Annotated in this window: 53 protein-coding genes and 1 pseudogene (2 of these 54 cut by a window edge); 27 read left to right on the top strand and 27 right to left on the bottom strand. The window is 38.5% G+C overall.

Annotated elements, in window-relative coordinates; genetic code table 11:
* On the bottom strand, positions 1-495 hold the 5' portion of the coding sequence (locus ACSKT4_RS12615) for a universal stress protein (RefSeq protein ID WP_465823515.1). 6 nt of this gene lie to the left of the window's left edge; 495 of the gene's 501 nt are visible here — the first part of the coding sequence; the start codon lies at positions 493-495; its stop codon lies off the left edge, out of view.
* A gap of 199 nt (positions 496-694) precedes the next feature.
* Here ACSKT4_RS12615 and ACSKT4_RS12610 point away from each other — a divergent pair, with 199 nt between their 5' ends.
* Both ACSKT4_RS12610 and ACSKT4_RS12605 read left to right on the top strand, forming a co-directional pair.
* Entirely contained in the window at positions 695-1,522 is an 828-nt protein-coding gene (locus tag ACSKT4_RS12610) for an FAD-dependent oxidoreductase (protein WP_465823514.1), read from the top strand.
* Entirely contained in the window at positions 1,455-2,036 is a 582-nt protein-coding gene (locus tag ACSKT4_RS12605; protein ID WP_465823535.1) for an FAD-dependent oxidoreductase, read from the top strand. The genes ACSKT4_RS12610 and ACSKT4_RS12605 overlap by 68 nt, the downstream gene beginning before the upstream one ends.
* Before the next feature lie 52 nt (positions 2,037-2,088).
* Here the strand turns inward: ACSKT4_RS12605 and ACSKT4_RS12600 are convergent, their stop codons facing one another.
* Complete coding sequence (locus ACSKT4_RS12600) at positions 2,089-2,454, bottom strand: hypothetical protein (RefSeq protein ID WP_186868038.1); 366 nt, start codon at positions 2,452-2,454, stop codon at positions 2,089-2,091.
* Between the two features lie 312 nt (positions 2,455-2,766).
* On the opposite strand from ACSKT4_RS12600, the gene ACSKT4_RS12595 reads away from it, so the two are divergent.
* Positions 2,767-3,204 (top strand): YndM family protein, encoded by a 438-nt coding sequence (locus ACSKT4_RS12595; protein ID WP_465823512.1) that lies wholly within the window; start codon positions 2,767-2,769, stop codon positions 3,202-3,204.
* Between the two features lie 238 nt (positions 3,205-3,442).
* Here ACSKT4_RS12595 and nadE read toward each other — a convergent pair whose 3' ends face one another.
* From nadE to ACSKT4_RS12565, 6 genes are all read right to left on the bottom strand, one after another.
* A complete protein-coding gene (gene nadE, locus ACSKT4_RS12590; protein ID WP_186868040.1) occupies positions 3,443-4,270 on the bottom strand; it encodes an ammonia-dependent NAD(+) synthetase in 828 nt (275 codons plus the stop codon).
* A complete protein-coding gene (gene nadD / locus ACSKT4_RS12585) occupies positions 4,267-4,914 on the bottom strand; it encodes a nicotinate (nicotinamide) nucleotide adenylyltransferase (protein WP_425516469.1) in 648 nt (215 codons plus the stop codon). Before nadD ends, nadE begins: the two co-directional genes overlap by 4 nt.
* 51 nt (positions 4,915-4,965) lie before the next feature.
* Positions 4,966-6,420 carry a nicotinate phosphoribosyltransferase gene (locus tag ACSKT4_RS12580; RefSeq protein ID WP_186868042.1) on the bottom strand — a complete coding sequence of 485 codons (1,455 nt, stop codon included), beginning with the start codon at positions 6,418-6,420 and terminating at the stop codon, positions 4,966-4,968.
* Positions 6,421-6,463: 43 nt separating this feature from the next.
* Positions 6,464-7,015: a cysteine hydrolase family protein gene (locus ACSKT4_RS12575; protein WP_186868043.1), complete on the bottom strand. Its 552-nt coding sequence runs from the start codon at positions 7,013-7,015 to the stop codon at positions 6,464-6,466.
* 59 nt (positions 7,016-7,074) lie between these two features.
* Positions 7,075-7,881 carry an NUDIX domain-containing protein gene (locus tag ACSKT4_RS12570; protein ID WP_211740958.1) on the bottom strand — a complete coding sequence of 269 codons (807 nt, stop codon included), beginning with the start codon at positions 7,879-7,881 and terminating at the stop codon, positions 7,075-7,077.
* A 166-nt stretch (positions 7,882-8,047) separates the two neighbouring features.
* On the bottom strand, positions 8,048-8,872 hold the full coding sequence (locus ACSKT4_RS12565) for a manganese catalase (protein WP_465823511.1): 825 nt from the start codon (positions 8,870-8,872) through the stop codon (positions 8,048-8,050).
* Between the two features lie 189 nt (positions 8,873-9,061).
* Here ACSKT4_RS12565 and ACSKT4_RS12560 point away from each other — a divergent pair, with 189 nt between their 5' ends.
* The 3 genes from ACSKT4_RS12560 (at position 9,062) to ACSKT4_RS12550 (ending at position 12,480) form a co-directional block, all read left to right on the top strand.
* The gene (locus tag ACSKT4_RS12560) at positions 9,062-9,898 is read left to right on the top strand and encodes a manganese catalase (RefSeq protein WP_465823510.1); all 837 of its coding nucleotides are present in this window, start codon (positions 9,062-9,064) and stop codon (positions 9,896-9,898) included.
* A 635-nt stretch (positions 9,899-10,533) separates the two neighbouring features.
* Positions 10,534-11,307, top strand: coding sequence for a tyrosine-protein phosphatase (locus ACSKT4_RS12555; RefSeq protein ID WP_186868047.1), 774 nt, complete (start codon positions 10,534-10,536; stop codon positions 11,305-11,307).
* A gap of 354 nt (positions 11,308-11,661) precedes the next feature.
* The gene (locus ACSKT4_RS12550) at positions 11,662-12,480 is read left to right on the top strand and encodes a DUF368 domain-containing protein (protein ID WP_186868048.1); all 819 of its coding nucleotides are present in this window, start codon (positions 11,662-11,664) and stop codon (positions 12,478-12,480) included.
* A gap of 295 nt (positions 12,481-12,775) precedes the next feature.
* On the opposite strand, the gene ACSKT4_RS12545 is transcribed toward ACSKT4_RS12550, so the two are convergent.
* Both ACSKT4_RS12545 and ACSKT4_RS12540 read right to left on the bottom strand, forming a co-directional pair.
* A complete protein-coding gene (locus ACSKT4_RS12545; RefSeq protein WP_186868049.1) occupies positions 12,776-14,149 on the bottom strand; it encodes an amino acid permease in 1,374 nt (457 codons plus the stop codon).
* Positions 14,150-14,370: 221 nt separating this feature from the next.
* The gene (locus tag ACSKT4_RS12540; RefSeq protein ID WP_186868050.1) at positions 14,371-15,576 is read right to left on the bottom strand and encodes a PLL family lectin; all 1,206 of its coding nucleotides are present in this window, start codon (positions 15,574-15,576) and stop codon (positions 14,371-14,373) included.
* A gap of 192 nt (positions 15,577-15,768) precedes the next feature.
* On the opposite strand from ACSKT4_RS12540, the gene ACSKT4_RS12535 reads away from it, so the two are divergent.
* The 6 genes and pseudogenes from ACSKT4_RS12535 to ACSKT4_RS12510 all read left to right on the top strand — a co-directional run bounded on the left by ACSKT4_RS12535 (position 15,769) and on the right by ACSKT4_RS12510 (position 20,723).
* A complete protein-coding gene (locus ACSKT4_RS12535) occupies positions 15,769-16,398 on the top strand; it encodes a TerC family protein (RefSeq protein ID WP_366480516.1) in 630 nt (209 codons plus the stop codon).
* 149 nt (positions 16,399-16,547) lie between these two features.
* A complete protein-coding gene (locus ACSKT4_RS12530) occupies positions 16,548-18,080 on the top strand; it encodes an alpha/beta hydrolase (RefSeq protein WP_186868052.1) in 1,533 nt (510 codons plus the stop codon).
* 150 nt (positions 18,081-18,230) lie between these two features.
* Positions 18,231-18,383, top strand: coding sequence for an anti-repressor SinI family protein (locus ACSKT4_RS12525; RefSeq protein WP_186868053.1), 153 nt, complete (start codon positions 18,231-18,233; stop codon positions 18,381-18,383).
* 170 nt (positions 18,384-18,553) lie between these two features.
* Positions 18,554-19,408 carry a carbon-nitrogen hydrolase family protein gene (locus ACSKT4_RS12520; RefSeq protein ID WP_186868054.1) on the top strand — a complete coding sequence of 285 codons (855 nt, stop codon included), beginning with the start codon at positions 18,554-18,556 and terminating at the stop codon, positions 19,406-19,408.
* 17 nt (positions 19,409-19,425) lie between these two features.
* A complete protein-coding gene (locus ACSKT4_RS12515; RefSeq protein WP_465823508.1) occupies positions 19,426-20,091 on the top strand; it encodes a GNAT family N-acetyltransferase in 666 nt (221 codons plus the stop codon).
* Between the two features lie 21 nt (positions 20,092-20,112).
* Positions 20,113-20,723: pseudogene (locus tag ACSKT4_RS12510) on the top strand (LysE/ArgO family amino acid transporter).
* Between the two features lie 37 nt (positions 20,724-20,760).
* Here the strand turns inward: ACSKT4_RS12510 and ACSKT4_RS12505 are convergent.
* Positions 20,761-20,916 (bottom strand): hypothetical protein, encoded by a 156-nt coding sequence (locus ACSKT4_RS12505; protein WP_465823507.1) that lies wholly within the window; start codon positions 20,914-20,916, stop codon positions 20,761-20,763.
* Between the two features lie 529 nt (positions 20,917-21,445).
* Between ACSKT4_RS12505 and ACSKT4_RS12500 the strand changes: the two genes are divergently transcribed.
* Together ACSKT4_RS12500 and ACSKT4_RS12495 are read left to right on the top strand one after the other, a co-directional pair.
* The gene (locus ACSKT4_RS12500; protein ID WP_186868057.1) at positions 21,446-22,450 is read left to right on the top strand and encodes a DUF3231 family protein; all 1,005 of its coding nucleotides are present in this window, start codon (positions 21,446-21,448) and stop codon (positions 22,448-22,450) included.
* Between the two features lie 18 nt (positions 22,451-22,468).
* Positions 22,469-22,924: a hypothetical protein gene (locus ACSKT4_RS12495; RefSeq protein ID WP_186868058.1), complete on the top strand. Its 456-nt coding sequence runs from the start codon at positions 22,469-22,471 to the stop codon at positions 22,922-22,924.
* A 500-nt stretch (positions 22,925-23,424) separates the two neighbouring features.
* On the opposite strand, the gene ACSKT4_RS12490 is transcribed toward ACSKT4_RS12495, so the two are convergent.
* Positions 23,425-24,144: a YebC/PmpR family DNA-binding transcriptional regulator gene (locus tag ACSKT4_RS12490; protein WP_186868059.1), complete on the bottom strand. Its 720-nt coding sequence runs from the start codon at positions 24,142-24,144 to the stop codon at positions 23,425-23,427.
* A gap of 412 nt (positions 24,145-24,556) precedes the next feature.
* Here ACSKT4_RS12490 and ACSKT4_RS12485 point away from each other — a divergent pair, with 412 nt between their 5' ends.
* From ACSKT4_RS12485 to ACSKT4_RS12460, 6 genes are all read left to right on the top strand, one after another.
* Positions 24,557-26,452 (top strand): PrkA family serine protein kinase, encoded by a 1,896-nt coding sequence (locus tag ACSKT4_RS12485; protein WP_186868060.1) that lies wholly within the window; start codon positions 24,557-24,559, stop codon positions 26,450-26,452.
* A 181-nt stretch (positions 26,453-26,633) separates the two neighbouring features.
* Positions 26,634-27,803, top strand: coding sequence for a sporulation protein YhbH (yhbH, locus tag ACSKT4_RS12480; protein WP_465823506.1), 1,170 nt, complete (start codon positions 26,634-26,636; stop codon positions 27,801-27,803).
* Between the two features lie 301 nt (positions 27,804-28,104).
* Positions 28,105-31,830 carry a lectin-like domain-containing protein gene (locus tag ACSKT4_RS12475; RefSeq protein WP_465823504.1) on the top strand — a complete coding sequence of 1,242 codons (3,726 nt, stop codon included), beginning with the start codon at positions 28,105-28,107 and terminating at the stop codon, positions 31,828-31,830.
* Between the two features lie 30 nt (positions 31,831-31,860).
* Positions 31,861-34,965: an isopeptide-forming domain-containing fimbrial protein gene (locus tag ACSKT4_RS12470; protein ID WP_366480632.1), complete on the top strand. Its 3,105-nt coding sequence runs from the start codon at positions 31,861-31,863 to the stop codon at positions 34,963-34,965.
* Between the two features lie 193 nt (positions 34,966-35,158).
* A complete protein-coding gene (locus ACSKT4_RS12465) occupies positions 35,159-35,743 on the top strand; it encodes a class D sortase (RefSeq protein ID WP_186868064.1) in 585 nt (194 codons plus the stop codon).
* Positions 35,744-36,128: 385 nt separating this feature from the next.
* Positions 36,129-37,259: a response regulator gene (locus tag ACSKT4_RS12460; protein ID WP_211740996.1), complete on the top strand. Its 1,131-nt coding sequence runs from the start codon at positions 36,129-36,131 to the stop codon at positions 37,257-37,259.
* A 187-nt stretch (positions 37,260-37,446) separates the two neighbouring features.
* Here the strand turns inward: ACSKT4_RS12460 and ACSKT4_RS12455 are convergent, their stop codons facing one another.
* Entirely contained in the window at positions 37,447-37,797 is a 351-nt protein-coding gene (locus ACSKT4_RS12455) for a protein YmzB (protein ID WP_211740997.1), read from the bottom strand.
* 181 nt (positions 37,798-37,978) lie between these two features.
* Between ACSKT4_RS12455 and htpG the strand changes: the two genes are divergently transcribed.
* The 3 genes from htpG (at position 37,979) to ACSKT4_RS12440 (ending at position 41,167) form a co-directional block, all read left to right on the top strand.
* The gene (gene htpG / locus ACSKT4_RS12450) at positions 37,979-39,862 is read left to right on the top strand and encodes a molecular chaperone HtpG (protein WP_186868067.1); all 1,884 of its coding nucleotides are present in this window, start codon (positions 37,979-37,981) and stop codon (positions 39,860-39,862) included.
* A 221-nt stretch (positions 39,863-40,083) separates the two neighbouring features.
* Positions 40,084-40,587 carry an RNA polymerase sigma factor gene (locus ACSKT4_RS12445; RefSeq protein WP_186868068.1) on the top strand — a complete coding sequence of 168 codons (504 nt, stop codon included), beginning with the start codon at positions 40,084-40,086 and terminating at the stop codon, positions 40,585-40,587.
* The gene (locus ACSKT4_RS12440) at positions 40,574-41,167 is read left to right on the top strand and encodes a hypothetical protein (RefSeq protein WP_465823502.1); all 594 of its coding nucleotides are present in this window, start codon (positions 40,574-40,576) and stop codon (positions 41,165-41,167) included. Before ACSKT4_RS12445 ends, ACSKT4_RS12440 begins: the two co-directional genes overlap by 14 nt.
* 168 nt (positions 41,168-41,335) lie before the next feature.
* On the opposite strand, the gene ACSKT4_RS12435 is transcribed toward ACSKT4_RS12440, so the two are convergent.
* Positions 41,336-42,334 carry a metal ABC transporter solute-binding protein, Zn/Mn family gene (locus tag ACSKT4_RS12435; protein ID WP_465823501.1) on the bottom strand — a complete coding sequence of 333 codons (999 nt, stop codon included), beginning with the start codon at positions 42,332-42,334 and terminating at the stop codon, positions 41,336-41,338.
* A 313-nt stretch (positions 42,335-42,647) separates the two neighbouring features.
* Here ACSKT4_RS12435 and ACSKT4_RS12430 point away from each other — a divergent pair, with 313 nt between their 5' ends.
* From ACSKT4_RS12430 to ACSKT4_RS12415, 4 genes are all read left to right on the top strand, one after another.
* On the top strand, positions 42,648-44,048 hold the full coding sequence (locus ACSKT4_RS12430; RefSeq protein WP_465823500.1) for a SpoVR family protein: 1,401 nt from the start codon (positions 42,648-42,650) through the stop codon (positions 44,046-44,048).
* Positions 44,049-44,391: 343 nt separating this feature from the next.
* A complete protein-coding gene (locus ACSKT4_RS12425; protein WP_186868072.1) occupies positions 44,392-45,117 on the top strand; it encodes a metal ABC transporter ATP-binding protein in 726 nt (241 codons plus the stop codon).
* On the top strand, positions 45,117-45,959 hold the full coding sequence (locus tag ACSKT4_RS12420) for an iron chelate uptake ABC transporter family permease subunit (protein ID WP_465823498.1): 843 nt from the start codon (positions 45,117-45,119) through the stop codon (positions 45,957-45,959). Before ACSKT4_RS12425 ends, ACSKT4_RS12420 begins: the two co-directional genes overlap by 1 nt.
* Positions 45,956-46,900 (top strand): metal ABC transporter substrate-binding lipoprotein, encoded by a 945-nt coding sequence (locus ACSKT4_RS12415; RefSeq protein ID WP_465823497.1) that lies wholly within the window; start codon positions 45,956-45,958, stop codon positions 46,898-46,900. Before ACSKT4_RS12420 ends, ACSKT4_RS12415 begins: the two co-directional genes overlap by 4 nt.
* Positions 46,901-47,014: 114 nt before the next feature.
* Here the strand turns inward: ACSKT4_RS12415 and ACSKT4_RS12410 are convergent, their stop codons facing one another.
* The 13 genes from ACSKT4_RS12410 to ACSKT4_RS12350 all read right to left on the bottom strand — a co-directional run.
* Positions 47,015-48,154: a hypothetical protein gene (locus ACSKT4_RS12410; RefSeq protein ID WP_465823496.1), complete on the bottom strand. Its 1,140-nt coding sequence runs from the start codon at positions 48,152-48,154 to the stop codon at positions 47,015-47,017.
* 116 nt (positions 48,155-48,270) lie between these two features.
* Positions 48,271-49,215: a type I pantothenate kinase gene (gene coaA / locus ACSKT4_RS12405; protein WP_465823494.1), complete on the bottom strand. Its 945-nt coding sequence runs from the start codon at positions 49,213-49,215 to the stop codon at positions 48,271-48,273.
* Positions 49,216-49,517: 302 nt separating this feature from the next.
* Complete coding sequence (locus ACSKT4_RS12400) at positions 49,518-50,426, bottom strand: hypothetical protein (RefSeq protein WP_465823493.1); 909 nt, start codon at positions 50,424-50,426, stop codon at positions 49,518-49,520.
* On the bottom strand, positions 50,416-50,925 hold the full coding sequence (locus ACSKT4_RS12395; RefSeq protein ID WP_465823492.1) for an RNA polymerase sigma factor: 510 nt from the start codon (positions 50,923-50,925) through the stop codon (positions 50,416-50,418). Before ACSKT4_RS12395 ends, ACSKT4_RS12400 begins: the two co-directional genes overlap by 11 nt.
* Before the next feature lie 130 nt (positions 50,926-51,055).
* Positions 51,056-52,375, bottom strand: a complete 1,320-nt coding sequence (locus ACSKT4_RS12390) for an FtsW/RodA/SpoVE family cell cycle protein (RefSeq protein WP_465823491.1) — start codon at positions 52,373-52,375, stop codon at positions 51,056-51,058.
* A complete protein-coding gene (locus ACSKT4_RS12385; RefSeq protein WP_465823490.1) occupies positions 52,372-52,809 on the bottom strand; it encodes a PadR family transcriptional regulator in 438 nt (145 codons plus the stop codon). Before ACSKT4_RS12385 ends, ACSKT4_RS12390 begins: the two co-directional genes overlap by 4 nt.
* Positions 52,806-53,354 (bottom strand): sigma-70 family RNA polymerase sigma factor, encoded by a 549-nt coding sequence (locus tag ACSKT4_RS12380; RefSeq protein WP_465823489.1) that lies wholly within the window; start codon positions 53,352-53,354, stop codon positions 52,806-52,808. Before ACSKT4_RS12380 ends, ACSKT4_RS12385 begins: the two co-directional genes overlap by 4 nt.
* Positions 53,355-53,589: 235 nt before the next feature.
* A complete protein-coding gene (locus ACSKT4_RS12375; RefSeq protein ID WP_339212727.1) occupies positions 53,590-53,820 on the bottom strand; it encodes a hypothetical protein in 231 nt (76 codons plus the stop codon).
* Positions 53,821-53,843: 23 nt separating this feature from the next.
* Entirely contained in the window at positions 53,844-54,794 is a 951-nt protein-coding gene (locus ACSKT4_RS12370) for a hypothetical protein (RefSeq protein WP_465823488.1), read from the bottom strand.
* A 180-nt stretch (positions 54,795-54,974) separates the two neighbouring features.
* Positions 54,975-56,195, bottom strand: coding sequence for an MFS transporter (locus ACSKT4_RS12365; RefSeq protein ID WP_465823487.1), 1,221 nt, complete (start codon positions 56,193-56,195; stop codon positions 54,975-54,977).
* A 140-nt stretch (positions 56,196-56,335) separates the two neighbouring features.
* Positions 56,336-56,818: a tetratricopeptide repeat protein gene (locus ACSKT4_RS12360; protein WP_211741021.1), complete on the bottom strand. Its 483-nt coding sequence runs from the start codon at positions 56,816-56,818 to the stop codon at positions 56,336-56,338.
* Entirely contained in the window at positions 56,811-57,425 is a 615-nt protein-coding gene (locus ACSKT4_RS12355; RefSeq protein ID WP_465823486.1) for a hypothetical protein, read from the bottom strand. The genes ACSKT4_RS12360 and ACSKT4_RS12355 overlap by 8 nt, the downstream gene beginning before the upstream one ends.
* A gap of 10 nt (positions 57,426-57,435) precedes the next feature.
* Positions 57,436-57,671, bottom strand: the 3' portion of a protein-coding gene (locus ACSKT4_RS12350) for a nuclear transport factor 2 family protein (RefSeq protein ID WP_465823485.1). It continues 142 nt past the right edge of the window; the window shows 236 of its 378 coding nt (coding positions 143-378); the start codon falls outside the window, past its right edge; the stop codon is at positions 57,436-57,438.

The following is a 57,671-nucleotide window of genomic DNA, read 5'->3' as shown; positions in this document are numbered from 1 at the left end:
AATAACCATTACGGAACAACTTGCTTCCTCTACTACTTTTTTACTTACACTTCCTGTGACTAACTTTTTAATTCCACTAAGGCCACGATTCCCCATAATAATGAGATCAACATCCTTCTCCTCAGCAAAGGCAATTATTTCTGCTGCTGGTTTTCCTGATAAAATCTCGTAATCTACGTTTGTGAGCTTTGATAGTCTTACAGAGGCGTTATTGAGCACTTTGTCGGCAGTATTATCTTGTAGATACGTGTGATTCAATTCACTTGGCGTTCCCTCGTTTGGTGTAGGAATTGCGCCAACATGTGTATGGTATAATCCTGCATCTCTCCCCGTTATGACTCCAGGTGTTACAGTATGGTCAAGTGATGGTTCTTGGACAAATACGACTGTTAATCTTGCACCACTCCATTTGGTCAGTTGTTCTGCGGTCTGTAATGCTCGGACACTATATTTAGAACCGTCAAAAGCTAACAAGATATGGTTAAAACCTTCCATACGTTCCACTCCCTATCTAAAGTTATTTATGGTAACGGGTTTAGTATTTATATACACGTTTTTCATGACCCGCAAACGTAACAACATATTAAGTAAAGGTAACAAGCATATGACAACTAGTCATAAAAAAAACCTCCTATAAATAAAACGAGCCTTAATTGGAAAGATAAAAGAAATTACTCTTGGTAAGGTGGAAATGATGATGCAGCGATCTGATGCCATTATTATTGGTTCAGGATTATCTGGGCTAACAGCAGCATTGGAATTAAGTGAGAAGGAGAAATCGGTTATCGTACTTGAAAAAGAGAAGGTCATTGGTGGACGCACATCATCCTGGGATGAGGATGGTATGCTGGTTGAGTCCGGATTTCACCGCCACATCGGCTTTTATAAAGAACTTCCCCGGATTTTAAAAAAGGCTGGTATTTCTATTAACCAAATTGTTCAATGGGAAGAGCAGGTGGATGTTCGTGTGAAAGGGAAAAAGGATACTGCTGTATTCGGTATTTCCCCTATTTTCGGGCCGTTTGAAATGGTTCGAGGATTAATCGGGAATAATCATATTGTTTCCATGAGGGATAAATTATCATTAGTCCCGTTTTTCCTAAAAGGGTTCTTGGAGTATAAGCGAAATCCAGATAGGCTTGATCAATATAGTGTAAAGGAGTTTGCTGAAAAGCATCATGTCAGTGAGAATGCACTTCATTATTTGATTATCCCATTAAGTGCAGGTGTTTTCTTTTTACCACCTGAGCGATACTCGGCAAAAGTGTTCTTTGGGTTATTTTACCCGGCATTGCCTAGATTTTATAAGATGAGAATTGGAGCATATTTAGGTGGTATGACGGAGCTATTAGCAAATCCAATCGCAACAAGGATTGAACAAAATAAAGGGAAAGTTCGAACTGGTACGAAGGTCAAGCGCTTGATAGTAGAGAGCAGTCAGGTCACAGGGTGTTATTTTAGCAAATGGGGAAGAAATAAGAGCAAGTCATGTTATACTAGCAGCAGATTTAGCTGGTGCTAAAAAGATATTAAGGGAAGATTTTGCTGAACATCCAGCTTTTCAAACACTGTTTCGGCTTCCTACGATGCCTGCAGTAACGGTGCAAAGGGAATTTAGTAAACCTGTATTGCCATATGATCGTACAACTTTTGGCCCCTTAACGATTTTAGGGAGCTTTGTAGAACAATCCCGTTCAACATTTACGCATGTTCCAGGTCGTCTTTCTATCATTTTAACTCCTCCAGAGAAATTCATTCCTATGAAAGAGGAAGAAATCATAAAAGAAGTGATAGCTGAGGCATATGAATTAGGATTGGATTTGGAATCTAACTTGTTGAACTATCGAATTGTTAGTCACCCGGAGGATTTTTATAGCTTAGAACCGAATAATGATTGGATGAGACCGAATCAGAGAACCGATATCCAAGGACTAGTGTTGGCCGGAGATTATACGAGACAGCCATATTTTTCTACTATGGAAGGCGCAGTTGTTTCAGGGCTGAAGGCTTCACAGGTGATAATGGGAGAAAGTTAAGAAGAGCCATAATTCCTCAAGGGATTATGGCTCTTCCTGTTAAATCATATATTTAGCTAAATGTATTTCCACCATTTTGGTTTTGAGCAGATTGTTGGTTTTGTTGTCTAACCTCTTCTGCATCTGTTCCGGAAAAACCAGGTTGTAGGGCAGATTGAGCACCTGTTGCTGAACTGCTAACTCCAGTTGAAGCCTGGAAGCTCTGTTGGGACTGGCTTAATTGTTGGTACTGTTGGATAAGCTGTTGCATTTGCTCAAGCTGTTGTGCAGCATTTTCTTCTAGGTTTGCCATTTGTTGCTGCCCCTCTGAGCCTACTTGACCTTGCTGAAGAGTTTGGGCATTCGTTGCTTCTTGTTGTTCTAACTGTTTTGCAATTTGACTTATTTGACTTAGAATTTGATTCGCATTTTGTGTCATCAAAAATTCTCCTTTCATTTGGCATATCTTTAATTTGCCTTCTATTCGCTTCCTTATCCTATTAAATTTAATTTTTAGCTCCTTTTCTAAAATCTATAACCGAAGTAGCAGCAATGAGGGAATTTAAAAGGTGACCTCGATGAAAGGGAGTTCTTGGTGATAGATGCTGAAGGAAGAGAATCATGAGGAGTAGCTAACGGGTACGGAAGGGGGGAGATTGAGTGCTAGAACGACTGGTCAAAGTTATTAAAGTGCTCTAAGATCTTCAACACTACGCGAAGCTTGCAAAAAATCAATAAGGATGGATGATAAATGAAACATGTCAAAGCATTACTAATCAAATTTATTGCTTCTTTTGTTCTACTTTATATTATACTAGGTGTCATGTATACCATGACATTTGGGGAGGTATTCCTGTTATCGTTAGTTTTAGGGGTAGTGGCATATCTTATCGGGGATCTATTCATCTTACCTAGAACGAACAATCTGGTTGCTACTGTAGCGGATTTCATATTAGCATGGCCAATTATTTATTGGTTTGTGGATGGTATGACAGCTGCTGATAACCCGTTTACTGCTTCATTAATTGCCGCATTAGGAGTAGGGGTATTCGAAGTATTCTTCCACCGCTACTTAGCTAACCAGGTGTTACCAGACCAACAACCAAACGATGGAAACCGAACAAGAAACCTACGCTATCAAACCGAATACGCTGAAGAAATCAGTGAGGATAGACGGAGGGATAAATAGTATAGATATACGTTTGACAAAGTACTCCCGATGAAGTAAAAATAAGCTCCGGAAGTTAAACGTTAAATTGCTGGCTTACTGAGCTATAAAGTTTGGGGTATTTTAACCATCCCTTGCAAGAAAAGACACTGCGGTTACGAGCAGTGTCTTTTCTGTACTGGCGGAAATAGAAGTATTTTCCGGGTTAGCTTCTGTGTACTTAACATGCACTAGAGCATAAGCGTTTTGCTAATTCTTCTTATTTCCACCAATTATCTGCAATGGTAACGGCAGGGTTTCGCTTATGTCTTGTTTTCAAAAATAATTCTTCAATTCTATTTTTACTTTTTTCTGCAACTTCTTTTCCTTCAAGATAATCATCAATCTCATCATAGGTTACGCCTAATGCAACCTCATCTGGTAATGCTGGTTTATCATCCTCTAAATCAGCTGTAGGTTTTTTCGTATATAAATGATCCGGGCATCCTAGTTCTTTTAATAGCAGCTTACCTTGACGCTTATTCAATCCATACAATGGAATTAAGTCACAAGCTCCATCACCATGCTTTGTGAAAAATCCAGTAACTGCCTCACTAGCATGATCGGTACCAAGTACTAGACAGTTATGGCTACCGCCAATGCTATATTGAACCTTCATTCTTTCTCTTGCTTTTTCGTTTCCTTTTAAGAAGTCACTAATGGAAATACCAGCTTCGTTTAGTGATGCAACACTAGCATCTACTGCTTTTTGGATATTAACAGTAAGTACTTTCGAAGGTTTAACAAAATTAACGGCATCCTGGCAATCATCTTCATCAAATTGCTTGCCATACGGTAGACGAACACCAATAAACTGATAGCGGTCTTCTCCAGCTTCTTCGTTCAGCTCATTAATCGCATTTTGGGCTAATTTAGAGGCCAACGTAGAATCTTGTCCGCCCGACATCCCAAGTACATATCCGTTAGCAAAGCTATTCTTCACCAAATATTCCTTTAGAAAATCAACACGTCGTCTAATCTCTTCCTTCGGGTCGATAGTTGGTTTAACGCCTAGCTCTGTAATAATGGTTTCTTGTAGTGTACTCATTTGCTTCCCCTCTTTCGGTATAATTTATGCTCCTGAATATAATTATAACAGCTTGTCGGCAATAAATACCGTGGTTCACCACCACGCGAAAACTCTTCTCGAATATAAGTGGAGCTAATCTCCATGGATAAGCCTTTATCTAGTAATTGGAATCTACCGTCATCATAATTGCGAAGTAGCGGTGACTGGGCAATGGTTGCTAACATATCGATATTGTCTCTTGCCATGATGATAAATTGATTGGATTGGATGAGTTCTTCATCCATCATCCATTTACCAGCTGCGATATCGACCAATAGATCAGCACCCATAATAAAGAATATTTCCGCATTAGGTAGAATTTCCTTGAAATGCTCCATCGTATAGTATGTGTAGGTTTTGCCAGCAGGAGCTGTGAACTCATACGTATCTAATAGAAACTTTGGATTATCTTTAATCGCTAATTGAACCATGGTGGAACGGTGTTTGTCCTCGGTCTGTAATTGTTTATCCCTTCGCTTCCGGGACGAAGGAAGAAAGATGATGAAGTCTAATTTTTTTCGATGCGCAACGGTTGAAGCTGTCCACAAGTGTACATTGGTAATCGGATCAAAGGATGAGCCATATATTCCAACCTTAACTCCTTGTTGAAATAATCTTGCTATATCTTTCTCTGGGTTTAATCTTTGGTAGTACTCCTGGACCTCCGTTGTCACTTACGTCAACTCCCTGATTTTATTTCGCGTACTTTCAATCTTTTTCATTTTAGTTTCCCAAGTTTTCGTACTTAAGTCAACTGGATACTCTTCTGGGTTAATGGTTCGTTTATACTCTTCCCATAATAGTTCTAACTGTTTCGATGCATAGGCCTGAATCTCTGATAAGCTAGGAGCTTCGTAGACTAATTCCCCATTTTGGAAAATATCATGATGTAGGTTAACCGCTTTAAAGTCGGTTACAAATTTACTAATATAGGTGTGTATCGGATGGAACATTTTAATCTTTTCCGCTTGATTAGGGTCTTCATCCTCTAATGTAATGTAATCTCCTTCAGAGTGATGATTGTTTGTGTTAATGATTCGATACACTTTTTTCATCCCAGGGGTTGTGACTTTTTCAGGGTTGGCCGATATTTTAATCGTATCCTCCATTTCCCCGTTCTCATTTTCAATCGCAACGAGTTTATAGACAGCTCCTAATGCCGGTTGATCGTAAGCGGTAATTAATTTAGTTCCTACTCCATAGACATCTATTTTGGCTCCTTGGGCTTGCAGGCTAGAAATGGTCGATTCATCCAAATCACTAGATGCATAAATTTTTGTATCTTTAAAGCCGGCTTCGTCTAATAGCTGTCTAGCTTTTTTGGATAAATATGCTAAGTCTCCACTATCAAGGCGAATACCGAGGAAATTGATTTTATCCCCGAACTCCTTTGCTACCCGAATAGCATTAGGAACACCAGATTTTAACGTGTCGTACGTATCCACTAGAAAGACGCAATCCTTATGTCTTTCAGCATACTTGTGAAATGCGGTATACTCATCCTGATATGCTTGAACCATGGAGTGGGCATGGGTACCTTTAACAGGAATACCGAATAGCTTACCAGCCCTTACATTGCTGGTGGCATCAAATCCACCGATATAAGCAGCACGCGTGCCCCATAATGCAGCATCGAGCTCTTGGGCTCTTCTAGTTCCAAACTCCATTAAGGTTTGGCCATTGGCTACATGCTTAATCCGGGAAGCCTTAGTAGCAATTAACGTTTGGTAATTCACAATATTTAATAGAGCTGTCTCAAGAAGCTGAGCTTCAGCAAGGCTTGCTTCTACCCGAATCAATGGTTCATTACAGAATACTACTTCTCCTTCTTGCATCGCCTTTATCGTCCCTCGAAAACGAAGGTCCTTTAAATAGGTCAAGAAATCCTCTTGATAACCAATTTCTCGTAAATAATCTAGGTCACTATCACTAAATTGAAAGTTCTGTACATAGTTGATAACCTTTTCTAATCCGGCAAAAATAGCATAGCCATTACCAAATGGAAGCTTTCGAAAATATAAATCAAATACCGCACGGCGATCGTGGACATTGTCAGCCCAATAGGTTTCTGCCATGTTAATCTGGTATAAATCTGTATGAAGCATTAAACTATCATCAGTAAAATTCATCAGAATTCCCTCCTTGGGACAACCACCTGCCCCAGTCGCATTATTAGATAACCGTTGCATTTAGACAGCCTGTAAAATGCTCGAGTGCCCACTTGTGACCTGTTTGGTTAAAGCTAGCTACTCCTTTCTCATGGATGACAATGGAATACCCTTTTCCATAGGCATCTACTGCAGTGTGCAGTACGCAAATATCGGTACAGACACCAACGATATGAACCTCTGTAATGCCTCGCTCGCGTAGTAATAAATCTAAATTCGTTCCGACAAATGCGGAGTACCTCGTTTTATCCATCCAGTGTACATGTGGCTTGGTTTTATGTTCTTCAAATACTTGATGAAGCGCACCATAAAGCTCTCTTCCTTTTGTACCAGCAATATTGTGGGGCGGGTATAGGTTTGTTTCCGGGTGGTATGGATCTTGTTCATGGTGCATATCAATTGCAAAGATGACCTCATCCCCATTATCTATAAACTTCTTCGTTACCTCGGTAATATACGTTTCCAATTCCTGACCAGGCTTTCCACAAGTTAACGCGCCATCATCTGCAATAAAATCATAGGTGTAATCGACATTAATTAAAGCTTTCTTTGACATATTGAACACCTCTCCTTTGAATTAGTAATGCCAAAATTACAAATTACAAGCGTTACATCTTATTCATAAATAGATTTGATAACTTCAACATCATTAAATCGATACAGTTGTGATGGGCGATAGGAATTTCTCTCGGTCTTTTTTAAGTTTCCCTTCTCATCATAAACCTTTTCGATGAAAGGCAGTTTAGGGACCTTGGCGAAAAACACCGATTTTGTCGTTATTCTAGGATGATTAGATACGGTCATTAAGACACTTTGTAGCTCAGATAATGTAAATTCCTCCGGGAGAAAGTTCCTCGCAACCTTCGTCTCGATCAAATCCCGTTCAATAAACGCTAAGGCATCGGTGATAATATCGCGGTGATCGAAGGCTAAGTCCAATTGAAAAACTTCATCAATAGTAAACAATTGTACTGCTTGAGCGTCATCGGAAGCTTTTCGGCTGGCCAATTGTTTCTCAGGTACGATGGCATAATGTGCATTGGCGATAATCCAGCCCCGTTTATCTCTGCCAAATTGATCATAAACACCAAAGTGCTTTAAGAATATCCCTTGAATACCGGTTTCCTCGACTAGTTCCCTCTCGGCAGCTTGTAAGGCCGTCTCTTGTTTATTCCCATCGATGAATCCCCCAGGAAGCGCCCATTTCCCACCTTCAATATTTGGCTTTCCTTCTGCATTGTAGTCAGAACGCTTAATTAGCATAATCTTGAGTTGTTTGTTCACGGTTTTTTTCGTGTTCTTCGTTCCATCATCTTCGGTGGTGATGGTAAATACGGCAATATCACTAGTATAGCCATCTGGTGTCATGTATTTACTGGAATCATATTGTTCCAGTGCTTTATCTTGATTATAGCTTCCCATCTTTTCACCTCAATAACACAAACAAGTAATTTGTAATTCATTAATTACTATTTATTATAACGTAAATGGTATGAAAGTCAAGACCAAGTAAACAAAGCAGCATGTATTCCAGAAAACGCCCTTTCTGAAATACATGCTACATATCTGCCTCTATATGATATTGCGCCTACAATGGGGATGGTGGAGTTCCATGAATGTGTGGAGGAGCAGGCTGTAAAAAAGGTATTTGACCCATTGCCTGTGGCTCACTAATATATTCAAATTCAGCTTGCCCATCCATGCTTTTTCCGGAAGCCCACCGACCTTGCCTGCTTTCTTCTCCTTTAGAGAAGTTCATAAAGGAATAAGACACTTCTTGTTTTTCATATTGTTGATTAAAGGTGGCTGGGACAATTGGTTTTTGTTTCTGCTCTAATTCTTCAATCGCAGCCATCCACTGATTTTGATGCATCGTATCACGTGCGATTAGGAAAGATAGCATATCTCGTACACCTTTGTCATCTGTCATTTCGTAAAGGCGAACCACTTGCAAACGCCCCTGTGATTCCGCATTTAAATTCGCTCGAAAGTCAGCAAGAAGATTCCCACTTGCGATAGTATAGCGGGAGGTCCAAGGATAACCTTCACTATCATCCGGTCTTGCTCCAAGGCCGGAAACAATAGCGTGCTGTGGGTTCATTCCTCCCATTACAGCACCTATGATTGGATCTTTAGCCGCGTTTTCCTGATCCTCTACAGGGGCATTATCCAATAATTGGGCAATCATCGTTGCTAGCATTTCCACATGTGCTATTTCCTCAGTTCCAATGTCTAAAAGCATATCACGATATTTTTGTTCCCCCCTACAATTCCAGCCCTGGAACAAATACTGCATCATGACGGATATTTCGCCAAATTGTCCCCCTAAAACCTCCTGTAGCTTCTTGGCATAGACAGGATCTGGACGGTCCGGCTTGGCGTTATATTGCAGTTCTTTAATATGATAGAACATTTCAATCACTCCTAGATATATGTATAGGGTTAGTATGTTCTTTTTCAAAAGGGATATTCTCTAAACTTCCTGTACAAATAATGATTGGAAAATAATTTATAAAAAATATGGGAGACATACTATATTTGCCCAGTTCTTTCATAGAATGGTTAAGAATAAATAGCATAAATTTGAGAAAGGGTTGGTTTGATGTTTTACCACATCAAAGAGATGCAATACAATGCAAAACCAAGCTGTCCTGATCCCCAATATGCCAAGAAGCTTCAAGAAATACTTGGAGGACAATTCGGTGAGATTTCGGTTATGATGCAATACTTATTCCAAGGTTGGAATTGCCGTGGAGAGGAAAAATATAGAGATATGCTATTAGATGTTGGAACAGAAGAGATGGCCCATGTGGAAATGTTAGCAACGATGATTGCTAGATTACTTGATGGCGCCCCTGTTTCAGCACAAGAAGAAGCAGCTAAAGACCCAATCCTAGAAGCGGCAATGGGAGGAATGAACCCACAGCATATTATTGTGTCAGGTCTCGGGGCAACACCAACCGACAGTGTTGGTTATCCTTGGAACTCCCGTTATACCATAGCAAGTGGAAATTTACTTGCCGATTTTCGTGCCAACTTGAATGCAGAATCACAAGGGCGACTCCAAGCGGTACGTTTATACGAACTTGCAGATGATCCAGGCGTGAAAGATATGCTTTCCTTCCTCATCGCTCGCGATACGATGCACCAAAACCAATGGTTAGCTGCAATCGCAGAATTAGAAGCACAGGATGGAAAAGTAGTTCCGGTTACCTTCCCACGCAACCTGGAGAAACGAGAATTCGCCTACAAATTTATGAACTTCTCAAGAGGAGAAGCAAGCAAATTTGGGCGTTGGGCTAGCGGCCCAAGTATGGACGGCTGCAGCACCTTCCAATACGTCGCACAACCAGAACCTCACGGTGGCTTAGTAGGCCAGCAATTAGCCCCACTATCCATCCACGACACAGTCCCAGGACCAAAGCCAAATATTTGCTAGCGAAGAAATGCACTCGCAACCTTAAGTGGTGCGAGTGTATTTTTTTTTGTGTGGGAGGTTTGAGAAATCGCGCGAGAATGTCGAGAGTTCGCGCGAGGGGTCCGGGAAATCGCGCGGTGAGTCCAAGAAACGCGCGGCAATCCCGAGAAACGCGCGCGAAGTCCAAGAAATCGCGCGGGAACCGCAGAGTCTCGCGAAAAAGGCAGGAGGCCGCGCGGAAAAGCCAAGAGCGCGCGAGAAGTGGGGGAAATCGCGCGGCAATCCCGAGAGTTCGCGCGAGAAGTGGGGGAAATCGCGCGAGAATCCCGAGAAACGCGCGGGAAGTCCAAGAAATCGCGCGAGAACCGCAGAGTCGCGCGAAAAAGCCAAAAGCCCGCGCGAAATTCCCGAGACTCCGCGCGAAAAACCCAAGAATCCGCGCGCGACTTTGATCCCAAGCTTCTCACCCCCCTTTAAAATACTTCATCTAATAAATCAAGCTCTATAAGATGAGCATTCCACTACGTCCAATTCATACTCAAATTCTCTTCCCATTAACAATTAAATTAATAAAGACTTAACATTTATTCTGAAACAAATTTTTCCACTATTCTTGTATAATAGAATTAATTACATAAGAGAGTTGGGGAGAACAGATGAAACAAGTTGTACGTGAAAGAAAATTAGAGGGTAGCTTTAATTTCCGTGAACTAGGTGGCTATGAAACGATGGATGGACGTCACGTTAAGTCGGGGAAGCTTTATCGTTCAGGGAATTTAAGTGCTGTAACAGAAGCTGGTATAGAGGTATTAAAGGAATTAGAAATTAGCGCCATTTTGGATTTGCGTGATGAGGACGAAATTAATAAGTATCCAGATCCAGACATTGCTGGTGTAACGTGGAATCATGTCCCGTTGATTAATGATGACAAGGTAGTAAGACAGCCGGGGGATCTTTCTCAATTTGAAAATAAGTTGCTTAACAGTAAGCCTGGGGAAATGCTAGTTAATTTGAACCGCCAGTTAGTATCCAATACTACTGGACTTCGCCAAGTCATCCAACTATTACTAGATAATCGTGGAAAACCGATCCTGTTCCATTGCATGGCTGGGAAAGATAGAACAGGAGTAGTAGCCGCGACAATCTTAAGCTTACTAGGCGTTCCTCGTGAAATAATCATAGAAGACTACTTATTGACAAATAAGGCACAGAGTGAAATTGAAGCAGGATTCGAAGCGATCGGTCATACTATGCCAGACGTTATCGATAAAGAAACAGTTAAAGCTATATTTGAAGCAAGGTTGGAATATATCCAAGAATTCTTTAAAGAAATAGAAGTACAGTATGGAACGGTAGATTCCTACCTAGTAAACGGCATTGGATTAAAAGAAGAAGAAATAGCGTTATTAAGAGATTTTTATTTAGAATAAGAAATAAAAGACAAGTTCCTTCCTACTATATATGGAGAATCAATACAAGAAGAATAGTAATTTACATGGTCACTAAACTGGCGAATAGCCCTTTCTATTCTATTACCAACTGCACCTACCTTGCCACCATCTAGCAAAAACAGGTGCAGTTTTTCAATACTTCGAAGCTGTTTTTGGAATATTATGTTAGTATTAAAGTAATATAGAGGTAGGGAATGCGCTATATACATTAATTGCAATCTTCCTTTGTGCAGGGAGCTACCTTCTTCTGTTATTAGGTAGTAAGTAACGACTTGGTAGTACGCATTTCGAATAAAGTTCTCAGAAAAAATAACTCATTTAGGTGTTGAAATTATGATTGGAATAATGCTTCGGGGCATGGCGGTAGGGATTACAGAAACAGTCCCTGGAATAAGCGGTAGTACGGTCGCTATGATTTTGGGAATATATGAGCGTCTAATTTATTCGTTAAGCATGTTAACAACGAATCGAAGAAAAGAGGTATTACCTTTTCTCGTTATGTTCGGCGTTGGGATGGTTATCGGATTTGCCTTTTCTATCATTCTGCTTAACTACTTATTAAAAACCCATCGTACACCGACGCTTCTATTTTTTGGTGGAGTTATTGTAGGATTTTTACCTTATCTTTGGAAAGAAACACTCCAACACCACAAGACTAAGCTTAAAGCAAAGCATTACATAATCATTCTCTTCTTTCTTGGCATGGTGGTATGCGGGCAATTATTAGGGGAGATGACCAACATCGATTTGAATCATCTGTCGTTTGTTGATTACATATTCTTTGTCCTTGTAGGTTTTATTGCTAGTACTGCTCTTGTACTCCCAGGAATAAGTGGTGCGTTAATTCTCACTATATTTGGCGTATATGAAATTGCAACAGACTCCCTATTCTCGCTAAATATGCCAGTGATCTTAACAATTGGTTCAGGTATCGTGTTAGGGGTACTACTGACGAGTAAACTCATTCGCTATTTATTAACACATTACAAAGTCGAAACCTATGCAGCAATGATTGGACTAGTAAGTGGTTCGATTTACGCTATTATAATGAATCTGGATGGTGTAGTGGATCGGTCAACCATCATACTATCTGTGATAACTTTTCTTGCGGGTGTCGCCTTGTTAAATCTATTGCAGAAAACCCAGCATTAAAAGGCGTACAACCTGGTAAAATTTATGAAATACTGAAAAAGACGCCTGAAATCCTGAAAGGTAGCGCTCAAATCCTGAAACACCCCTCCAAATCCTGAAGAATATGTCAACTAGACGTTTTTGTACAAAAATATGCCACAACATGGTCTCTCTTTACTTGGCGAGTCGCAAAATATCAACTTGGCATTAGGAAGGGTGCTTTGACCATTAATCCATAAAAATAAACTAATCCCATCACCAATTAATTGTGATGGGGTTAGTTTACTTCGCTTAGTACCAATTGAGGTAGCCGTCTCTATTTCATTAAACTATGTCGTTTTCCATAAGCAAAATAAATGATTATACCAATCAAGAACCAAATTGCTGAAGCAACTAGCGTTTGATTCGATAGCTGCATCATTAAAAAGATGCATAATACAAATGATAAAATCGGAATAACCGGAAATAATGGGACCTTAAACCCGCCAGTTGGGATAGTGTTATTCTTACGCAGGAATAACACCCCTATGGATACAATAGTAAAGGCTAGTAACGTACCTAAATTCGCCATCTCCGCCAGCTTAGATAATGGAATAAATCCTGCACAAAATGCTACCAAAATAGCAAAAATCCACGTGCTAAAAACCGGCGTGTTGCGGGCGTTTAGTTTACTCATGCTTCTTGGTAATAGCTGATCACGCCCAAGTGCAAATAGAAGCCTTGTCCCACCGTAGAGCAGTACAAGAATAACGGTAATCATCCCCGCTATAGCCCCTAGTGAAATAAACCCAGCTACCCAATTTTGATTCACCATTCCCATTGCAAAACTAACTGGGTCACTAACATTCAACTCGGTATAAGATACCATGCCAGTCAACACGAGTGATACCGCAATATATAATCCTGTACAAACAAGTAAGGAGCCGATAATTCCGATTGGCATGTTCTTCTGCGGATTTTTCACTTCTTCAGCAGCTGCTGATACCGCATCAAAGCCAAGATAGGCAAAGAATACTAATGCAGCACCAGAAAAGATACCATTCCAGCCATACGGCATAAATGGTTGCCAGTTCTCCGGACGAACGTAGAAAAATCCAACTACAATAAATAGCAAAATGACGAACACTTTGACAAATACCATTATTTTATTTAAACGAGCAGATTCCTTCATGCCATAGGTCAACAAGAAAGCCAAGGCCAGCACGATGATAATGGCAGGCAAATTAACATAGGTACCCTCTTGTGGCTGGAAAGGTCCAGTTAGTGCTTGAGGAATCGTAATATGGAATCCCTCTAATAAAGAAACAAAGTATGCGGACCATCCAGTTGCAACAGAAGCTCCAGCAAGGCCATATTCCAACACAAGTGCCCAGGCTACAATCCAAGCAACAATCTCACCAAATACAGTATAGCTATACGTGTAGGCGCTTCCTGTAACTGGTACAGAGGAAGCGAACTCGGAATAACACATCGCCGCAAAGGAGCACACAATAGCGGCAATAATAAAGGAATAAATAATAGCAGGACCAGAATGCAACGCAGCCACCGTACCAGGCAATATAAAAATACCAGTACCTATAATAGCCCCGACACCTAGCATGATTAAATCAAATCCACCTAATGTCCGCTTTAATTGAACGTCTTTTTTCTCTAGTAGATCATGGATGTTTTTCTTTCTAAGCCTATTCACATTAAAACCTCTTTTTCCGTTAGTAATGAACAAAATAATAACTTATATTGTATTACATAAAAGAAAGAGGTACAAATCTTTTTTTAGTTGATAGGAAAGCATCAAAATCTTTCCCAACACTATAAGAAAAAACTAACAAATTCACTAAAGTGAATATGAGCTTTTCTAAGATTAGTACCCCTTTAAAATAGATATAACAGACATCGGGGAGTATACCGTTTTTATCTTCCCCAATAGGAGTGAATCAATGACTGATTTTGTCCTCTTGCAAAGACGTCAATCCGATTTGGTCCCCAAGAAACAGCTGCAGGTGCTGAATCTAGTCTACCACCAAGGTCTTCCCAGTTTTCCCAGCGAGATCCATTCCATGATCGTTTGTATAGGCGATTACCAGTTCCGCGAACGAATACATCTAATCGGTTAGCTCGTCGAGAGGAGACAGCAGGTGCACTAGTTAAGGTGCCGCCAAGGTTTTCCCAATTGCTCCATCTCGAACCGTCCCACCACTTATGGATTAAATTGTTATTCTGTCCTCTTGCAAAGACATCAATCCGGTTCGGTCCCCAGGAAACGGCTGCAGGCTCAGAGTTTAAATTGCCACCAAGATCCTCCCACTCTTCCCAACGAGACCCATTCCATGTTCGTTTATATAGTCTATTTCCAGTACCGCGAACAAATACGTCTAACTGATTAGCTCTTCTGGAGGAAGCCGCAGGTCCGCTCGTTAGTGTCCCACCAAGGCTTTCCCAATCGCTCCACCTTGAACCATCCCACCACTTGTGGTAAAGGGCATTATCCGTTCCTCTGACAAAGACATCAATCCGATTTGGTCCCCAAGAGACCGCACCAGGTGCACTAGTTAAGACACCACCAAGGCTTTCCCAATCATTCCATCTCGAACCATCCCACCATTTATGATATAGCGCATTATCTGTACCACGAACAAATACATCTAAGCGATTGGCTTGCCAGGAAGCTACAGCAGGTGCAGAGGTAAGTGTTCCACCTAAGTCCTCCCAGCTAGACCATCCTTGCCCAGGACTAGGAGTACCACCAGCTAATTGATCTAACGTAATTTGGATGACTCTTCTCATTACCTGATCGGCAACATTTTGAGGCACATTAAATTGTCTAAATATCAGGTTAAACCAAGGTACCTGCCTTTGGAATTGATTATAGATTTGATTAGCATTTTGATTGGTGTTCGCTTGGTTGACTGTGTAGTTGATCATAAAGAAAAAGACGTAATCAACTACTTGGCGATTCATCCCAGCATTTACTAGCTGGTTGTATAGCGTATTATGTTCTGCTCGAATCGTTTGTAAAATTTGTTGAACAGTAGGCTGTTGTCTCATCTCGGTATATAATGGCTGACCATAGAACTGTACTGGTACAAACTGTGGAAAATAATACTGATAATAAAACATTCGCATTCCTCCGCTTTTTAACTAGGATATGCAGCGGGTTCATAACCTGAGAGTTAAACATAAGCCCATTTCACACGATTGTAAAAACTGTAATGATGTTATCGTTTTGGACATACATTTAATTATCAATATCTTAGGACAAGTAATATAGTGGAAGGGTGAGGATCTCTCTTGGAGCTGTTAGAGCCTTTAGTGAAAATATTAATGATTAATTTAATTCTAAGTGGTGACAATGCAATTGTTATTGCTATGGCAAGTCGCAATTTAAGACAAGATTTAAAACAGAAGGCGATTGTCTGGGGAACTCTCGGGGCTGTTATCTTTCGAATCGCATTTACGGTTATTGTCATGTATCTATTAAAGCTGCCCTTTATCCATCTAATAGGAGGTATTTTACTACTATTTGTAGCGTATAAACTTCTAGTTGATAAAGAAGCAGAAGAGAACTCAGTGAAAGTGGGCAATTCCTTAAAGGAAGCTATCGTCATTATCATTTTTGCTGATGTATTAATGAGCTTAGATAATGTGTTAGGTATTGTAGCCGTGTCAGAGGGGAATATGATGCTGGTCATTATCGGTATTATCTTGAGTATCCCAATTATGCTATTTGCTAGTCAATTTATATTACGAATGATGGAGCATTTCCCGATTGTTGTATATTTGGGGGCGGGTTTACTTGCCTGGACTGCCGGGGAAATGATGCTAGAAGAGGAATTTATCAAACAAAATGTTATCGCAGGAACTTCTATGGAACTGGCACTGCTAATTGGAATCATTATGGCAACCTTAACTATTGGTGGGTACCAAAGGAGATACCGGTAAATACACTTTGAAAGCAGGCTCTTTCACATGTTGTGGTGGGGCCTGCTATTTTTAACAAACAAAACATGTAAAAAAACAGGAATTAGCATTTTTTTACAGAATACTAGTATATATAAGTAAATTGGACTAGTGAGAGGGGGGAGATAGAATTGGCCTTTTTAACATGTGGTAATGCTCAAATTCATTATGAAAAATTAGAATCAAGGAATCCTCGTGCTACTCAGACCATTATATTCATCCACCCTACCGGATTAGACATGTATTGCTGGAACGAGATTATCCCGTTGTTCTTAGAGAACTATCATGTGGTTCGATACGATTTAAGGGGGCATGGGGACTCTACTGTAGGAGATGGTGATTTATCGATTTCCAGGCTAGCCGATGATATTCAATGCTTAGTGAATACATTAAAGCTAGATACGTATCATATTGTCGCACAAGGATTTGGTGGTGTCAGTGCTATCGAATATGCTGCAAGAGGCTTCTCCGGATTGAAAACGTTAACACTACTTGCGGTTCCAGTTCATTTTCCAAGAGAACTTGGTAAAAAAATTGTCGCGGAACGAAAGATGCAAGTAAAGGGCCATGAGACTATGCTGCATAAGGCCCAGCAGATCATCGATAAGTTTATGCTTTATCCTACACAGGAAAGGGTGGAGCGTATTCTTCAGGCATTTGAAAAAGTGACTCCACATGTTTATTTTGAGATTTTTGATGTTGATTCACTAAATCGTGCCCAACAGAATATCCAAAACATGACTATTCCAATCTTAGTCTTATCTGGTTCAGATGATGAAACGTTTCCACCAGAACTAAACTCTGCCATCTTAAATTTTAATACAAATGCAAGGTATTATACAGTGCCCTATTCATCCTTCTTAATCCAGATGGACCAGCCAAATCTCATGGTAGAGTGGATTGGGAAATTCATTATGAAGCATCAAAATAACAAGATAAATCAAGAGATAGCTAGCTATGCTCAGACGCTATATGCAGAGATGTATCGTGAAATTAGAGAAAAGATGAAGGGGAAGGCAGAAGCGACATTGCCTACATTACAAGTAAACATCATGAAAGGCTTAGACGTTTTCTTAAATGGCAAACGATTAGTAGGTGGCTGGGGGCAAAGAAAGGCAAAACAAATTCTCATGTATCTGATCATCCAGCAATCGGTAACACGAGATGAGCTATGTGACTTAGTTTGGCCTGATGTTGATTTAAAAACTGCTCGTAGTCGTTTACGTGTTTCGATTCACTATTTAAACAAACTATTAAACCCAATGTCAGATCATTACTTTTTACTCGTTACAGAAAGAGAGCATATTTTTCTACAAGCGAATATTGAATCGGATATTGTTTTACATGTTGCCGCAATTAAACGAGCACATCAGGAAACGGATATCGTAAAGAAAGTAGAACTGTATAAACGCATTGTGGCTGATCGAACAGAAAATCCCTTGCCTGGTTTATATGAGACTTGGTTTATCAATTATCGTAATTGGTTAGAAAAAGAATGGGTCGATATGGTCATGTTCTTAAGTGATTACTATGAAAGCATAGGGGATATCAAGCAAGCGCTCTATTATTGTCAAATAGCCTTGGAATATTATATCGATGATTTTATGATAACCAATCGCCAGGAATATTTAAAAAGTAAATTAGAGAAAATTAAAAATAGTTAAAATGTAATGTTAGTGTAACGGGGCTGATGGTACGATATAGCTCGGAGAAGTAAGGGCGAAATAATTAGAAATAATACGTCGCGTAGGTTTTCGGGAAAACCCAAGTGTAGCTCGAATACCTAGGTTAGCCTATTATAGGGGGGATACTATTTGAGCAATCATTTGGATCCAGAGTGGGTAATCTTAATATTGGAAGCGAAAAAGGCAGGTATCAGTATTGAGGAAATTCAAGCTTTTCTTAACCAAGACCAGCAGTTTTATCAGAAGCTAGCAGACAATGAGCAACAAAAGATATATAAATAGGATTTTTGTCTTTTCTAGTAAGAGAAGGCATTTTTTTTGCGTTTTTCTTTAGAGGATTTGGAAAGAACAATAAGGCTAAGAAAAGTCGTCCTAATAGCAAGTTTTAGTTGAAATGTTAGTATGAATGAAATATAGTACAAATATAAATTTGTGTAGAAGGAGAAAGCCTTATGAAATTACGTGTATCAGCGGTTCAATACCACTTAGAAAAAATAAATGCTTTTGAAGAATTTGCAGAACAGGTAACACACTATGTGAGAACCGCTGCAGAATATGAATCGGAATTTGTATTATTTCCGGAGTTTTTCACTGCCCAATTGCTTTCCATTTCAGATGGCACGGTGAGTCTAATGGATGAGCTACCTAATTATACAAAACAGTATATCGAGCTGTTTAAAGGACTAGCAAAAGAGACAGGTATGCACATTATCGGTGGTACACATGTTACTCGAAAAGAAGATAAATTGTATAATACAGCACATCTTTTTTATCCAGATGGGCGTGTAGCAGAGCAAGCGAAGCTACACATGACCCCAACGGAGAAAAAGGATTGGAATATCACACCTGGTGAATCGATTCAAATTTTTGAAACGGAAAAAGGAAAAATTGCGTTGTTAACCTGCTATGATATGGAATTTCCTGAAATAGTCCGAATGGTTCGTGGCATGGGGGCAGATGTTATCTTTGCTCCATCTTGTACGGATGATTTACATGGTTTTAATCGTGTTCGCTATACCTGTCACGCCCGTACGATTGAGAATCAGGTATATGTTGTCACAACAGGTACGGTTGGAGCATTACGCAATGTTGACTTTATGCGTGCCAATTACGGGCAAGCGGCAGTTATCACACCGAATGATATTCCATTTCCTAAAAACGGCATCCTCATGGAGGGTGAATTTAATCACGATATGATTATTACTGCAGATCTCGATCTTGATCTTTTATATAAGGTACGGGAAGAAGGATCTGTAACAACATGGAACGATAGACGCTTAGACTTATATCCAGACCTTAGTAAATAAGAAGGGACTGAAGCCTTATGCGTTACCGTAAGCAGCTCTATTTAAAAAGTGACAATGACTTTGAGGAAGCAGTAGTTAGGAATTATAAGCGGGAAGACTTTGATGAGTTGATAACGATTCAGTCGGAAAGTTTCCCTCCTCCTTTTCCACCGGAGCTTTGGTGGAATAAAGCACAATTAAAAAATCACATTACTTTATTCCCTGAAGGTGCTTTATGTGTGGAAGTAAATGGGGTACTGGCAGGTTCCATGACCGGATTAATAGTGAACTTTGATCCAGAACATCCAGAACACACATGGGAAGAGATTACCGACGATGGGTATATTCGTAATCATAATCCGAATGGTAATACCTTGTATGTCGTCGATATCTGTATTCGACCAGCCTTTCGTAAATTAGCGCTAGGGAAATTGCTCATGCAAGCTATGTACGAGGTGGTCATTTATAAGGATTTAGACCGTTTGCTTGGTGGGGGAAGAATGCCTGGGTATCGGAAGCATGCAGAGCGGTTATCCGCTGAAGCGTATCTAGAGGAAGTAGTTTCAGGTAAACGGAAGGATCCAGTGATTACCTTTTTATTAAATGCTGGTAGAGTACCCATCGGTGTTGTAGCGAATTATTTGGAGGATGAAGAATCCTTGAATTACGCTGCACTAATGGAGTGGAAAAACCCATTTAAATAGATTGGTTGGGGAGGGAGAAACATGTTTGAACCATTTATCCACGGTGCTCTTTTAGCATTTGGCTTAATCCTTCCTTTAGGCATTCAAAATATATTCATTTTCAATCAAGGTGCCACACAAAGTCGTTTCAGTAAAGCTTTACCAGCCGTCCATAACAGCTGCCATTTGTGATACATTACTTATCTCCTTAGCTGTTGCTGGCGTTCAGTAGTGGTTTTACGTGTCGAGGGGATGGAGCAGCTTCTATCGTTAATTGGTTTTTTCTTTCTAATGTATATGGGATGGATCATGTGGAAAAGCAATCCACAAGATGGACAAAATGAGATTGGTCCATACTCGGCTAGACGTCAAATAACATTTGCCGCTTCGGTATCCCTATTGAACCCACATGCAATATTAGATACTATTGGTGTGATTGGCATGAGCTCGGTAGTTTATGATGCACACGAAAAAGTAGTGTTTGCTTTTGCTAGTTTTTAATATCATGGCTATGGTTTTTTGGATTGGCATTAGTGGGAAGCAGGGTGAGTCAATGGATGAAGTCAGCGAGTCTAATAAAACGATTTAACCAGGCTTCGGCCTTCATTATTTGGGGCATGGCAATCTATCTTATATACCGTGTATTTATATAGAGCCTTCCTAGGTTAATCTAGGAAGGCTCTTGTCATTTTATTCGTTTTCACCTTCACCGTCTTCTGTTTCTTGTTGCTCTGTGCCGTTATCGTCTGTCGATGGATCTTCGTCATCATTTGCTGAGCATCCAAATAATACCCCAGTTGAAAGCATCATGATTAATAAAGTAAGTAATAATTTTTTCAGCTTCACCTAGATCACCTCGTTTAAATTAAATATTTGTTTCATCTTTCATTGTACAGACCAATTGTTAAGGATTATTTAAGCGGATGTAAAAATATTAACTGAATATTTTGTCGATTAATAATACCTTTATACTAGTTTTTGCAGATCATATAGGCGGAAATTCATGGATTTGAGGGAGGACTTTTGGCTGAGTTGGGATTTCATTACTTGCAGTGCCAGTAGTTGTGGTGGAGATGAATGATAGGAGGCATCAATTTATCTCTGGGAGTTGGATATACTAAAAAACTATTTAGACTCAATAGTATACTGACCCAAAATACAATATTCAGAGACATTTGTCCGGATATTCTAGAAGTAATCTCAGTGAAACTTCAGTTTTTTATTTAAGCCTAGCCGTTTTCCGCCAGTTGGAATATATTTTTGGAATTCAGAGGCTAATAATTGATCTAAATTCCTCAAAGTATTTTTAAAGTACGGTCTTTTCAGTCTTGTAATAAAAAGGTAACTATGTGGAAACCTAAAACGAGGTGATATTATGGATAAAGGAAATTTAAAGCTCACATCATCAGAAATAGGAACATTATGGATTGAATTTGTTAATGGAACTGCGATTGATACTGTTAATAGATATATGGTATCGATTATTGAAGATGAAAAAATAAAAGCATTATTTGAAGATGCAATTAACATATTTGATTCACAAAAGAATCAAATCGTTCAGTTTATTAAAGACGAGGGGTTTCCGGTTCCAGTTGGTTTTACTGAAGCAGATCTAAATAGGGGGGCTAAAAGATTGTTTTCTGACATCTTTTGCTTGCACTATTTAAATATTATGACATTACATGGACTACTAGGCCATTCGACATCACTCAGTTCTTCTGTTAGGCAGGACTTAAGACATTTCTATGATTCATGCAGTAATGATGGAATGAGCATGTATCACCGAACTACTGAGTTATTACTGGAAAAAGGGCACTTTCAACGAGATCCATATTTTTTTCCAGAACAACCTCCAGAATTTGTTTCAAGCCAACAATTTGTGGATGGAGATTTTTTGTATAAGCGACCTTTAGCATCAACAGAAATTATCGCTCTATCTCTCAATATCAAAAAAAAGATAATGGAAAAATCACTTTCAATTGGATTTAGTCAGGTTACCCAATCAAAAGATATTAGAAAGTTTTTAGAGGGAGCGCAAAACGCATCCAACCAACAAATTCAATCTCTCAGTAAAATATTAAAAGGAGACAATTTACCTGTTCCGATGTCTTGGGAAACAGAAGTAACAAATTCACAGGAATCTCCTTTTTCGGATAAGTTAATGTTGTATCATATTGGATTTTTATTACAAACTGCGCAATCCTATCACGGTGCTGGGCTTGCATCTGCAATGCGGGTTGATTTAGTAACAACATACGAGAAAATAATCTTAAAAAATCTCATGATTACTAAAGAGTGGTTCAATTTAATGACTAAATATAGATGGTTAGAACAGCCACCACTCGCCCCAAATAGAAAAGAAATTACAAGAGATAAGTAATAACCTAGGTAGTAAAAGATGAAAAAGAATGCATATGAAAAGGTAATGTGGAGTATTGTACTTCCTGGTTTCGGCCAGTTATTAAATGGTAGATATTTTAAAGGTACGCTACTAATCATGCTTGAAATTATGATTAGTGTACAAACTAACTTAAATGAAGTTATCCTGCTAAGTTTTCATGGAAAAATTGTTGATGCAATAAATGTTACAAATTATAACTGGATGTTGTTTTATCCTTGTATATACTGTTTTTCTATATGGGATTCTGTAAAGGATGCTGGGGGTGTTACTAAGCGATATTCATTTCTTCCATATGTGTTCACTGCATTTTTTACAACTATCGGATTAGTTTACTCTTCAGAATTAACGATTTTTGGAGTGATATTAGGTCCCATATGGCTCCCATTAGTATTCCTTTTTCCTGGAATAGCTGTTGGCTTAATTTTGAGAAAGATTATGATAAATATTTCATAAGAATATTATCCTGTATTCTGATTTGTTTCTTAAAAGGGAGATTTCACTGTAACTTTTAGTGGGGGCCATACATTTCCGCCAGCTGGGCCCTTTATGTATGGCCAGTTTTGAACAATACATTAGTGATAAAAAACCTCATCCATAGTGAATTAAAGGGATCATTTAAGCAGTTGTTTCCCATACGCTCAACGTAAGCAAAAAGGCAATCACAATAGAAAGTACAAGAAGATTCTAATGATTCTACAAGTTTTTTATAGTACGCTGTAAAACGCTCTTGGTCATATGGTTTAAAGTATTCTGGATAAAGATGTGCAGTAGATCATCAACATACTTGCCTAACTTGGCCATTAGCTTGTAGTCTTTTGAACAACCCTAATCATTAGAAAAACGAACCTTGGCTCGCTCTTTAGTGAATGTGTGTTAGTTGACAGGGAGGGTTTATATTTTCCTATCTTTTAAAAAAACGCCCTAATGAGTTAGGACGTTTTTTAGTCTAGTTGTTATTCACCTAAATCGACGTTATGGTATACCTGTTGGACATCATCAAGGTCTTCTAAAACATCAATTAATTTTTCGAATTGTGCTTTTGATTCATCATCTAATGTCACTTCATTTTGCGGAAGCATCGTTAATTCAGCTACTGTAAACTCAGTAATTCCGACGTTTTTAAATGCCTCTTGTACGGCATGGTATTGATCTGGTTCTGCATAAACAATAACGATCTCGTCTTCTTCTAACACATCACGAACATCGACATCTGCTTCCATTAATAGCTCCAACACTTCATCGGCAGACTTGCCCTCGATACCAAATACAGCTGTAGAGTCAAACATATAAGCAACAGAACCACTAACACCCATGTTACCACCGTTTTTACCAAAAGCAGCACGAACTTCCGATGCCGTTCTGTTTACATTATTGGTTAAGGTATCCACAATAATCATAGAACCATTAGGACCAAATCCTTCATAGCGAAGCTCATCATAGTTCTCCTCAGAACCACCCTTAGCCTTTTCAATCGCTTTATCAATAATATGCTTTGGAACACTGTATGTCTTGGCACGCTCCAAAACAACTTTTAGTGCTTGGTTAGACTCTGGGTCAGGCTCTCCTTGCTTAGCAGCTACATAAATTTCACGACCAAATTTAGCATAAATTCGACTCGTATTTTTATCCTTCTCTGCTTTTTTATCTTTAATGTTATTCCACTTACGTCCCACAAAGAACATCTCACTTTCTATATGAATCTGATTGAATTTTAATATAGTAGCTATGTTGTTTCAACTTTTAGACGTTACTATTATACACCATATCCAAGAGATTTTCTTGGGAAAGTTTTGGTTGAATAGTAGATTAATGGGGACGTGGAACTGTTGGGGCGAGGGAATTGGGGAGGGATGTGCCCAAAAGAGAGAAGATGCGCCCTAACCCGGAGAGGATGAGCCCGTCCCCAGTAAAGATGCACCCAAACGCAAGAAAGATGCCCCGACCCCTCAAGTAACGACTCACCCCCGACTCCAAACAGCTACACCCACCCTCCCCCACCCTGTCCTAACAAAACTAGTCGGAATCACGAAGGGTACTCGTGCATAAGCTATATAAACCGCGTCCAAGATGGAGGGAAGACAAAACATGGATATTCTGAACAAGGTGAAGAGCTATCGTGAGGAAGAGAATCGTATGAAATGGGAGGGTACGTTCGCGGAGTACCTGGAAATTGTGAAGGAGCGGCCTGAGGTTGCCCAGACAGCCCATTCCCGTGTTTATAACATGATTAAATCTGCTGGTGTAAAAGAACGAGATGGTCGTAAGATGTATGAGTTTTTCGGTGAGGAGATTTTTGGCCTGGAGGAGGCAATCGAGAGACTCGTTGAGGAATACTTTCATCCAGCTGCCAAACGACTAGATGTTAGAAAACGTATATTGTTATTAATGGGCCCGGTTAGTGGCGGTAAATCTACAATTGTAACCATGCTAAAAAGAGGGCTGGAAAAATATTCTCGTACGGATGAGGGTGCTGTGTATGCGATTAAAGGCTGTCCTATGCATGAGGACCCCTTGCATCTTATTCCCCAACATTTGCGAGAGGACTTTTTCCATGAATATGGCATTCGAATAGAAGGGAATCTGTCACCGCTTAATACGATGCGACTGGAAAAGGACTATGGTGGCCGTGTGGAGGATGTCATGGTAGAGCGCATCTTTTTATCAGAGGATAAGCGTGTTGGGATTGGAACCTTTAGTCCGTCCGATCCAAAGTCCCAGGATATTGCGGATTTAACTGGTAGTATTGATTTTTCAACGATTGCCGAGTATGGATCTGAATCTGACCCGAGGGCATATCGATTTGATGGCGAATTGAATAAAGCCAACCGTGGAATGATGGAGTTTCAGGAAATGCTGAAATGTGATGAGAAATTCTTGTGGCATTTACTATCGCTTACACAGGAAGGGAACTTTAAGGCAGGGAGATTTGCACTTATTTCAGCGGATGAGCTTATTGTAGCGCATACGAATGAATCGGAATATCGTTCCTTTATTTCCAATAAGAAGAATGAAGCACTGCATTCAAGAATTATTGTGATGCCAATCCCGTATAATTTACGGGTTAGTGAAGAAGAACGAATCTATGAAAAAATGATTAATCAAAGTGATATGGCACATGTCCACATCGCTCCACATGCTTTACGAGTAGCGGCTATTTTCTCGGTTTTAACGAGATTAAAAGAATCCAAGAAACAAGGGATGGATTTACTCAAGAAAATGCGATTATATGATGGTGAGAATGTGGAAGGCTTTAATCAGCTAGATGTAGAGGAGCTTAAGAAGGAATTCCCTACGGAGGGGATGGAAGGGATTGACCCTCGTTATGTGATAAACCGAATATCTTCTGCTATCATACGAAAAGAAGTGCCTTCAATCAATGCGCTGGATGTACTACGCTCTTTAAAAGAAGGCCTCGATCAACATCCATCTATTTCAGATGAAGATAAAGAGAAATATATGAATTATATTTCGGTAGCTAGAAGAGAATATGATGAAATTGCGAAGAAGGAAGTTCAAAAGGCATTTGTGTATTCGTATGAAGAATCGGCTAAATCGTTAATGAATAATTATTTAGATAATGTGGAGGCATATTGTAATAAAAATAAACTTCGTGATCCATTAACCGGAGAAGAAATGAATCCAGATGAAAAGCTGATGCGTTCTATTGAGGAGCAAATTGGTATTTCAGAAAATGCAAAGCGCTCCTTCCGTGAAGAAATTTTAATCCGAATTTCTGCTTTTGCACGAAAAGGAAAACGATTTGATTACAATTCACACGAACGATTACGCGAAGCCATTCAAAAGAAATTGTTTGCTGATTTAAAGGATGTTGTCAAAATAACGACATCGTCCAAGACACCGGATGAATCACAGTTGAAGAAAATTAATGAAGTAATTGCTAGATTAATAGATGAATATGGCTATAATTCTGTTTCTGCTAATGAGCTTTTACGCTATGTGGGAAGCTTGTTAAACCGATAGTCATACAATGGAGAAAGGTAACAAGACTTGCAAACGGGCTAGTCTTGTTACCTTTTTGTAAACCATTTTTTAAAATAGAATGCAATAATATGCGACAAGTTGCATAGTATAGAGAAAAGTATCGTAATCTTCTAAAAGAGGAGCACGATACTTTTTACTAAACAGAATGGGAGGGGATGTTGTGCAGGAAGGTAAACATAACTTTGTCATCTCTGAGGAAAACTGGTCCCTCCATCGCAAAGGCTTTCAAGATCAACAGCGTCATATGGATAAAGTTAAGGAAGCCATTAAGAATAATTTACCCGATTTAATTAGTGAAGAAGCAATCGTAATGTCCAATGGCCGAGAAGTAATCAAAATACCGATTCGTTCATTAGACGAGTATAAAATCAGGTACAATTACAATAAGTCAAAGCATGTAGGGCAAGGGGATGGAGATAGCAAAGTAGGAGATGTAGTAGCAAAAGATCCTAATGCGAAAGGACAACAAAAGCAAGGTCCTGGCGATGGAAAGAAAGCAGGCGATCAGCCTGGAAGTGACTACTATGAAGCTGAGGTATCGTTAGAGAAGCTAGAGGAGGCCCTATTTAAAGAGTTAGAGCTACCCAATTTGCAAGAGAAGGAAAAGGCTGAGATTGTAACCGAAAAGATAGAATTTAATGATATCCGAAAGAAAGGTTTAATGGGAAATATTGATAAGAAACGAACCATTCTAACCGCATTAAAACGAAATGCTAGAGAAGGAAATCCAGGTATTACCCCAATCTATAATGACGACTTGCGATTCAAAACTTGGAATGAAGAAGTGAAAAAAGAGTCCAAAGCAGTTGTTTTAGCAATGATGGATACGAGTGCCTCGATGGGGTCCTTTGAGAAGTATATGGCCAGAAGCTTCTTTTTCTGGATGAACCGATTCCTTAAAACTAAATATGAGCAAGTTGATATCGCCTTTATTGCTCATCATACAGAGGCAAAGGAAGTTTCCGAAGAAGAATTTTTTACAAAAGGTGAAAGTGGTGGAACGATATGTTCTTCCGCCTATACGAAAGCCCTTGAATTGATTGAAGATCGCTATAATCCTTCGAGCTATAATATTTATCCTTTTCATTTTTCCGACGGTGAGAATATTACCTCTGACAATCCCAAATGTATCCGGCTTGTGAATGAAATTATGGATGTGTCCAATATGTTCGGTTATGCAGAGGTTAATATATATAATCGTCACTCCACCTTAATGCGGGCTTATAATAGCATTGAGAACCAGAAATTCCGCCATTATATTTTAAAAGAAAAACGTGATGTGTACCATGCAATGAAAAGCTTCTTCCAACAAGAGGCTGTAACCGTATAAATGATAGGATCCCTCAAGGTTTAACAATCTTGAGGGTTTTTTTGCAATGTAAAAATACAAAGTAGTAAACATAAAAGATAGTCTCAGTCAATGAATCTGGGGTTATTTTTATGGATAATTTTTACAAATGTTTGATAAGAACACAAAATTTTCAATAAATTGGTTAATTTTAACCATCTTAATCAATGCTAATTGTCCATTTTTTGTATAGGAAATTGTTGTAAAATATCTTTAAATGTCTAAATATATGCACTATTGTTGTACTTTTGTGCTTTACGTTAAAAAAGAGGGGGGTAAGTGGATGAGGATTAATAGAAAAGTAAGGGAAGGTATGCATCAAGTTTCTATTTGCTTGTTAATATTACTAGTAATGCTTTATAGTATTTTTCCATCGATAGCTCCTTTAGTTCAAGCGGAAGGTGGAGCAGCAGAAGATGTGACAGCGACTGCAACAGATAGTAAATGGTTAACATATAAATTTGATGAATTTTCCAATGAAAAATTTAATCAGTTATTTACTGTAAATGGTGCGGCAGAAGTTCCTAATGGGGCAGAATTTATCCGTTTGACCCCAGCAGAAACAATACAAAGTGGAGCGGTTTTTAATAACAATAAGCTTTGTCCTGTAAACAATTACTCTTTCAGTACTGCCTTTTCATTTATGATGAGTAATCAAAGTGCAGCAGGTCCAAGTGATGGTTTGACGTTCACACTCCAGACAGGTACAACTAGTTTAGAAGTACCAGGTGGTAGCGTGGGATACTACGGACTATCACCTAGTTTTACGATTAAGTACGATACATTTAAAAATGATGTTTATCAAGATCCCTCTGATAACTACATTGGACTCGCAACAAATGGGGAGTTAGTCAATCAGCCTGGTTGGTTTACTGATTTGAACCAATATAATGCGAGTAATGGTACCAACTTTGTTTTATCTAATGGGACTATGTATTACACGTGGATCGATTATGATAGTGTAGCTCAAACTGTTCAGGTGCTTCTAGGCACTACCCCAGACAGGGCTAGTGCAAATAAAGTATTGGATGTAGATGGCATTGACCTTAGCAATATATTTGGTGGTCAGCCATTTCACGCTGGTTTTACGGCTGCTACAGGATCTCCTAATTATGAGACTCATGATATTCATAGCTGGTATTTTGTAAATGACTATGCACCGATGACGACACTTAATCCACAAAATGATTACAAAATAGCACCAAGCAATGTGGAATTAGTTACGGAGTCGGCAAGCAGTCCGGGTGTACATAATGTTACAGTGACTTTAACAGACCCTTCAGGTAATCCGGTTGCCGGTGCAGTTCCGGATTCTTTTACGACTACTAGTGGGGAGTTAACCGGGCCGAATGGAGAGCCTTTAACTGAATTAGTGTCAGATACAGAAGGGAAAATCCATGCTTTATTGGTTAATGCTGATCATTCTACGGAAGTGACGGTTTCAGCCAATGTCAATTGTATAGAGGTTTCTGATACGATTCCAGCTACAGAACAGCCACCGGATATGGAGGAGCCACCAGTAGGGGCGTGTCCAGTACCGGTAGCATTGATTAATGGTAGTTTTGAGGAACCTACTGCTAGAATGCCAGGGGATACAGGTTCACCAGGAGCAGAGCATGCTTGGCAGTATTTCTACGAATACGAAGTTCCAGGTTGGCAAACAACTGCTTCGGATAAATTTATTCAGATTATGAAATCCGAATATCTTTTAGCAGGGATGGAAATCAATCCCCCACATGGGAATCAATATGCTGAATTAAATGCGGATCAAGTATCGGCGTTGTACCAAGATGTTGAAACGACACCAGGTCAAACCATATATTGGAGAGTAGCTCACAGGGGACTTTTAGGTGAAGATACTATGGCTGTACAAATAGGTTCAGTCGATACCCCAGCAGATGAGCTGCCAGTAATACAGGAAATAAGTACAGGAAATACTGGTTGGGAATATTATTCTGGATCTTATACAGTACCAGCTGGGCAAGCAACAACAAGATTTGCTTTTAACTCCATAGACGCAGCTGGTGGAGATCAACGTTGGGGGAATTTATTAGATGATGTTTTTCTTGGAACAAAACCATGTGTCGTTGCAGAGAAAACCGTTTCCCCAGAGGGAGAGGTTTTTGCTGGGCAAGAATTAACCTATGAAGTAACTGTTAAGAATAACGGTGGTGATATTGCAGCCGATGCAGTATTCGAAGATGCTATTCCTGAAGGTACAGAGTATGTTCCAGGTTCTTTAAAAATTATCGATGGACCAGGAGCGGGAAATCTAACGGATATAGAAGGTGATGATGCCGGTCATTTTGACGGGAAAAAAGTCATCGTAGAGTTAGGCGACTTGCCAAACACCAATAACTTACCAGATGGGATTACGGTTCAGTTTAAAGTAAAGGCGCTGGACACGGATGCTGAAAGAGAAGTTATCAACAAGGCTTTTATCAACTATAACAATCTATTAATAAATGAAAGAGAAACAACCGAAACAAATGAAACAACGAATACAATCCTACCAAGAGAGGGAATTGACGCTTGTGCAGCACCAGTAGCGTTGATTAATGGTAGTTTTGAGGAGCCAGATGTACTGAACGTTCCTGATGAGGCTGTCTATTACGATCCTGGTAGTACTTGGAAGGCTATTTATGATGATTTTGTTCCAGGATGGCAAACTACTGATAGTACAGGATCTTTAGAAGTGGGATCTCCTAAACTTGGTATATACCCTGATCCAAATAGCAAGTATCATTATATGACTAATGTTCCAGATGGGGAGCAGTATGTAGAGTTAAACGCATATGATTTTGGTCAATTGTATCAAGATGTAGAAACAACACCGGGTCAAACGATTAGCTGGCGTTTGTCACACAGAGCTGCATATGATTTCCAAACACATGGATACGATAAAATGGCTGTTAGAATAGGTTCAAATGCAACTGATCCTGCTCATCTACCGGTTGTTGAAACGATCAGTACACATACTACTGAAGGATGGGTAGAGTATCGTGGGAATTATTCAGTTCCTGCTGGCCAAACTATCACACGTTTTGGTTTTGAAGCCGTTGAGTCTGTTCTTGGGGAACCTTCATCTGGAAATTTCTTAGATAATATCTTCCTCGGGACCGAACCATGTGTGGTGGTAGAGAAAACTGTTTCTCCAGAAGGAGAGGTACTCGCTGGACAAGAATTAACCTATGAGGTAACCGTTAAGAACAACGGCGGAGATATTGCAGCAAATGCAGTATTCGAAGACGCTATTCCTGCCGGTACCAAATATGTTCCTGGTTCCTTAAAAATAATCGATGGACCAGGTACAGGGGATTTAACGGACCAAAAAGGTGACGATGCAGGTTGGTACGATGAAGAAAGTAATAACGTGATCATAGAATTAGGAGATTTACCTAATACAAACGATCTACCGAATGGCGTTACCGTACAATTTAAAGTAAAAGCACTGGTAGATGATACCGTAAGTGAAATTATCAATAAAGCAAAAATTAACTATGACAATCTATTAACCAATGAGAGTAAAACAACAGAATCAAATGAGACGACAACGGAACTCGCGTATCAGAAGCCTGTATTAGAATCTCAAAAAACCGCAGAAGTCTTTGAAAAAGCGGATGGTAATACAGACCTAGAACATCCAGAAGTAGGGGACATCTTAACCTACACGATTCAAACACGTAACACGGTAGAAGATAGTCTCGTCAAAAACCTTATTATCCGCGACGAACTTCCAGAAGGACTGGAATACGTGACGGGCACACTCAGTGTAGATGGCGTATCGGTCACAGATGAGGAAGATGATGACGCCGGTCATAGTCTAAACGGAGAAATCTTCGGTTCATTTGGGGACATCACCGATACGGAGTGGCATTCTATAACCTTCCAAGTGGAAATAGGTCCAGGACAAGCTGGTCAAGATATTAAAAACATCGCAACAGTAGATGGTGACAATATCGATGAACCAGACGAGCCAAGCGAAGAAGTTCTAGTTTATCCACGTTAACCAAAACTAGACTCCGATAAGTTCTCCAGCATCGAAGAAAAAGGTGAGGGTAACAATGATACTGAGAAATACCAAGTTGGAGATACGATTAAATACACGATCCAAGCCCGAAATACGGTCAGAGAAAGTGTTGTTGAGAACTTTGTTATTTCAGATATATTACCAGAAGGCCTTACTTATGTAGAAGGTAGTTTGGAAGTAAGCCATGACGGAATAGGAACCATGGAAGATGGAACCCTAACAGCGAACTTCGGCAATGTCACGGATGTCGAATGGCGAATCGTAACATTCCTAGCAACCATTGACGCTGGTCAATCCGGTCAAACCATCCAAAACACGGCAACTGTGGATGGAGACAATGTTGAGGAACCAGATGAGCCAAGTGAAGAGTTTCAGGTTGATCCACGTGAACCGAGATTAGAATCGGAAAAGACCTATGATATTGCAGAAAAATTTGAAGGTAATACAGATGCAGAACACCCAGAAGTGGGAGATATCTTAACCTACACGATTCAAACACGTAACATGGTAGAAGATAGTCTCGTCAAAAACCTTACCATTCGTGACGTACTTCCGGAGGGGCTGGAATATGTAGCAGAATCATTAACTGTAGACGGAGTCGCTGTCACAGATGAAGAAGACAATGATGCAGGTCACAGTGTAAATGGCGAAATCTTCGGGTCATTTGGCGACATCACCGATACCGAATGGCACAAAGTGACCTTCCAAGTGGTAGTTGGGGAAGGACAAGCTGGTCAAGATATTAAAAATATCGCCACTGTAGATGGAGACAATATCGATGAACCGGATGAGCCGAGTGAGGAAGTTCTTGTATACCCACGTGAACCGAAAGTGGAATCGGAAAAAATGGCTGAAAATGTAGAAGAAGGTAAAGAAGTTTATGAAGTAGGCGATACGATTAAGTACACGATCCAAGCTCGAAATACGGTGAAGGAAAGTGTAGTGGAAAACTTTGTTATTTCCGATGTTCTACCAGAAGGCCTTTCCTACGTAGAAGATAGCTTAGAATTAAGCCATGATGGAAGCGGCAACTTCGAAGACGGAACTATAACGGCAGCGTTTGGAGATGTCACCGATATCGAATGGCGAATCGTAACGTTCCTAGCGACGATTGATTCCGGTCAATCCGGTCAAACCATCAATAATACCGCAACGGTAGATGGAGATAATTTCGACGAGCCGGACAAACCAGCAAAAGAAATTACAGTCGATCCAAAAGAACCGAAGTTAGATTCGGAAAAATCAGCTAGTATTGCCGAAAAATTGGAAGGTAACACAGATACAGAACATGCAGAAGTAGGGGACATCTTAACCTATACGATTCAAACACGCAACACAATAGAAGATAGTCTGGTAGAAAGCCTTACTATTCGCGACACCATTCCAGAAGGCTTGGAATATGTAGTGGGGTCGCTAACTGTGGATGGCGTTTCCGTCACAGATGAAGCAGATGATGACGCCGGTCATAGTGTAGACGGTGAAATCCTCGGAGCATTTGGTGATATCACGGATACCGAATGGCACACGTTAACCTTCCAGGTAGTAGTTGGGGCTGGTCAAGCCGGTCAAGATATTATCAACATTGCATTAGTTGATGGAGAAAATGTCGATACACCAGAGGAACCAAAGCACGAGCTGCTTGTCTATCCAAGAATTCCGGTACTTGAATCCGAGAAAAGCTCTAGTATTGTGGAAAAAGGAGAAGGCAATTCGAACAATAAGGCCTACCAAGTAGGAGATACAATTGAATATACTATTCAAGCTCGCAATACTGTAAAAGAAAGTCTAGTGACTAACTTTGAAATTACGGATGTATTGCCAGAAGGACTTACCTTTATAGAAGGAAGCCTTGAAGCAAGTCATGAAGGAGTCGCTGATTTCCGTAACGGAATAATTACAGCAAAATTTGGCGATGTGTCAGATACAGAATGGCGTACTGTCACCTTCCAAGCTACGATTGATTCTGGCCAAGTTGGAAAAACACTTCAAAATATCGCGACAGTTGACGGTGGTAATATAGAAGTTCCAGATAAACCCGAAAATGAAATTACGGTTAATCCTAGAGATCCTGAACTAGAGTCAGAAAAAACGTCAGCTATTACAGAAAAAGCGGAAGGCAATTCTAACAAGGATTATGCAGAGGTTGGGGATATTCTAACCTATACCATCCAGACCCGTAATACCGTACCAGATAGTCTGGTATCCAATCTAATAATCGCTGACACAATCCCAGATGGATTGGAATATTTAACAGGTACTTTAACTGTAGATGGAAATTCTGTAACTGATGCTGAAGATGATGATGCTGGTGAGAGTATTAATGGGGAAATATTAGCTGAATTTGGCGATATTACAGATACCGAATGGCATTCTATAATCTTCCAAGTGAAAGTTAAAGAAGGACAAGCAGGTAAGGATATCACCAATATCGCAGTGGTAGAAGGTGACAATGTTACCTCATCAGATAAACCAGAAAATGAAGTAAGAATCTATCCTCGTAATCCGGAAGTTGAATCGGAGAAGACAGCAGTTAATGCTAAAGAGGGCAAGAATATTTATGAAGTAGGCGACAGGGTCATTTACACCATAAAAGCTAGAAATACAGTGCAAGATAGTGTCATTGAAGACCTTGTAATCTCGGACGCTCTACCGAAAGGACTTTCCTTTGTAGAAGGAACTATTGAGGTAAGCCATGATGGGAATGGTAGCTACAAAGATGGGACCATTACTGCAAGCTTTGGTGATGTTGCTGATACGGAGTGGAGAACCATTACCTTCCATGCCTTAATCGATTCGAAACAAACCGGTGATACAATTGAAAATATTGCAACCGTAGATGGAGGCAACATCAATAATCCAGAAACACCAATAGAAGCGATTACGATTGAAAAAGAAGTAACGAATCCTCCGGCAAAGCCAAGCCCAGAAGATGAGGATCAAAATGGCGGACCTAATCCAACAAATAATAAGGATGGAAATAGGGAAGCTCCTGTAAGTGGCAAGGAACTGCCAAAAACAGCAACTAATCACTATAATTTCCTTCTTATAGGTGCAGCATTATTTCTATTAGGTTTAGTGGTATGGATTTCAAGGAGGAAAGTAGCAAGAGACTAAAGTATTGGTAAAAGGAGATAGTCATACCAGTTAGAACAGCTGGGAGACTATCTTTCTTTTTTCACTGTTCTATACCAAAGCGCTTTTTTGTAAATATTACTTAAAATAGGATACTTTATCTATTAACATATACCCAAGAAGCAGTTATGATAAGAGTAGTTAGAATCGCGCGAAAGTTAGGTGATGAAATAGCATGGCAAAAAAGATATTTTCCTTTGTTACTGTATTATTAATTGCAGCTGGTGTTACCTTGACTGGATATTCCATATTTAATATATGGAATTCAGCCCAACAGCAGGATAAATTATTGGTAGAAGCTAAAGGGCTAATCTCAGAATCTCCACCGCAAGAAGAGGAAGAGATAGATATCCCCGATTTTCAAATAGGGGATGCAATCGGTATATTAGAAGTGCCTAAAATCGATGAGGAGCTACCAATAGTAGAGGGCACAGATAGTGAACAGCTTCGTAAAGGTGTTGGTCACTATATAGGGACTGCTTTACCTAATCAAAATGACCAGATCGTGTTATCCGGACATCGTGACACGGTATTTAAAAAATTTGACCAAATAGGTATTGGCGATCAGTTTATTGTTAAATTACAATATGGAGAATTTACCTACGAGATTGTGGATACAAAAATTGTAGATGCTGATGATCTTACGGTTATTAAGCCTACTGCGCCCGAAGAAATATTAACTGTTACAACGTGTTATCCTTTTGGCTATATTGGAGATGCACCAGAGCGTTTTATTTTTACAGCAAAAAGAGTCGACTAAACAGCCTATTTCATTTAAATACAACCGATATTATTTTAAATAGCTAGTCATAACCGTTGATGAGATTTAATCATGATTATCAACGGTTTTTTAATTTTATAAAATACTTTTATTACGTAGCTCCATGTTTTGGTTACTTTAGTAGGACTACCTGGTATTGTCTGCCTTAAATGTATAATTATCACTTGTTATAGTAGATAAAAACTTTACGAATTACCTTTTCTTCGTATCTATATTTTGGTAGTTATCCTTTAAATTATCAAGGTCGTGTTGTATGATTATCAATGAATTCTTAAATTTATAAATCCATAGTACTGTTGAATGAAAGTGTACGTTATACTAATTTATTTACATCATTGAATTGGCGAAGGGAGAGAGTGAATCAATGAAAGTGATTCTAATCGACGATGAGCATCTAGCATTAACGAGACTTGAGCATCTGTTTGCGGAATACATCGACGAAATAGAAGTGGTTGGGGCATATCAGAATGCATCACAGGCACTAAAGGAAATAGAAGTAATCTCTCCTGATGTAGTATTTTTAGATATTGAAATGCCGGGAATGAATGGTCTCGAATTAGCAGGAAAAATTCAGGAGATAAATCATCATATAGAAATCGTTTTTGTAACTGGCTATAATGAGTATGCGATAGAGGCCTTTGAATTATTTGCGTTTGATTACATATTAAAGCCTATCTTGGGAAATCGCTTGAGAAAGTCTCTAACACAATTACAGCGCCGCATTAGTAACAGTCCCTTACCTAGTACGGAGGGGGGAATGGATAAGGCTTGGATTCAATGCTTTAATCAAATTAAAGTAAAAGGACCAGATTATAAGGAAGAAGCCTTAAAGTGGCGAACATCAAAGGCGCAGGAGCTTTTCGCGTACTTGTTCCATAACAGAGGGAAAATGATTAATAAGGAGATACTGGTCGACCTACTTTGGCCATCCACTAATAATACCCAACAGCTTTATACAACTATCTATCACATTCGAAGAACCCTTAAACAGTATGGCTTAGAATCATTGTCTATTCAAAGTGGTAACGGTGGATATACTTTAACTGTTGATAATATCAAAATTGATACCGAGGAATGGGAACAACATTTAAACCAATTAGAACCGATATCGGATAAGAACTATATGGAATATGAGCATGTATTTTATGAATATAAAGGGGACTATCTGGGGGAATTTGGATATTTATGGGCAGAGGCAGAGAAAGAGCGGTTTAAACAGCTGTGGTTGAACCATAGTATAAATTTAATAAATTTTTATCAAGGTAAAGGAAACCATGAAGATGCTATTAAGATCTGCCAGAGGATACAGCAAATGTATCCTGATGTAGAAGAGAGTTACTTTGAACTGATGAAAATATATGCTACCATGAATAAACTAATAGCGGTGGAAGAGCAATATCGAAGGTTAACTAGTCTATTGACAAGAGAGCTAGGTGTAGAACCTAGTCGGATGATAAGGAATTGGTACAAGAATTGGAAGCGTAAAAAAGTATAACTCACATATAGGTTTTTTATAATAAAGAGCTTACACAAGATAGGTGAGGAATATAAGTGGAATATCCTAACGCAATGGAATTTTATCTAAAAGGGTGGTAATCATGCCATGCGAATTCTGTCGTAAAACACGAGAGAGGCTTTTTTGTGCAAAGAAAAAAGGGCCATCAAATTGGCCCCTATCACACTTAAGCCAACTCTACCTTATAAACCCCACGCTCTGTCGTAATAAAAAATTTTTCCCCATCAAATTCATACATGGTACTGTCCTGTAGCGGTATTTCGTAAGAAGGAGAAGGAAGGGGCTGTGTACTCATCGTTGCCAATGTTTGAATCTGACCTTCCCCATTTAACTGTAGACTGTGCATGGGCACATAATCATCTATTCTACGCGTATTACGGTCGTACGATACACTTTCTAAATGAAGCACGATTTGGTCAACATCGTCCATTTCGTGCTTCGTTATTTTAACTTGTCTTCCGCTCCACTGTTGAATAAGCTCGTTAAATGCTTCAACAGATAAAAATTGATGTTCCATAACCATCCCTCCTGCTTATAAATTCTCCTAAACCGTATAGAAATATGCGAAATCTATCCTTACCAATTGACACCTTTTCATAAAATATGGTATTTATGTGGTAGTGATTAGCACTCTCGGCTGTAGAGTGCTAAAAATAATCTAATCGAAACTATTTATCATGATAAAAGGAGTGTTGAGCATGGGGAAAAGGAAATTTAAAGCAGAATCGAAGCGGTTATTAGAGTTAATGATTAACTCTATTTATTCACAGCGTGAGGTATTCTTGCGTGAGCTAATTTCAAATGCGAGTGATGCAATCGATAAGATTTACTACAAAGCATTAACCGATGAGAATTTAACCTTTAATCAAAGTGATTACTATATAAAGATTGAAGCGGATAAAGAGGCAAGAACATTAAAAATTACCGATACTGGTATTGGAATGACCCAAGAAGAGCTAGAGAAAAACTTAGGTACTATTGCTAAAAGTGGTTCCTTAAGCTTTAAAAATGAAAATGAAATTAAAGATGGTCATGACATTATCGGACAATTTGGTGTTGGATTCTATGCAGCGTTTATGGTTGCAGATGTTGTAACGGTAGTAAGTAGAGCATTAGGAAGTGAGAAAGCGTTCAAGTGGGAGTCCAAAGGTACAGATGGCTATACGCTAGAAGCTGCGTCAAAAGATTCAGTTGGAACAGAAATTACATTAAAGCTAAAAGCAAACACAGAAGATGAGAATTATGATGAATACTTAGAAGAATATCGTCTGAAAGAGATTGTGAAGAAGTATTCCGATTTCATTCGTTATCCTATTAAGATGGAAGTAACGAAAAGCAAGAAGGATGACGATAGCGATGAATATATCGACTATAAAGAGGAAGAAACCATCAACAGCATGGTTCCAATCTGGAAAAAGAATAAAAGCGAGCTATCTGATGAGGACTATGAGAACTTCTATCGTGAGAAGCGATATGGTTTTGATAAACCATTAAAACATATTCATTTAAGTGTCGACGGTACCATTCGTTATAATGCGCTTCTTTTTATTCCGGAAAACCGTCCATTTGATTACTACTCGCAGGATTATGAAAAGGGATTAGAGCTATATTCCAATGGTGTACTAATTATGGAGAAGTGTGGAGACTTGATTCCAGACCACTTTAGCTTTGTAAAGGGACTTGTCGATTCAGAGGACCTATCCCTGAATATTTCCCGAGAAATGCTACAGCATGATAGACAATTAAAGCTTATTGCAAAAAATATTAATAAGAAAATTAAACAACAGCTGATCAATCTGCAACGAGATGATCGAGAAAAATATGAGAAATTCTTCCAAGCATTTGGTCGCCAATTAAAGTTTGGTGTATACAACGAGTTTGGAGCGAATAAAGATACATTAAAAGATCTATTGCTATTCTACTCTTCTAAAGAGAAGAAGCTGGTGACCTTGGCAGAGTATGTATCCAGAATGCCAGAGGATCAAAAGTATATTTACTATGCAACAGGTGATTCTATTGACCGTATAGACAAGCTTCCACAAACAGAGCTTGTAGCGGATAAAGGCTATGAAATTCTATACTTTACAGAAGAAATCGATGAATTCGCTATCCGCATGCTTATGAGCTATGAGGAAAAAGAATTCAAATCTGTTTCTAGCCAAGACTTAGGCATTGACTCAGAAGACGATAAGACAACAGAAGAAGAAACAACGGAATACAAAGAGCTTTTCGAATACATGAAGGAAAAGCTAGCTGGAAAGGTAAAAGAAGTTCGACTATCCAAGCGTTTACGTTCTCATCCAGTATGCTTAACTGCAGATGGAGAAATCTCAATTGAGATGGAAAAGGTTATTAATGCGATGCCAGATAATAACCAGCATGTAAAAGCGGAGAAGGTACTAGAAATTAATCCAAACCATGAAGTCTTCCAAACATTAAAGGATGCATTTGAGAAGGATAAAGAAAGATTAGATCTATTCACTAACATTCTGTTCAATCAAGCACTACTAATTGAAGGCCTACCAGTAGAGGATCCAGTTGAATTTACGAATAATATGTGTAAAGTCATGGTTACGGCTTAATAATCGTTAACAATAGTAGTGGGAAATTCTAAAATTTTATTGAGAAATATATAGTGCTATCTCATCCTGGGGATAGCACTATTTTTTTGTGGTTAAAAATGGAATTGGTTGTGTATTAGGTGTGTTAAAATCCTGTTATATTGTAATTGAATGTAGAGCTTAAAAGTTTTAGTCAAAGAGGAACTTTTCAAGGTGTTATACGGTCTGTATATATACAGGGGGTGTTTGGGATTAGTGGGCTAAATGAAGCAGCAATATATGAAGTCTATTTCGAGAAAGTGTATAAAACTGCCTTTTATATCTTGAAAAATGAGGAGCTAGCCAAAGATGCGACACATGATACCTTTATAAAGGTATTTAAAAATTGGGGGAAAATGAAGCAGCAATCCAAACTTAATGCTTGGATTACTACTATTGCAACACGTACGGCTATTGATATTTATAATAAAAATAAGAAACAACTAGCATATAAATTAAAAGAAGAACATATTGCCATCTCAGATGAATTTAATTATAAGAAAGATGAGTTAGAAAATTATCTAGATGCTATTCCACCAGACCAAAAACAAGTATTGATTTTGAAATATATAGAAGATTTAACAGAGAAAGAAATTGCAAGCCTACTTTCGATTAAATTAGGAACTGTTAAATCAAGAATATATCGTGCAAAACAGAAATTATATGATCAGTATCAATTGGGAGGTGATAATGGTGTTGAATCATAATCTAAAAGAAGAGAACATAAAAGAACACATAACCAAGGAGATGGATTCAATTAAGGTGCCAGAGGGGTTGAAAGAAGAATTGTGGGCTAAGGTGAAGCCTATTCCTAGGAAAAGAAAGATAACTTCCAAAGTTCTTCCTTATATAGCAGCTATTGCTTGTCTAGCTATTTTTGTTCCACTTGTGTTAAGCATATTACCTTTTGGCTCTACGCCTAGCGATGATTTATCTGGTCAAACCTTCAGACTTGCTCATCCATATATGCCACTAGAGGGTGGCCCGATAAAATATGATTCTATTATGACAATAGAATTTAAAGGTGGAAATGGATTTACAAGTAATAGGTATGGTGACGGGAAGTATGAACTACATGATGATCTGCTTGTCCTTCAATTTGAAAATGAAAATGAGTTTTTAGAAATAAAATTAACCCTTCATGAAAGTGATGAGGATTTCAGTAAGTATTCTGCAAGTATTAGTGATGCTAATTTTGAAATGAAGGATCAGGATGAAATAAGTCACTTTAAAAATTTCTACTTTTTATTAGACAAAGATAGGCGAGTCGAATTTCTAATAGATTAGCTAGAGACGACAAAGCTTAAATATCCTATTTTTGGATAAATGTGCGGTATAGCGGGTACGTTAAATACAATAACAAGATGAAGCAAGCTTGGAATGAGGGTCAAACCCATTTCCAAGCTTTCTTGTAGTTTATTATAGTTGTTCACTACTGTTTTCAGATGTAAAGTGTTATCGTAATGCTTTATCTAATGTTTCCAAGTTTCGCTCCATTAAACTGAAGTAATCTTCTCCACTTTCGATATCCTCATCTGTCAGTGTGGATAAATTATGCAAATACAGGGCTTCCGCACCAATCTCGTCTTGAATAACTTTTGCAACTTTAGGGGTTATATTTTGTTCAAAGATAACGTATTTTAAATCCTTTTCTTTTGCAACTTGGATTAGCTTTGTTAATTCACTTTGAGACGGCTCTTGGCTAGAAGATAGACCGGCAATTGGGATGGACTTAATGCCGTAGCTTTTCTCCCAATAACCATAGGCAGCGTGTGAGACAATCATCTCCGGATTTTCCCTGGAATCTACTAATTGATGGAATTCCTCATCTAATGCTTCCAAGTCTTGTTTCAATGTTTCAAAGTTTTCCTCGAACTCTTCACGTGCTTCAGGCTTTAGATCAACGAGTGTATTTTTAATATTTTCAGCGAGAACGATCGCCTGATATGGGTCAATCCATACATGAGGGTCTTGATCCCCATGGTGATGACCGTCATCATGTTCTGAATCCTGGTGGTCATCGCCGTCGTGATCATGACTAGCTTCTTCGCCATGATGCTCATGATCATGTGGAATAGCTTCAATACCTTCTGCTGCCTCCACGAATACCACATCTTCTTTCTTCAATGTTTCCTTTACTTTTTCCGCGTACGACTCCATACCAAGTCCATTAAAGATAAAGGCATCTGCCTTGGCAATATCTAAGATATCCTTAGAGGTAGGTTCAAACGTATGGCTGTCTGCTCCTGGTGGGATAAGGGTATTTACTTGTACATGCTCTCCACCGATTTTTTTTGCAAAATCTTCTAATGGATAGATAGAAGTGAAAATCGTTAGTGTATCGTCTGTATTTTGAACACCAGCAGCTGATGATGCATTTTCATCATTCGTGTTGCATGCTGCTAATAGTAATAGTAATCCTATAAAAATAGTTAATAACCAGATATTTTTCAAATGACAACTCTCCCTTAAATCGTTCAGAAATGATTATATCGGAACGGTTACGTTTTGTAAATAGTAGTTGTTACGATTTAAGCTGGTTTCGTAAGTTGTCATAATTGATGTAACAATGAGCGAATTGAAATTCAAATGCCGTCAGAATAACGAATTTGTATAGGAATCCTTTATTTATAGCCTTTCGTTGCTAAGCCTTAAGTGGAAAAACTTACTATCTCTTCTAATGGGGTGTCACATTATTCCTTTATGTGGTTCATCATTCCTTTACTCCCTCATAAACTATAAAAAGCATATTTTGGAGGGATCATCATTGACCGATGCAAAAGAGCTGCATAAAGCAATTGAGGAAATTACAGAAATTGCAGAAGAGTTTGGGTTAGATTTTTATCCGATGCGTTATGAAATATGTCCAGCCGATATCATTTATACGTTTGGTGCCTATGGTATGCCAACACGCTTTTCCCATTGGAGCTTTGGAAAACAATTCCACCGGATGAAGCTACAATATGATTTAGGCTTAAGTCAAATATACGAGCTAGTCATTAATTCCGATCCATGCTATGCCTTCTTATTAAATACGAATAGTCTGATTCAAAATAAATTAATCATTGCTCATGTTCTAGCTCATTGTGATTTCTTTAAAAATAATGTTCGTTTCTCCAATACGAGAAGGGATATGGTCGAAAGCATGACAGCAACCGCAGAACGTATTGCCCACTATGAGCTTCTGCATGGTAGAGATGAAGTGGAGAAATTCTTAGATGCCGTACTTGCTATTCAAGAACATATCGACCCTTCCATCGTGCGCCCTAAGCTTGCGGAGTATGCTTGGGATGAGGAGGAGTCCCCAATTAAGAAGGCCACTTCCCCATATGATGATTTATGGGGATTAGATGAAAAAGAAAAAGAGGAGAAGCCAAGTGTAAAGAAGCGGAAGAAATTCCCGCCAAAGCCGGAAAAGGATTTGCTTCTCTTTATTGAGCATTACAGCCGAGAATTAGAGGATTGGCAACGCGATATTCTGACGATGATGCGCGAGGAAATGCTTTATTTCTGGCCACAGTTGGAGACGAAAATCATGAATGAAGGCTGGGCTTCCTACTGGCACCAACGTATATTACGTGAACTAGACTTAACATCCGATGAAACCGTCGAATTTGCTAAACTAAACTCTGCTGTCGTACAGCCATCCAAACAACAAATCAACCCATACTATTTAGGTTTGAAAATATTTGAAGACATCGAAGAACGCTACAACAACCCGACAGAGGAAATGAAGGAAAGAGGAATAAAACCAGGATCAGGTCGGGAAAAGATTTTCGAAGTACGGGAAATTGAATCCGACATCTCCTTCATCCGTAACTATCTGACAAAGGAATTAGTGGAGCGAGAGGACCTGTATCTATTCGAAAAGCAAGGTGCCTACTACCGCATTTCGGATAAGGATTATGAAAATATCCGTGACCAATTAGTGTCTATGCGCGTGAATGGTGGATTTCCATACATTCGTGTTGTGGATGGGGACTATTTACGTAATGGCGAGCTTTATTTGGTACATGGCTACGAAGGTACCGAGCTTGATCTACATTATTTAGAAAATGTCCTGCCTTATATATACCAGTTATGGGGAAGGAAGGTGTATATGGAGACATATGTGGATGATAAGCTTGCGGTTTATAGTTATGATGGGGACCGGGTGTTTAAGAGGTAGTGTTTCGTGATTAGGGAAATAATACTGTAATACTAGATTGGTTTATAAATTGTTTAAAGTTGAAATGTACCTATGAGATTTATTCATGGGTACATTTTATATTGGAAAAAAGCCTCCTCTTTTCGTATTGAAAACCTAGAAACAAGCGCATTCTATGAAAGAAATCCATAAAATTATTTACTTTACAAAACCAACTGAAAGGAGTATATTAAGTATAAAGTTTACCTAGGGAAACATTTTTACACGAAGGACATTTTTCGATGGGAGTGCAAAATAAGTTGGTTCTTTTCGAGAATTGACTTCTTGCGTAAATAGATGATGACACAAAGCAGGGGTGATACACATGTTAGCAGTAAAAGACCTTTCCATTAGCTATGATGGCAGAACCAATGTAGTGGAAAATGTTAGCTTCCAAATAGAGAAGCCGTCTATAGTTGGTATACTTGGTCCGAATGGAGCGGGTAAATCAACCCTTATAAAAGGAATTCTTCGATTAATACCAAGTAGTGGGGAAACCTATTATAACGGAACCATGTTAAAAAATGTGCAAAGAAAAGTTGCTTATGTAGAGCAGAAGAGCGCTATTGATTATACATTTCCGATTACGGTTAGAGAATGTGTCTCATTAGGCTTATATCCTTCAGGGAAGTTATTTAAACGAATTACGGCACAAGATTGGAAGCGTGTAGAGGATGCCTTGAAGAAGGTACACATGCACGAGTATCAAAATAAACAAATCGGGGCTTTGTCTGGTGGGCAATTCCAACGCGTTCTAATTGCTAGGACATTAGTACAAGAAGCAGATTTGATTTTCCTTGATGAGCCCTTTGTGGGAATTGATACGGTGAGTGAAAAGATTATCATGGATTTGCTAGTTGAATTTCGAAACCAAGGAAAGACGATTCTTATCGTTCACCATGATCTTGGGAAAGTAAAGGAATACTTTGACCAGCTCATTCTAATGAATAAGCAATTAATTGCCTATGGAGATACAAAAAAAGTATTTGTAGAGGATAATCTAATTAAAACATATGGAGATTCCATTGTAGTGAAAGGCGATGAGGGATAATGCTAGGGAACTTTATCCATGACTTTTTTGACTATCATTTCTTACAGAATGCATTTGTTACAGCGACCGCAATTGGTATTGTTGCAGGTGCTGTTGGTTGTTTCATCATTCTTAGAGGGATGTCGCTAATGGGCGATGCTATCTCTCATGCCGTACTACCTGGGGTTGCGATTTCCTTCTTATTAGGTGTTAACTACCTAGTTGGAGCAATCGCGCTAGGATTATTAGCTTCCTTTATAATTACGTATATCTCCAATAACAGTAAAATAAAAAACGATGCCGCCATTGGAATAACGTTTAGCTCGTTCCTGGCATTAGGGGTTATATTAATTGGAATCGCTAATAGCTCCACCGACCTTTTCCATATTCTCTTTGGGAATGTATTAGTGGTACAGGATTTTGATAAATGGCTGACGGTTTCTATTTTATTTATCGTCCTTATTATTTTAGTTATTTTCTTTAAGCCGTTACTGATTACATCCTTTGATTCTAATATGGCAAAAGCATTTGGAATGAACGTCAACCGTTATCACTACTTATTAATGATTCTTTTAACCGTGGTGTCCGTTACCGCGATGCAAAGTGTCGGTACTATTTTAATTGTGGCTATGCTGATAACACCAGCTTCCACAGCCTATTTGTTTACCAACCGATTAAGCTCAATGATGATTCTCTCCTCTATTCTTGGAGGTGCATCATCCATCATCGGTCTAGTAATTGGATATACGTTTAATATTGCTGTTGGTTCTTGTATTGTACTCACTTCCGCCATTCTATTTGCGGTTAGCTTCTTCTTATCACCAAAGCAAAACGTCTTTAGAAAGAAGGTAGTAAGAGCATGAATATAACGAAAAAAGCTACAATATTTCTAACCATTGTAGTAGGAAGCCTATTGTTATTAGCTGGATGTGGAACGGATAATAGCTCCTATGATAATGATAAATTGAATGTCGTGACAACCAACTCGATTATTTGGGATATAACGAAAAATATTGCAGGTGACAATGTCAACTTGCATAGTATCGTTCCGGTAGGGAAAGACCCACATGAATATGAACTACTACCAGATGACATTGTAAAAGCAACTGATGCGGATATCGTATTTTATAACGGTTTAAATCTGGAGACAGGTGGAAATGCTTGGTTTACGAAACTCATGCAAAATGCTAACAAAGAAGAAAATAAGGATTACTTTGCTGTTAGTGAAGGTGTAGCACCGTTGTATTTGGAAGGAAAAGAAGAAGCAAGAAAAGAAGATCCACATGCTTGGTTAAACCTCGAAAATGGCATTATCTATGCACAAAATATTGAAAAGCAATTATCAGAAAAGGATCCGGAGAATAAAACTTACTATCAAGAGAACTTAGCGAATTATGTGGATAAATTAAAGGAATTAGATGAGGAAGCAAAAGGTAAATTCGATTCTATTCCGGCAAATAAGAAATGGATTGTAACGAGTGAAGGGTGCTTTAAATATTTTTCAGAAGCCTATAACATTCCTTCCGCCTATATTTGGGAAATAAACACGGAAGAAGAAGGGACTCCAAATCAAATTAAAAATCTGGTAGATAAGCTCCGGGATACCGAAGTGCAATCCTTGTTTGTCGAATCAAGTGTAGATGATCGTCCTATGAAAACTATATCTCAAGAAACCGGAATTGAAATATTCTCCAAAGTCTTCACCGATTCTATAGCAGAAGAAGGCGAAGAGGGAGATAGTTACTACGCTATGATGAAATGGAATTTGGACCGAATTTATGATGGGTTAACGAATGAATCTTAATGGTTAATGGAAATAGGTCTATATAAAGATTGTGACCCAATGAAGTATCATGATGTATTGATTTGGCTGGTTTATCGTTCTGTATTCCAAAGAACGTAAACCAGCCAATTTTACTTATTTCACTTTTATTTTTAAATAATGAATGGCATGGCCGTTGGAGTAGACGCCATCAATTTCATACGTATAATACCCGGACTTTTCCGGTGCCTGAAAGCTGGGCAGTTCAAGCTCTTTTCCTTCTCCTCGCTCATGATGATCTAGTTGATAGATAGTGAGCTTTTCAGGATAGTGATGGATAAATTCTAATGTAATAGTACCATGAGGCTCTACTAGAAGGGTCTCCGTGTTTATATCACGCTCGAAGCTGTCTCCCATGATCATGCGACCTTCTTCATTACCCAATTGACTACTACCAATCGATACCTTGATAGCATTATCCTTTGTCCTAGCATTAACACATACGATAGCAGTATCTGCACATGCTTCTTCCGTGTATAAGTCATGAGGTTTTTCTTTATCATATAGATTAAGGGTGAGCTTCGTAATCAATTGCTTCTCAGGCTCATCATCTTCCGTTTGAGCTTGTAAATCATCTAATACAACAAAGGAGCTTAGTATATATTCGCCTGTATCCGCTGGCACAATATCTTCTGCTTCCTGGTTAAATAATGCTTTATTCCACTGGAACTTCTGTTCAATCGTTTCATTTGCTCCTAATGTTACTTGGACATAATCATCGAATACGCGCCCATTAATATTTGGCAGGCCAAGATTAGTTTTTGGGTCTAAGAATTGGACTGCTGTTTCGTTTCGTTTTTCTATCATGACAGCCGCAATGCCCTCTTCTTCCTCAACTGAAGTAGGTACATAGATTACTCTTTGTTTATTCGTATGATTGGTTAGGGTGACATTAGCGATAAGGTCCTCATGTAAGGAATAGTGTTTTTTATCTATTGTGAGATCTAATTCAATCCCGTCCAGTTGATTGGAGTTGGATGCGCTTCGGAATGAATCGTGTTCTGGACTCATTCCAGTGTATATAAACCACCCTATGATAGCAATTAAGAATAAGGTAGAAGTGGTAACAAAAGCTCGGGTTACATATAGACGTCTATTTGCTTGCTTGTTTGTTTTACTAATTCTATTCATGATTGTCTGAAATGCTTCTGTGGATTCCGCTTCTGTTAAGGAAACTTGGCTTAGACCTTTTAGCTCGTTCTCTAGGTTATGCTGTTTTTCACTATTTCGATTCATGGACAAAACCCTCCTTCTCCAATAAAATGGCGAATTAGAAAAGAGACCCCATGAAATCAGTAGGACAAAAAGCGATTTCATGGGGCCTTTAACATTTTCTAGGTCTTAAATCAAAATCAAATCTTTCTTACTCTAACCATCTCTACCTGATGATTTTGATTCTTCTCCATAATAATGTCAGCCCGAAACTTGGTTGGTAGAATATTTTCTTCTAAATTAACCTTGTTAATTCGATTCCAAATATCTGTTGCGAATTCCTCTGCTTCCGTGTCGGTTAAGGTTGCATAGCGGTGGAAATAAGATTCCGGTTTTGTAAAGGCCGTTTCCTTTAACAGCTTAAACCTTTCCAAATACCACTGACGTATATGATGTTCATTTGCGTCGACATAAATGGATATATCAAAGAAATCGGATACGAACTTACTCGGAATACTATCCCCTACCGGTTTAGGTGTTTGCAAAACATTAATTCCTTCTATAATCACAATATCAGGCTGACAAATATCATAGTATTCGTCCGATATGATGTCATAGTGTAAGTGAGAATAAACAGGAGCCTGAACACATGGAATTCCTGATTTAATTTCCGTTAGAAAATCAAGCAGTGCTTTTAAGTCATAGCTCTCTGGAAACCCTTTTCGATCGGATAGTCCTTTTTCCTTTAGAACAGCATTAGAGTATAAAAATCCATCTGTCGTCACAAGATCTACTTTTGGTTGATCAGGTAAGTTGGAAAGTAAGGATTGAATGATACGTGATGTCGTACTTTTTCCAACTGCGACACTACCAGCAACTCCAATTATAAATGGCAGCTTCTTTGTATCCATCTTAAAAAAATCATTTCTCGCCTTATGCAAGCGATTAGTAGCCTGAATATGAACAGATAAGTATTGTATAAGTGGAAGATACACACTATAAATTTCATCTTTGGTTAAGGTTCCTACTATCCCTTGCAAGTTCTTGATTTCAATTTGGGATAGGTCAATAGGAGGGCTAGTATATAGACTAGACCATTCTTCTCTAGATAATGAAATATAGGTAGAATGTGGATTGGTTTTCATGAAATTCCTACTATCCTCAGTTATTATGCTCATTGATATATTTCCTTCCCCGTATAGTCCATAAATGTTGTGTTACATCTATTCCTGTTATTAGGATTACCTATTTTAATTTTCGAATGAGATAAAGATAAAGTGAAACGATTTCATTCTTACTTTCGTTAGTTTAACATTGTTACTCGAAGTTGAACATATAAAAGAGGATAGAATTTGGGTAACTTATAAGAAAAGGACTTAGAGGAATACCCTAAAAGTCCTTAATAACAATCTTTTCGATTAGGATGCCAGTTGTTTTCGGGTCTCTACTAATTATCAAATACTTCCGTTTTCTCACCATCAATAACGAGTACCCACGTTCCTTTCTCTGGAAACGATAGACTGCCACTATAGAGGTAAATGGGATTATTAGTTGTGGAATCAATATTTGTTGCATTCTGCAAGAAATTATCTGAGTCAACTTCTATTCCGTTTTCATCTAATAAGGTCACCTCAATTTCTTCTTTGTCTTTCCAGGAACTTTCAATGGATATTTCCGTTTTTTGACCAATTTCTATTTCTAGTGGTGAATCTATTAATGTATAATGTTCTGTCTTTGGAAATGCCGGCAATACCTCTAGTGTAAAAGCTCCGTGTATTTCATCTTCTACTAAAAAGGATAGCTGCCACGTTCCTTCAGTCGGAAAAGGCGAAAAGCTAGTTAATGTATGAGCATCCTCTTGATAAAGTGGGGAATTTAGGCTGCCTTCTGATAGGGTAAGTTGTTGTCCATAGGAATTGATTGCCTCCACTCGATAATTCTTTTCAATTAATTCAGATGGATTGCCCCAATAAAAGATCATTAATTTAGCAACTCTTCTTGTGTCTTCGGCAACAAAGTGATCAAACACATTTAATAGTGCTACATTATCTTCAATCCCGATCAGTTCTTGCCCAGAACCAGGCATTATAAAGGTTTTTCCTTCCATGGCATGAAGTTCTATTGGGGAATGTGCTGTTTGAGGAAGGGAGTTATTAACATTAAATTCGTAAATAACAAGAATCATAAAGAAGGCGATGGAAATTATCATAGCTAAAATTGGTAATCGTATTACTTTTCTCGTTACGGGTCTTACCCCGGCTTTTAAATGTAATAAAATTCGTTGTTTTTGTTCCTTGTTTAAGGAATGTGTTGGAAGGTTACGTAGGTCTTCCTGAATAGATTGATTATCCTTCATAACTAAAGCCCTCCTTTTCCAATATCATTTTTAATTTCTTTAACGAGCGATGGAACATTACATTTACTTTGTTTGGACTACATTGTAAGATAAAACTCGCTTCTTTTGAGGAGAGTTCCATAATGCCCCTGAGGATGACTACTTCTCGATAAGCAGGGGATAATTGCTGAATTGCCCTGTTCAACTCATTATGTTCTAGTTTTTGCATGAAATGGATCTCAGTAACGTTCTGGCTTGTATATTCATTTGATAGAACATGTTTTAATCTTTCCCATACCATTTTTCTTCGATAACGATCTATTACTTGATTTCTAGCTATAGAAATTAGCCATGTTTTTGGGTGTGAACTGGCATTAAAGCTTGAAAATTGCCTTAAAGCAATTAGAAAAGTATCTTGTACATAATCTTCAACATCCAAGGATCCTGTAAAATAGACTAAAAAACTAGTTACATCTTTCTCATAGCTATGAAACCATTCTTCTATGGTGTGCTCCTTCATACTATTCCCCCTCCCTATTTATTTGACGAATAACCACGTCAACTATTACAGAAAATTTATAAGAAATCTCTGCAATAAAAAGCCTGTATACCTAAATTCTAAAGAGATAGGCATACAGGCTTTTAGTTATTCATCCATTACTGCTAACGGTTGCTACTATAATCTCTTTTCTCCGATAAACACTAAGGGCTAGTCCTAGAATCGCAGCATTAAACAATAACATATTTCCTCCATAACTAATAAATGGTAAGGAGAATTCGATTATTGGTACAATGCCAAACATCATCAGGAGATTCCAAAGCGTTGGGATCGTTAGTAAGGTTGCTCCACCGGTTATGAGTATTCTGCCAAAGCTTTCTTTCGTTTTTATGCCATTTTTCCAAACTCGAGCGATAAGCATGAGTAACAATACACATAGGATAACCCCGAATAGCCAGCCAAATGAATAGACTAGATATGGGAAGGCCATGTCTGTATGGTTTCCAGGTAATGATACGATGAGAGAATCATGATCCAATCCGTTACCGAACCACCCAGCTTGGGAGAAAATGTTTCCTAGGATCTGATAAATATGTCCCTCTCTAGTAGAATCCAGATCTGGATGTAAAAAAGGGAATGCTCCTGTACTATTCTGAAATGTTAATAGGGTTGTCGTAATGAGCACAACGCTGCTAAGAAATAGGAGTGAACCTACTCTGACGACAATTCTCTTTAGTCCTTGAGAAAAAGCGAGCATCACACATATGGACAAAGCATACAAGATACTTAACGTATAGTTTGGCAGCGTTAAATAGAGCAAAATAGGGACCCAGAAAAGAACCAGCAGGAGTGCCTGCTTGAACAATGTATTAAATCGATTAATCTGATTGGTAATACTGGCCCATGCTAAGAAGAATAGAAATAAAGTTAGTGGCCTTGGGTCGATGCTAAAGGTAAAGAAACGTATCCAGCTTATGGAATCATTTAGTACATAACCTGCGAAATAGGTATATATAAGGATAGCTACTCCGGCTAAGTAAAAATAGCCCCAATAATTTTGTAGCCTACGATAATCAAATACAATTAAAGCGATTATGACAAGTAGAGCAAGGCTTAACCAATAGCTTTGGAGTTTTACAAAATAAGAAACAGGTTCCCTTAATATGTCATATAATCCACCGATTAATGGGAGGAAACTAAGTGCGGCTACAATACACAATATCCCGACTAATAACCAGTCCACTTTTGGTTTATGGAGGCGATTTAGATTTTCACCAAGTGTAGAGGGGTCCCCCATTTCTTGAATAGCCTTTTCGTTCGCTTCTGTTTCAGGGAAGCCTCTCATTTGGAAGGATTGACTAAGTTCATTTAGATGATAATGAAGCTCCTTCGTTATCATTTCACGAGCCTCTTTCGATTTCACCTTAGAGGTTACCGTCGTTAAATATTCCTCAAAATGGGAGTGGCTCACTGTGATACCTCCTCAACCAATGAATGAAGAGCTAGACGGTGTTTCACGTTTCCTTGACTGAATCTAGATAACCACTTTCTCCCTTTAAGCGATAAGGAATAGTATTTTTGATCCTTTTCCCAATGGGATTCGAGGAGCTCCTTATTCTCAAGTAAGTGTAACAATGTATATAATTGACCTTCATTCTGTTGAAAGCTAAGCTCATTATTTTGTAGCAATTGATTAGAAATATCAAAGCCCTTCTTTGGTTCATGTTGAAGTAGCAGCAATATGGAATGAACCGTTTCTTCCTTCCATGATGAAAGCTCTGTTTGAGGATGCTGAGCGCGAATCGCCTCTTTTACCGCTTCTTTTTGTTCTTTAGAAAACGTTACGTCCTTAAATACCGTGTTCTTCATTGCTCTGTTTAAATTTTGAAAAGGATTGTTCATCATGACAACTCCTCCATTTTTTTCTTTAATAGTTCTTTAGCTCGCTTCAATCTTGTTTTTAACGTATTGATATTAACGCCAGTAATAGTACTAATCTCCGCTAAGGATAACTCTTTGTAGTAATGAAGAAAAACAACCTCTCTGTATTTAACAGGTATACTCATCACAGCATTTGCTAAACGATTATCCTCGCTTTTCGTAATGACGACATCTTCAACTTGCTTTGATTTAGAGGGGATGTAGTCTAAGACCTTCTCATTGAGAATCACTTTCCTATAATGCCAGCTTCTTAAGTAATCCTTGCAATGGTTACTGGCAACTCGAAAGGCCCATGTTTTGATAGAGGATTGTTGCTTGAATTGATCCAGCTTCTCATAGCATTTAATGAAAATTTCTTGTGTTAAATCCTCGGCTATTGTCTGGTTTTTAACATATGTATAGACAAGGTGGAGGATGTCGTCACCATGTTGATGCATTAGGTCATCAATTATTTGTTCGCGATCTTCGACAGTATCTTCTATAGAAAAAGCACGCTCGAGCTCACTCATGTATTTTCACCTCACTTACTATTATAGACGACACAGCATTCTGTTAGGTTTGGGGAAATATAAAAATAATAGATGTGATTTCACTTCATACAGTAAAAAAATAAAGTTGTACCAAGTGGCACAACTTTATTTATAATTTCAAGAGATCCATGAATTAGAGCCTAATTCTAGCTAACAGGAAATCTCTCCATTGTTCACGGAATCATTCATTTCCCTCTCTGTAACACAAAATATACTATGTAAGCTTCTTATATCCTTTGTAAAGACCTCGACCAATCCAAATTAAGAAAATAACTAGCAATAATCCGACGATGATTCGATTAAACAAATTCGGCTCGCCGAAAATAAGCTCTAATACATCCGCAAACGAATAAGTGAACCCTAACCACTCTAAAAAGGCGGGTAAAATAAATATTCCAATGATAAAACCAGATACAAAGTACGCAATGTAACGCTTTTTACTCATGTGAATTCCCTCCTTAAGTATTACTATATTTGCTTTCTATATAATTCCATTCCTTCACGCCCCCAGGTTTTGTAAAGATTATCCATGGTATTAATTTGCCACGGATTGAAAAGTGTTTGTCCATGCTTATTAAAGAAATATCCATCTTCCAAATGGTAACAGGCATGAATAACATGATTGTGATGATCTCTCCAAAGGAGTACATCTTGGGGGTGTAATTCTCCTTCAATAAAAGGTTGTTTACTATACTTCTTTGTTTTTAGTGCAAATAATAGCGTACTTTCAAAGACCCATTGTGAGATAATCCAATCCGTTTCAGCCCCTTGCTCGGAAATTCCGGCAAGCGTTGCTGCAAGACAATTAGCTCCATTAACTGTAGCAAACGAATTGAAGTATGGTGCAAGATGTGGATATAGCTCTCTTAGCCTTGCTAATTTGTTATCATCTATGGAAACATCATCTATGAACTGTTGAGCAAAATAAGATAGAAATGCGTATTTTGTTTCCTGATCGAAATGATTCCATAGAGAGCGATGCATACTAAACCATTGTTTCGAATCTTCTTCGAAAGTATATCTATCCACTAATTGGTTTATCTCTGTATGCTGACTAGCTTCTACTAGCTGACTTACTGTACTTCTTTCAATAGCTAACCCGCTACTAAGATGTCGCTGAATCGTTAAAATCTCTGTTAGGGTCTCTTTTTCTAATCTTGGTAAGACAGTAGGATGGACCACACATACATATGAAATAAGCTCTTTCTTAATCCCCCATAATTGATAGCTATTAATAACATCAATGGTATTAATGCTACTGTCTTGAAAAAAATCCTTTGGAGTGAAAACTAATATATCCGGTCCTAATGGGGGAATAAGTGATTCGCTATCCTTAGAAAAGAAGAGTAAATCAAAGTTTGGTAAAAGCTTCTCATCCCAAATATTTAATATATCGGTAGAAATCTGTATCGTTTTCATAGACATTTTAACCTCCAAGCGAATCTGTCTTTATTATTGTACTATAATTTCGAAAATTATAGTTATAGTCATGAGGAGGAATACCTATTCTGAATCCATAATAGTGTTAGTCAATAATAAAGGGGGAAAGTGCAATGTTGAGAACGACACATCCTTGCTCACATTACCCCCCCCCGTATATTATTTTACAGCAGGCTGCTCCTCAAAAGTGGTCACCAGAGGTGTCGTAATTCTTTTGTTTAAATACAAGTAACCTATAATAGCCGTTATGCAGATAATGCTACCTATAACCAAATACAAGGTACGAATACTTACATAAGGAGAAATTAAGGTTGCAAACAAGATTCCTAAAGGCACCATTGTACGCATAATCAGTAATCTGACAGAGGTAACCTTCCCCATCAGATGGTTCGGAATGGTCTGTTGGATTAATGTAATGTTATAGATATTGAAGATTGCAATTACGATTCCAGCAATTAATTCGGTTCCGACTGCCAGTGCATACCAAGGGGTAAAGCCTAGAGCAAGATAGGTACATCCGCCAATAAAGAGAGCGCTAAAAAGAATTCCGAGCCCCTTTACATTCACAAACCGGCGATTAATGATAGCTCCGATCGTATAACCAATTGGGAAACCCGCCATAAATATTCCATATGCGGAGTAAGGTTGATCAAGAATGGATGTAATATAAGGAAGCGTTGTGACTATCGTTACACCAACTCCAAACTGAACAAACCCGAAAAATACACCAAGCCAGACGATTAATTTATGTTCAAAGTAAGAGGCAAGCCCTTCTTGGAATTCCTTGATCCAAGGTTTTCGTACACTTGATTTTTGATAGTTTTCCTTCACTAACAGTAATAGTAAAGTACTTATTGCAAATGCGATAGCAATGATGAGTAATACCCATTCTACCGCGAGATAGTCTACGAATAGCCCCGCAATAAGTGGCCCTACCATGACCACCACTTGGCGGGTGCTATCTAGAGAAGCGTTAGCACTAGCTAATTGTTCCTGCTTCATGACAGTTGGAAGTATAGCCTGATTAGCAGGGATAAAAATTGGCATAATTAAGCCAACAATCACCTGAACGATAAAAATATAGGTAATAGTAAATGCATTATTTATCAGGAGAACAAGAAGTAGAGTAGCTAGTATCATTCGAATTAACTGGCAATGAATCATAATCCACTTACGACTAAAACGGTCTATATAGGGGCCAATAAATAGCTGCATAAAGAAGGAGGTAATATAGTAAATTAACCAAACCGAACCCAGTGCAGCAGTAGATCCTGTTAATTGAAAAACTATTATAGAATTACACGCCGTAAACAATGCCCCACCTAACTCAGAAGTAGCATTTCCTAACCAAATAGAACGAAAACTCGTTAATCCAAACACATCAGGACTCCCTATCTAAAAGTATATTCTATATTTTCTGGCAGATATAAAAGTAAACGTCCGAGATTCTTCTAAGTAATCAAGCGGGGTAAAAGGATTAAGAAATAAGGAACTGGTATCATACATCCAGTCCCCTTCCTTCATGTCCATACTTGATCTAACTTATCTGCATAAAAACGGATTGCCTGTTCATAATTTTTAATGTCTGTATTGGTGGTAGTATCTAATAAGCAGGTAAGTAAATACCCCATTGCCTGATCATGTTGGTTTAAGTTGTATAGTGTCATGGCAAAAAACACATCAAATGCTCGGTTGTTCGGAAAAAGTTCCTTTCCTTTTTCAAAGACTCGCTTTGATTGATAGTAGTTGCCTAGTGTACGGTAAGTACTTCCTAAGCCTAGCAAAGCGCCCTCTAAATTTTTTCCAGATAAGCCTAGCTCAATAGCTTTCTCGTAATAAGGAACAGCTTTAGATTCTTCTCCTAATACATCAAAACTCCAGGCACATTGGTAATTAATTTCTGGGTCGTTTCGATTTTCTTCCCATATTTCAAGTAATAGTTGATTGGATTCACGATATTTCTCTTGTTTTCTTAATGCAATAGCATGAGTGAGTTTATTCAATTTTTTCCACTACTTTCATCTTAAACAATATTACAGTGTCATAGGTTTCGATCATCTGCTTAATCTCATGTTCGTCTTGTAAGTTGTACCCTGATCGTAATGTATTATTTGAGGTATCACGATAAGCACCGATGATTTTCGTTTCGCCTAGTTCCATCGTTAACTTTTCTTGAAAAGCTTCATCCCATGCACTGGCCATAACATTTTTGAAGTTTTCTAACGTAATTTTCTGAGGGCCTTGTTTAATACTCCCAGTATATAGCATGATAAAGGCTTCATCGTCCGTTTCGATGATGCCAAATCCAAGTGGTTCCTTAACAACATCTTCATTTGGTTCTCGTCCGTAATTCAATTCTGCCAAATTAGGCTCTACCTTTACACCGACTTGATAAGCTTCGGCCCACATTTTAATCCAAGTTTCTTTTGCTTGTTTCCATTCATACTCATATTCATATAAAGTCCCTAAATGTAGTTCTTTAATGGCTTCCATATTGTTAGAGTTTGAACTTTTTTTAATTGTAACCATTGCTTCATTAGAATTCTCATTACAAGCGGCTAAAAGTACCATGAAGAAGGTAATAATAATCATTCTTACTATGTATTTCATGCCTTTCCTCCTACTGTTCTATTTCGATAAACTCTCGCAGTAATTTCCATTCCTTATTCTCTCGCTCCCAGATATACATACATTGTGCACGATGGGGAGTCCCGTCTATGTAGCTCGTTTCTAGACCAACTATCACATAGTTCTCTCCGTTTCTTCTTTCCATAGTGGATATGATCTCAAATTCTTTTCTAGTTTGGTCATTGTATTGATTTAACACAGCTTTAATATCGTAGTTGTAATGATATT

It is taken from the genome of Ornithinibacillus liuyingii (assembly GCF_055550225.1).
The sequence above is the reverse complement of the archived record's forward strand: the minus strand, read 5'-3'. Positions and strand labels throughout refer to the sequence as shown.

Bases quoted from the DNA above. Each gene is read 5' to 3' on its own strand.
- ACSKT4_RS12610 (WP_465823514.1), top strand. From the start codon at position 695: ATGATGCAGCGATCTGATGCCATTATTATTGGTTCAGGATTATCTGGG.
- ACSKT4_RS12600 (WP_186868038.1), bottom strand. From the start codon at position 2,454: ATGACACAAAATGCGAATCAAATTCTAAGTCAAATAAGTCAAATTGCA.
- ACSKT4_RS12595 (WP_465823512.1), top strand. From the start codon at position 2,767: ATGAAACATGTCAAAGCATTACTAATCAAATTTATTGCTTCTTTTGTT.
- nadE (WP_186868040.1), bottom strand. From the start codon at position 4,270: ATGAGTACACTACAAGAAACCATTATTACAGAGCTAGGCGTTAAACCA.
- ACSKT4_RS12580 (WP_186868042.1), bottom strand. From the start codon at position 6,420: ATGAATTTTACTGATGATAGTTTAATGCTTCATACAGATTTATACCAG.
- ACSKT4_RS12575 (WP_186868043.1), bottom strand. From the start codon at position 7,015: ATGTCAAAGAAAGCTTTAATTAATGTCGATTACACCTATGATTTTATT.
- ACSKT4_RS12570 (WP_211740958.1), bottom strand. From the start codon at position 7,881: ATGGGAAGCTATAATCAAGATAAAGCACTGGAACAATATGATTCCAGT.
- ACSKT4_RS12565 (WP_465823511.1), bottom strand. From the start codon at position 8,872: ATGTTCTATCATATTAAAGAACTGCAATATAACGCCAAGCCGGACCGT.
- ACSKT4_RS12560 (WP_465823510.1), top strand. From the start codon at position 9,062: ATGTTTTACCACATCAAAGAGATGCAATACAATGCAAAACCAAGCTGT.
- ACSKT4_RS12555 (WP_186868047.1), top strand. From the start codon at position 10,534: ATGAAACAAGTTGTACGTGAAAGAAAATTAGAGGGTAGCTTTAATTTC.
- ACSKT4_RS12550 (WP_186868048.1), top strand. From the start codon at position 11,662: ATGATTGGAATAATGCTTCGGGGCATGGCGGTAGGGATTACAGAAACA.
- ACSKT4_RS12540 (WP_186868050.1), bottom strand. From the start codon at position 15,576: ATGTTTTATTATCAGTATTATTTTCCACAGTTTGTACCAGTACAGTTC.
- ACSKT4_RS12520 (WP_186868054.1), top strand. From the start codon at position 18,554: ATGAAATTACGTGTATCAGCGGTTCAATACCACTTAGAAAAAATAAAT.
- ACSKT4_RS12515 (WP_465823508.1), top strand. From the start codon at position 19,426: ATGCGTTACCGTAAGCAGCTCTATTTAAAAAGTGACAATGACTTTGAG.
- ACSKT4_RS12500 (WP_186868057.1), top strand. From the start codon at position 21,446: ATGGATAAAGGAAATTTAAAGCTCACATCATCAGAAATAGGAACATTA.
- ACSKT4_RS12495 (WP_186868058.1), top strand. From the start codon at position 22,469: ATGAAAAAGAATGCATATGAAAAGGTAATGTGGAGTATTGTACTTCCT.
- ACSKT4_RS12485 (WP_186868060.1), top strand. From the start codon at position 24,557: ATGGATATTCTGAACAAGGTGAAGAGCTATCGTGAGGAAGAGAATCGT.
- ACSKT4_RS12475 (WP_465823504.1), top strand. From the start codon at position 28,105: ATGAGGATTAATAGAAAAGTAAGGGAAGGTATGCATCAAGTTTCTATT.
- ACSKT4_RS12465 (WP_186868064.1), top strand. From the start codon at position 35,159: ATGGCAAAAAAGATATTTTCCTTTGTTACTGTATTATTAATTGCAGCT.
- ACSKT4_RS12460 (WP_211740996.1), top strand. From the start codon at position 36,129: ATGAAAGTGATTCTAATCGACGATGAGCATCTAGCATTAACGAGACTT.
- ACSKT4_RS12455 (WP_211740997.1), bottom strand. From the start codon at position 37,797: ATGGAACATCAATTTTTATCTGTTGAAGCATTTAACGAGCTTATTCAA.
- htpG (WP_186868067.1), top strand. From the start codon at position 37,979: ATGGGGAAAAGGAAATTTAAAGCAGAATCGAAGCGGTTATTAGAGTTA.
- ACSKT4_RS12425 (WP_186868072.1), top strand. From the start codon at position 44,392: ATGTTAGCAGTAAAAGACCTTTCCATTAGCTATGATGGCAGAACCAAT.
- ACSKT4_RS12420 (WP_465823498.1), top strand. From the start codon at position 45,117: ATGCTAGGGAACTTTATCCATGACTTTTTTGACTATCATTTCTTACAG.
- ACSKT4_RS12415 (WP_465823497.1), top strand. From the start codon at position 45,956: ATGAATATAACGAAAAAAGCTACAATATTTCTAACCATTGTAGTAGGA.
- ACSKT4_RS12410 (WP_465823496.1), bottom strand. From the start codon at position 48,154: ATGAATCGAAATAGTGAAAAACAGCATAACCTAGAGAACGAGCTAAAA.
- coaA (WP_465823494.1), bottom strand. From the start codon at position 49,215: ATGAAAACCAATCCACATTCTACCTATATTTCATTATCTAGAGAAGAA.
- ACSKT4_RS12400 (WP_465823493.1), bottom strand. From the start codon at position 50,426: ATGAAGGATAATCAATCTATTCAGGAAGACCTACGTAACCTTCCAACA.
- ACSKT4_RS12395 (WP_465823492.1), bottom strand. From the start codon at position 50,925: ATGAAGGAGCACACCATAGAAGAATGGTTTCATAGCTATGAGAAAGAT.
- ACSKT4_RS12385 (WP_465823490.1), bottom strand. From the start codon at position 52,809: ATGATGAACAATCCTTTTCAAAATTTAAACAGAGCAATGAAGAACACG.
- ACSKT4_RS12380 (WP_465823489.1), bottom strand. From the start codon at position 53,354: ATGAGTGAGCTCGAGCGTGCTTTTTCTATAGAAGATACTGTCGAAGAT.
- ACSKT4_RS12375 (WP_339212727.1), bottom strand. From the start codon at position 53,820: ATGAGTAAAAAGCGTTACATTGCGTACTTTGTATCTGGTTTTATCATT.
- ACSKT4_RS12370 (WP_465823488.1), bottom strand. From the start codon at position 54,794: ATGAAAACGATACAGATTTCTACCGATATATTAAATATTTGGGATGAG.
- ACSKT4_RS12355 (WP_465823486.1), bottom strand. From the start codon at position 57,425: ATGAAATACATAGTAAGAATGATTATTATTACCTTCTTCATGGTACTT.